The following is a 52077-nucleotide window of genomic DNA, read 5'->3' as shown; positions in this document are numbered from 1 at the left end:
CGCGCGAGCCGGCATCGGAAAATGGCGTGTATGAAATTGTACTGGGCACCGAGATCAACGTAATTAAAGGATGTGGCCTGGGCGGTACATCGTTGGTCAACGCCAACGTCGCGATCGAGCCCGACAGCCGCGTCATGGCGGACGCCAGCTGGCCCGCCGCGATTCGAAATAACCTAACCGGGTTTCAGGACGGCATCCGCCACGCGTGCGACATGCTGAAGCCCAGTCCGTACCCCGAGGGTAAAAATGGATACCCCGTGTTGCAGAAGACCGAAGCCATGCGCACGTCGGCAAAGTTTATGTCCGAAGAGTTCCGGCTGCTGAACATCAACGTCAACTTCGAAGACCGGCATCCTAACCACGTCGGCGTCGACCAGCCCAAGTGCCTGAACTGCGGCGATTGCGTGACCGGCTGTAACACCGGCGCCAAGAACACCACGGCCATGAACTACTTACCCGACGCCGTAAACTTTGGCGCCGAGATCTATACCGAGGTGGGCGTAAAACACATTGAGCGAGATGAAGCCCGCAACGTATGGCGGGTATACTATAACGCCGTGAACAGCGGCCGCGATAAGTTCAACGCCCCGTCGTTGTTTGTGGAGGCTGCCATGGTCTTCGTCAGCGGTGGCTCGTTGGGCAGCACCGAGATTCTGCTGCGATCAGCCAAAAAGGGCTTAGCCCTCTCGCCGCAGCTGGGGCAGAAGTTTACCGGCAACGGCGACGTGCTGGGCTTTGGCTATAACAACGATGTACCCATCCACGGCGTCGGCAAAGGCGACACCCTTAAGCCCGGCGTCATCGACCAGGTGGGGCCCTGCATCACCAGCGTGATAGACATGCGCGCGCGCACGCCGTTTACCGAAGGCATGACCCTGGAGGAAGGCAGCATCCCGGGGCCTATACGCTCCATTCTGGTGTCGGCGCTCGTCACGTTCTCCCGCGTCATGGGCCGCGACTCCGACCGGGGCCTGGGTGACTTCTTCCGCGAAAAGTGGCGCGAGGTGGTGAGTATCTTCCGCGGCCCCTTCAAAGGCGCGGTAGATCACACGCAAATATACCTGGTCATGACCCACGACGACGGCAACGGCGTAATCGGGCTCAGTGGCGACGATGAAGTCAACATCCACTGGAAGGGTGTGGGCAAACAGAACATCTTTAAAAAGGTAAGCGGCGAGCTTGCCAGCGCCACGGAGGCCCTGGGGGGAAATGTGGTCCCCAATCCCACCTGGACCAAAATCCTGAACTACGATCTCGTCACCGTGCACCCGCTGGGGGGCTGCCCCATGGGCGAAGACGCCGGCCAGGGAGTCGTAGACCACAAGGGACAAGTATTCAAAGGCGCCACCGGCACCGAGCTATACCCCGGCCTGTACGTCATGGACGGTGCGATCTTTCCGCGTCCCGTCGGAACCAATCCACTCTTAACCATCAGCGCCCTGGCCGAACGAAACTGCAAGCTTATCGCGCAAGAGAAGGGCTGGTCGTTGTCGTACGACTTGCCGCCGCGCGCATCGTCGTCGAACGGTCAGTCGAAACCGGGTGTACAATTCACGGAAACCATGCGCGGCTATTTCTCCGTAAACGAAGCGGCCGACTACGGCAAAGGCTTCGAAAAAGGCAAGCAGGAGAGCTCGCCATTTGAATTCACGCTCACCATCCGCTCTGAAGACGTAGAGACACTTCTTTCCAACAAAGACCACGACGCTCCCATGATCGGCACCATGACTGCGCCGGCGCTCTCCGCCCATCCACTGATGGCCTACAACGGCCGGTTTAACCTCTTTGTAAGAGATGCGCAAGACCCCGAGAAGAAAAAGATGGTATATAATATTTATCTGCAGAGCCGCGAAGGGAAGAAGTATTATTTCGAGGGTTTCAAAGACGTGCAAAACAACAAGGGGCTGGATGTTTGGAAAGATACCACGACGCTCTTCATCACGGTATACGAAGAAACGGCTATAGGGAAGGTTGTTGGCAAAGGCCAGTTGATCATCGAACCGAAAGACTTTGCCAAACAGCTTACTACGATGAAAGCCGTCAACACGCACACCAAGCTGGAACAAATCAAAGCAGTGTCGAGCTTTGGCAAGTTCTTCGCGGGCAATGTATTCGAAACCTATTTCAAAAAACTGCGGTAAATGTAAGGTTGCTGGCGCAAGTCTTCCGACCGAAGGGAGGGCGACTTGTGGCCTACACCACTGGCAGTTTTCAGACTGCCGTGGCTCGACGCCGAAATGCCAGACACATCAGTCTAAGACCGGCCGCAGTGGCAGTCACAAGTTCCGCGCCTGCGCTAACGCTTGGCACTCAAACTTTGCGCCAGCAATCCTTACATATACAATAACTACTGTATCCTCACCGACGACACCTGGTCGTTCAACCCGGTAGTATTTGCAAAATTGGCATTATTCGCACTAAACGTCCACGACGTGCCGGTAAAGTTGTCGTGTTGATAAAGAATCACCGACCATCCACTCGGTATTTGCACAGACGACGCCCAGTCATTCACAAAACCATACGCCTGCAGTTGCGACAAAGTATAATTTCCCTTCGGAATAAAGCTGGTGGCTGTTCCCCCGTAGTTGCTGTTCTGGAAGAATTTCACGCCGGTAGTCGGGGTCGTGCCGCCCAGACCGTTGCGTATGGCCGTGGCGTACTGTGCGGCCATGCCGTTGCCCACCCACTCGTCGTACAGCCACATCCAGCCGCCGGTAGTGTTGCAGGTATTTCTCCACGTGGTGAATTGTGATTGCACCGACGACGTCGAACCGCTCCAGCGGCTGCCATGCACCGGTATACCGCCAAAGTTCCAGTTACACGGGCTGTTGCCGCCACCGCCCGCATAACACTGCAGGTGGACTTGGTCGATCGTACCCGGCCGCTGGTTGTTTGTCTGCGACGCCACCGACGTCCAAAACGTGGAGTTGGTGTAGGGACATAAAGCGACGTTATACCCGAGGTTGCCCAGCATCACACAGAATTGTACCATGGTGCTCAGGTCGTAACAGTTCTCGTCGTCGAGGTCAATGGCATTCGCGCCCGTGGCAGTCTTCAACGCCTGGAAGTTGCGGTACAGTATACTCGTAGACCCGGTACCCTGCGCGTTGATCAGGTCGCGGATGTGCTGAAAATCGCCGACGTTGGAAGAACCGATACTGAGGGTAACGCGGTTCACCGAAGTCGTGCCGGTCTTCAGGCTTTGCAAATCGCTGGCAAAGTTCGGGTACATATTGCCGCCGGTGTAGGTGCCGTTGGAGGCTACGGGAAACTCACCGTTGAAGTTCAAGTCACCCGCGGTGCTCACGGCGATATTCCAGACGACCACTTCGGTGAAGCCCGATGCCTTTAGTTCTGGGATGGTAACGGTTCTGTTTTTATAGATCGGCCCACCACCGAATACCGAAACGGTGAGACCTGCGGGCAGGGCCGCGGCGTCGCCTTCGGCGTCAATATCTTTTTTGACAACGGGATCTACTTCATTGGCGCAAGATCCGAGAATGATAACCAGGAGAAATGCCGACACCCAGCCGGCGTGTTTACGAGATGTTAACTTCATAGAATGTATATTAAGGTTACGAAAATTTTGTTGTTGAATAGTAAGGAATAAAGTAGTTGAATAGAAGGAGTAAAGGCGAACCAAACTTGCGCCAGCAAATTCACCTTGCGCCGGCAACACGTTAGTTCCTATACAACTCCCATTCTGCAAACTGCATGATCGACCCACTTTGCACCGCGCTTACATTCAATCGATAATACGTATACGCCGTACTATTACTGAATGTATACGTCTTCGTCAAAAACCGCGAAGCAAAGGTCTGATTCGTTTGTGTATTAATGGTCGTCCAGCTTGTTCCATTATTACTGCCCTGCAGCGTCCAGTTCCGGGGGTCGCGTGCCGGCACATCGTTCGCCGACGTGATGGTATACTTATTCACAACGTTGCTGGTGTTGGACTGAAACCGCACCCAGGCGGCCGCGTGTTGCGTAAGATACTTTGTACTGCTACTATTATCGATCAGCTTGCTGATATCCTCCCCGCTGGGCCAATCCGTATACTGTGAAGTGATCGTGCCGCCATAGTTTGTAATGTCGGACCCCGCGGTTGGCGTGGTTGGCGTCAGCGCGGCAAAGATGGCATCCGTATACGTCTTGTTTTTATTCGCGGCAAACACCATGATGCCGGCTTTGTCGGGCGTCGGGTGTCGTTGTGCTTCGGTGATGGCGCTGGCCTGGGTGTTGTCGTCATACGACATGCCCAACATCACTTTGGCATTGCCCAGGGTGTTGGCCCAGTAATTAAAGCGCGTCGTGTTGTTTTGAAAGTAGCCCATGTCCATGACATAGTTCAGGTACTGGCTGAGGGCGACTTCGCGGAAGATCGGGCCGGGGGCGCCGCCGGAATAGAAGGCGCCGATGTACATTTTGTTTGTGGGGTCGGACGACAGGGGGCCGAAGTAATCGCCGAGCTCGCCGATCAGGTTGCGGTAGTTGGTGTTGTCCGTGGCCCCGTGCTCTACGTCGAGGGAGATGCCGTCAAAGCCTACCGTGTTTACACACGTGTTGATGAAGGCGGCAAACTGCTGATAATTATAGGCTGTGCCGTTGTACGTAGTAAAGGGTGTGGACGTGCTCCACGAGGGGGCATCGTCTACGTTCATCAGTACTTTTATACCGCGGCTGCGCAACGTTTGGATGTCGGCCAGGATCTGGCGCTTGCTGTGGTAGTAAGCATTCTGCATCCAGCCGGAATTATAGTGCACGGTGTCGGCCAGTTCCCACAACGTACCTTCAAACACCACCACAACGTTGGCATTATCGGTAAACGTGGTCATGGGCAATATGCCCTGGCCGGCGGGAGTAACATCGAAAACATAATAGGCTACTTTGTTCTGGCCCGCGGCGGGCAGGGCGAGGGGCTGAACGGTGGCGGGGGGCGCGACGTCGCGTAATTGGGGAGATACATCCCCAGGGTCGAGGCCTTGCATCGTGCACGAGTTCACCAGGCTGCACAATGCAGCAGCCACGGAAAGCAAATAATACTTCTGTTTCATATAGAACGCTGGTTTTAAGTGGAAGACTATGTTCGGGTATCGGTCACAACGTTGTTGCACACTGTCACTTCCATCATCACGGTCGCCGGGGAAAAGCTGAGTCGAATAGTATATACAGCTCAACGGGCGGGTATCGCGCACAACGCCTTATTATCAGCCAACTCGTATAAGACTACCTGTACACAGACACGGTACTGGTAGCGGCGTTGACGAATGTAAGCAGTGAATATACCATTTGCAAGTGTTATTCGTACCTATTGCCCGGCGGGTCTTGATTCTGCGGGCAGGACAAGCGGAATGATCGCTCAATGGTTTTAGTGGTCTTTATTCTGTATATTCAGGCACCGGAAGCCGCATTCTTGTGCCGGTTCAGCAGTCAGTGTAAAAGATTTCTTCCCGCGGCGTTCGGCGTCCTCCTTATTCATTTTCTGATATACTAACGCACCGTGTGCAGGTCATGTGTTTGTTGCCCTGGTCTTGTACTCGGTCTATGTTCGCAAGCGATACACAAAACGTTTACATAAATAAAATCTATATGAAGGCTCCTCCTAAACAATCGGTCACCATGCTTTTTATCTTGCTGACCCTGCCACTGCTGGCACAGAAAAATGAAATCGTGTCTTCTGCCGGCGATTCGTTCACGACAGAAGCCGGCCACCTCAGCTTTACGCTGGGTGAAGTTGCCATCGAGACGCTACCGGCACGGCCGCATCAGCTCACGCAGGGATTTCACCAGCCCATACTTTGGGTGCAGCGAACCGCACGCACCGAAGATGCGAAAAGTCAGGTAACGGTTTTCCCCAACCCGGTAGGTTCTATGCTATATATTCAAAGCCGCCACCCGGATGCAGCCCGGCAGTATACGGTGCTGGATCTACGCGGCATAAAAGTCCGAGAAGGGATTGTGAAAGGCCTCACCGAGATTTCCTTCGACGGTCTACCAGCGTCCACCTATACACTTCAGGTTAAGACGAGCGCTGCCAAGCAGCAGTCCTTTAAGATTGTCAAACAATAATACCCTTCAACCAACAATCCCATGAAAACACTGTCTATAGTCCTTTTTATACTGATGGCCCATACCATCCTGGCGCAAGCACCTGCAGGCTTTAAATATCAAGCCGTCATACGCGATGTCACCGGTGAAGTAAAGGCCAACGCATCCATCGTCATCGGCCTGAGCATTTTACAAGGCAACACGGCGGGTTCGCCCGTATATAGCGAGACACACCAAACAACTTCTACTGAAACAGGGCTGATCAACCTGACCGTAGGGGAGGGCAACCACCGTGGCAGCAACCTGGCCGACATCGACTGGCAGGCAGGCCCATATTTCCTGCACGTAACGGTCGATGGCACATTCTTCGGCACAAGCCAGCTGCTAAGTGTTCCCTACGCGCTCTATGCGCTCAAGGCAGGAACGATTGAATCGGCTGCGGCGAGCAGTGACAGCCTCTGGAGCCTGTATGGCAACGCGGGCACGACGGTGCAGAATTTTCTGGGCACGACCGATAACCGCCCGCTCACCATTCGCACGAATAATATACCCCGCTTGCGTATTTCCACGCGTGGCCAGCTCGAGCCGCTGAATACCGGCGCTTCGGTTTTTATAGGAGAGCAAGCCGGGCAAAACGATACCGGCAACAACAATCAGAACGTCTTTATCGGCTATCAAAGTGGGTCACTCAACGAAGCGGGAAAGCTCAATACGGCGATTGGATACATGTCGCTGTATCGGAATAAAAGCGGTGGCACGAATACTGCTATGGGTATACGCACACTCACCAGCAACGTGACGGGAAGCTATAACACCGCGCTGGGGGCCGACGCCCTGTATACGAATACTGCCGGTACGAACAACACGGCCGTCGGCAACAATGCCTTACACTTCAATCAGACAGGAGGCGGCAATGTTGCAGTGGGCGTCACGGCAATGTACCATACCACGACGGGAAGCTTTAATACTGCCCTGGGGAACGACGCCTTGCGTGGCGTCAGCAGCGGCACCTATAATACAGGGATTGGCCATCAGGCGCTTAACAATACCAATAGCGGCGTGGGCAATACGGCCCTGGGCGCGGGCGCGCTTTTCTCGAACAGCGGCACGAGCTTTAATACTGCGACGGGCTATCGCGCACTATACTCGAACAACAGCGGCGGCTCGAATACCGCCATGGGCTACGAGGCGCTTTATACCAATACCAGCGCTGCGTTCAACAGCGCGTTCGGCTGGCGTGCGCTGCGGGCCAATAGCACGGGCCAATGGAATGCCGCGCTGGGTGCACTGGCGTTGGCGGCAAACCTGGGCTCGGGCAACACGGCCGTGGGGTATAAAGCGCTTGCGGCGAACACCACTGCCGTGGATAATACAGCCATCGGCAAAGAAGCATTGGCGACGAACGTGATCGGCAAGCAGAATACAGCCGTCGGCTCCGGTGCGTTGTCACTCCTCCTGACAGGCGACGGCAATACGGCGGTTGGATCGCAGGCCCTGAGCCGGATCAGCGATGGACATGGCAATACGGCCATCGGGAGTAATGCGATGTTCAATAACCAGCGCGGACGTTACAATACCGCCATCGGCGCTTCTGCGTTATCCTCCAATATCAACGGAGAAGACAACATCGCTATTGGCTTGGGGGCGTTGCGAAGCAACACTTTCGGCACGTTTAACGTCGCTGTGGGCGGCCTGGATAAGAATACGATGGGTGAGCGTAACATTTCCATTGGTCACGCGGCGCTGGGCAGCAATACCACCGGCGGGGGCAACATTGGCATCGGTCCCTATGCAGCGTATAATGTAGAGACCGGCGGCGGCAATACCGCCATTGGGCACGAAGCCCTCAACTGGAACCGCGGTTCCAGCAACACGGCGATCGGCTCAGGTGCATTCAATGATCAAGGCCTTAACCCGGTACGAAATTCTACGGCCATCGGTCACGGCGCGCAGGTAACGATGAGTGATGAAATGCGCTTCGGCAATGAGTCCGTGCGGAAGATCGGCGGACAGGTGAACTGGAGTGCCGTGGCCGACAGCCGCGTGCAGTCCAATCCACAAGAGAATGTACCGGGCCTGGCCTTTATCACGCGTCTGCGGCCGATCACCTTCCAAACTTTCGATGGCGTCAATACGGGCTTTGCTGCGCAAGAGGTATTGGAAGCAGCGAATGCCATCGGCTACGACTTCAGCGCTATTGATCAGCCCAGCATCGAGCGTTTGGGCGATATGTACAGCCTGCGCTACGCGGAATTTGTCGTGCCGTTGGTAAAGGCTTTACAAGAGCAACAAGCCATCATCGATAACCTCACCCAACGAATACAAGCGCTGGAAGCGGGCACCCAACGGAAAAATTCGCAGTAGGCAACCACGTGTAGTATCGGCCACCGACGCTCTGTAAGGTCGGCGGCCCGATACGGCACCTTTCAATAAATACGCCGCCGATAACGTTGCCGGTGCCGGCAAAATAATCTTCCTTGTATTGCAAACGATTTAGATTATGTTTTACTTTTGGTCACGGCGTGACGTAAGCCTACGTAACACCGATGAAGCATGCACCGGCCAGGCGACCAAATACCCGACGACAACACATTGCTCCGCGACATCGCCCGGGGAGATCAGCGGGCGTTTGCCGTGCTTTTCGACCGTCACTGGAAGGTACTATATAATAAAGCCGTCAACCTGCTCGAAGATCCCGACGCCGCCCAGGACGTTGTACAGGATTGTTTTATCTCCCTGTGGGAAAAAAGCGCCCACCAACACATTGAAAATGTAGGGGGGTATCTTTACCAGTCTGTGCGCTATGCCAGCTTTATGCACTTGCGGTCCGGCGCCATCTCCCAAAAACACATCGACCACATTAACCACCGCGCGGTAGAGCTCAGCACCAGTACGGAACAGGAATTCGACGCCCGGGAACTCCAGGCCGTACTCGACCAGTCCATGGACCGGCTGCCGGAGAAATGCCGCGAGATCTTTTACCTGAGCCGCTTTGAGCTCTTGCCAAATAAAAAGATAGCCGAGCAACTGCAGATCTCTCCCAAAACCGTCGAAAACCAAATTACGAAAGCGCTGCGCATCCTCCGGCTTTCGGTCAATAAACTGGTCTCCGTCGTATTGCTCACCGACCTCTTCTAACCTCTTCATCTTTTTTCATTTTTTTTAGTCCTGGCGTAGGGGGTCATGCAATCGTATGCAACTATGGAGTAGATGAGCATAGACGAACAACACTTTAAGCGACTTCTCGACGCCTACCTGAAGGGCAGCGCCACGTCAGAAGAGAAGACGCTGCTGGATGACTTCTTTGAAACCTATCCCGAGCTCCACCGGCCCTCGGCCAGTGCCGACCCGGCCGTGCGGGAGGTGATCTGGCGTCAGCTGGCGACCAACCTGCCCGCCCGTGCACCGCAAGGGAAGGGGAGAACCCTGCTCACGATAGGGTATTCCGTCGCCGCGGCCCTGGCGTTGTTCGCGGTATCGTGGTTCCTCGTCGCGCGGTATAGTCGCGATTCACCCGCACCGGCGGTGGCGCAGCTGCGGCAAGCGGTCACTGACCGTGGCCAGAAGCTGAAAATAGAATTGTTAGACGGCACGCAGGTAACGCTCAATGCCAACAGTAAACTTGAATTTCCCGAGCAATTCGAGGGCAACGTACGCGAAGTATACCTCACCGGCGAAGCCTATTTTCAGGTAGCCCGCGACACGGCACGTCCGTTCATCGTGCATACGCCCGTGGCCAACACCCGCGTGCTGGGTACAGCGTTCAACGTCAGGCTTACGCCCGATAGTAGCGCCGAAGTAACGCTTGTAGAAGGAAAAGTAGATGTAGACGGGGTGATCTTGAAACCCAATCAACAAGCCATTGCGCGCAGCCATGGTGAACCGGTGCATGTGCGCGATGTCGATGTAGCGGCATTCGTCGATTGGAAGGACAACATCCTGCGGTTTGACAATATGCCGCTGGGGGAGGCCGTAACAATGTTAGAGGATTGGTATGGCGTAGAGATTACACTGGGTGATGCATTGGCCACCTGTACCATCAGCGCTACCTATCGCAAGGAGACCCTTAAGAATGTATTGACCAGTATCAGCTATATGCTCAAAGTCACCTATCAGCAGGAAGGCAACAAGATCGTGCTGCAAGGCTCTGGCTGTAAGTAAATCTGTAGACCCAAAACAAACAAGTATATGAAACCGAAATCCTTTGATGCCATGCCGCCCTGATCGGGTCGTGCTGTATACTACTATGTGAAAAAAAAGTAGTCCGGGGAAGAGACATTTTGACCGATGGCATCCCCAGACTACAGCCTGAGACTTATTGCGTAAACTCAAACCACAACAAACCTATGAAATTTTTACATAAGCTGCTCATGCTTATATCAAAATACACATGGCGTCTTTTTATCATACAGGTCGTCTGTATGAACCTCGGATTTGCGTCGGATATCAACAGCCAAAGCCTGGAAAAGGTAAAGGTATCCGTCGCGTGCCAGCACGCCACGTTGTCGACCGTGTTCAAAGAGCTCGAAACGAAGACGGATTTTGTCTTTGCATATTCGGGACAGCTGGATTCGCGCAACACCGTTACCCTGCATTACAAAAAAGCCACCTTGCGCCGTGTGCTGGAAGACCTGTCACGACAGGCCTCTATCGATTTTCAGCTGGTAAACAAAACCATTTCTGTAAAGGCCCGCGAAGTAAAATCTTTGGCGTTGCGACCGCCGGCCATTACCGTGCGCGGGCAGGTAAAAGATGAAGACGATACGGCGCTGCCGGGTGTAAACGTGCTGGAGCGTGGCACCACCAACGGTACCACGACAGATGCCGACGGAAACTATAGCCTCGACGTGGCGGGGGAGAACAGCGTGCTGATCTTTTCCTTCATCGGCTATAGCAGCCAGGAAATTACCGTAGGCACACAGACCGCTATCAACGTACAGCTCCTCGCCGATGTTACCACGATTCGCGAAATCGTCGTGATCGGCTACGGCGAGCAGGAGAAGAAAGACCTGACCGGTGCTGTGTCGGTCATCAACAGTAAGAACATGGCCAACGTACAGGCCGCTACCGTGGCGGAAGCTATCCAGGGGTTGGCCCCCGGTGTAAACATCCGCAACAGTGGTCGTGCCGGCAGCGAGTCGACCATCGAGATCCGCGGCCTCGGTAACTTCTCCAACAACCAGCCACTTTATGTTATCGACGGCGTGCCGACCATCGCGACGCGCGACTTTAACTCCAGCGACGTAGAGTCTATCCAGATTCTGAAAGATGCATCCGCCGCGGCCATCTACGGATCGCGCGCGGCCAACGGTGTCATCATCATTACCACCAAGAAGGGCAAGTCCGGGCCGATGAAAGTGGACATCAGCGCACGCTACGGCGCACAAACATTGCCGCGCTATGATTTTATGGATGCCGCCGATTTTAAAAAGTATAATACCATGGCCTACCGCGAGGCCATTGAAGTAGAGAAGTCCCCTGTGATTATCGGGCAGGGCTATCAGCAATATCCCGACGGCGTCGATACCGACTGGCAGGAAGAAACGTTCCGCACAGCGCAAACGCAGGATTACAACGTTACGGTCTCGGGCGGGAATGAATTCGGAACGTACCTGGTATCGGGCAACTACTTTGGCAACACCGGCACCAGCGTCGGATCGTCGTTCGAGCGCTATAGTTTCCGCGTGAATACGGAAGGCCGGCGCGGCCGCTTTAAGATCGGCGAGAATATGTCCATTGCCCGTGGTGCGTCCGATGACCTGATCACTAATCCTTTCTGGGACATGTTGCGCATGCTGCCCACCATCCCGGTACACGATGCGGCAAATCCCGGTGGCTTTGGGTATGGCAATGAAGGCAAGGCTCGTACGTTTGGAACAAACCCCATCGCCCGCGAAGCGTTGGAGGAGACCACCAACGACAACCTGCGCCTGCGGGGCAATCTCTACGCGGAAGTAGAGCTGCTCAAACCGGGCGTGTTGACCTATCGCGTCAATGCCGGCCTGGAATCCAGCCAGGAACATTACAAGTACGTGCGCCGCATCGGCAACTGGACGCTGAACCAGCCCTTCGATCCTTCGGCCGTGATTGAGAACCGTGGGCAGTATGTGTCCACGTTGATGGAGAATACCCTTCACTTCAATAAAGAATTCGGTAAACACAAAGTAGATGCTGTAGTGGGGACAACCTTCCAGCGGCAGCAGTATGATCAACTGTCGGGTACGAAACGCAATCTCTTGTTCATCGGCGGTAAATATTACGATGTGGTGGATGCCGGTACATCCGATCCGGAGTCGGGTGGATTCAACAACGAAGACGCACTGATCTCATACCTGGGGCGTGTGAACTATTCGTATGGTGACAAATACTATCTCACCGGCACCGTCCGGCGCGATGGCTCGTCGCGGTTTGCCCGGGGAAGCCGCTGGGGTAATTTTCCGTCGGTGAGCGCCGGCTGGCGTATCAGCGGTGAAGAGTTCTTCCACGTGTCCTGGATAGACGACCTGAAGATCCGCGCCAACATTGGTATGTTGGGTAACTCCAGCATCGGCCGCACGATTGGCTATAGCGGCAGCTTCTATAACTCGAATATCTACAACCTCGGCAACTGGGATTATCTGTCGCAGGTAAACGCCACCATCATTTCGGTCGTCGGCACAGATCAGCACCTGGTAAACGGTGCGGCACAGGTTAAGCTGGCGAACGCCAACCTGCGTTGGGAAACCAAGAAACAGGTGAACTTTGGTACGGACATGGCCTTCCTCAACTCCCGCCTCGCCCTGACGCTCGAGTATTTCATATCGACGACAACGGACGTATTGACGGAAATGCCCATCCTGTTTTCTACCGGCAACGACGGTGGTAACCCCTGGGTAAACGCCGCCAGCATTCGCAACAAGGGTATCGAGATCACCACCACCTGGAAAGACAATATACAGGGGTTGAAGTATAGCATCACCGCCAACGTATCGACCCTGCGCAACGAAGTGCTCGAGCTGGGCTACGGGCGCAATGATGTATTCACCGGCATTACCCGTACGACGGTCGGTGAGCCCATCGGTATGTTCTACCTGCGCAAGACCGATGGTTTGTTCCGCAGCGAAGAGGATGTGCTGAACCATGTCAACTCGCAAGGCAAGGTCATTCAACCGAATGCGAGGCCGGGCGATATTCGCTATGTCGATTTCGACGACAGCGGCGAGATCAACGATGCCGACCGTCAGATCGTGGGCAACCCCTGGCCTAACTTCGACCTGGGCCTGATCACCAACTTCGAGTATAAAAACTTCGATCTGTCGATGATCTGGTATGGCGCCTTTGGGCAGGATGTATACAACGGCTCCCGTGCAGCCGTCGAGCGCTTTGACGACAACTCGAACTACTTTGCCTTCGACGATGAAAAGCCGTACCAGGAAGATCCCAACAGCGACTTCCCGCGCCTGCTGTATGGCGACGATCGCAATGCCCGCGGCGACATCGACCGGTGGCTGGAAGATGGTTCCTATTTCCGCCTGCGCAATGTCACGCTGGGGTATAACCTCCCGCAGCCGCTCGCGCAGCGCCTGCACGTGAGCAACGCGCGTGTATTTGTAACGGGGCAAAACCTGGCGACGTTCACCAGCTATACCGGCCTGGACCCCGATTTCACCGCACCCGACATGTGGCGCCGCGGCTACGACGAAGTGCGTTATCCCAATGCGCGCTCATTCCTGGTAGGCCTGCAGTTTAATTTCTGATCCCTAACGCACAGCGACATGAAAAACATCAAATTCTATATACCTATACTCATTGCAGCCTTCGTTATGACCAGCACCCGCTGCAGCGAAGACCTGCTCGATATCGAGAACCCCAATACGCCGACGGTAGAAAGTTTCTGGAAAACAGAACAGGACGCCGAAATGGGCCTGAACGCCGCCTATAACATGTTCTATAAACCGTCTACCTGGACGCGCTGGATCTACTTTCGCTATGACCTCACCTCCGACGAGGGGCATAGTACCAGCCCGTGGGGTGAGCTGGCCGACTGGACACGCTTTAAGTATTCCAACTATAACTTCTGGGATGGCAACAACTGGCATTGGCGCGATTTCTACAAAGCGATCTTCCGCACCAACCAGGTGTTGACCTATGTGCCCGCCATTCCTTTTGACGAAGCCCGCCGCGACCGTATCCTGGCGCAGGCGCGCTTTATCCGCGCGCTGTACTATTTCCAGATCGCCCTGCTGTGGGAAGATGCGCCGATCGTACTGGAAATTTCCAAACCCGATGATCAACCCGAGCAACGCACCGAAGCCGAAATCTGGGCGCAGGTAGAAGAAGATCTGAACTGGGCAAAAGACCGGTTGCCCGAGAAGTGGGATGACCCGAACATGGGCCGTGCCACGAAGGGCGCTGCGAAAGCGCTGCTGGCCCGCGCCTATGCGCAGCAAAAGAAATACCCCGAGGCTAAAGCCGAGCTGGACTGGCTCGTGGTGGGTGACGGCAAACAATACTATGGCCTGATCGATAACTATCGCGAGAACTTTACCCATAACTTCGAGAACAACATCGAGTCGGTGTTCGAGATCCAGTTCAGCGATCGCAACAAAGGTAATGACAGTGACAACCTCAGCGCCTCGATGGGCTTTCAACGTACGCAGTTCTTCGCACCGGGCGGCATCGGCTGGCAGGACGGTAAAGCCCGCGCCTGGCTGATCGACGAATACAAAAAAGAGAAAACGAAAGACGGTAAAAACGACAGCCGGTTACTCACCAATATATTCTACAAGCAGGCGTATAAGGACTTCCCGGATGCAGCCAACAACGATACGTTGGTATACAACCGCCAGTGGAACAACGTGGACTGGGGCAACGAAACCTTTATCAAAAAGTACTCGACGTATTATTACCGCGACCGCGAAGATTACCATGCTCCGAACAACTTCCGGTTTATACGTTATGCCGATGTGCTGCTGCTCTACGCCGAAATGCTGAACGAAACAAACCAGACCGCCGACGCCTACCAATATGTGAACATGGTGCGCGAGCGCCCCAGCACCAACCTGCCCAGGCTGGAGGATGCTTACCCCGAGATCGGCACCGACTATAACCTGTTCAAGAAGCGTCTGCAAATGGAGCGCAGCCTCGAGCTCTGCTTCGAAGCTGTCCGGTGGATGGATCTGAAACGTTGGGATCTGCTCACCACGCAGGCCGGCATCGACGAGCTGCGTACACGTGACATTGACTTCAACAACTTTACCGTAGGCAGAAACCATCGCCTGCCCATTCCGCAGGTCGAAGTCGACAACAACGAACACCTGGACCAAAACAACCCCTACTAGAAAACAGTGTGAGGGTGAGAGCGGGAGCGAACAGGTATGCTGTTTTTTTTCTCTTCGCTCTCACACTCACCCTCACGCTGTATTTTCCCGTGCCGTTCGACCGGGTTCTTGTTTTTTGAGCTGGCGTTAACTCCTATATTTCGTTGTAAACTTCGCATAGCATGGCAAACATACCGCTGTATTATTTCTTTTGGATCCTGTCCTGCCTGACGCCCGGGATATCCGGTGACCCGGCTCAACGGGAAGAGCCTGTCGAAGGCATTCGCATTGCGTGGGACCGCAGCACCTTGCGCCAGCTGTCGCCAACGGCCCCGAAATACGCCGGTTATGCCCGCATGATCGTATTGCACGACGGCAGTTTGTTCTGTGTCTACGAATGCCAGGGCGCTACGCACGCCATTCGCAGTTTCGATCAGGGCAATACGTGGACGGCGCCCACCGTCGTAGCCGCCCCGGAGAACGGCATTGCCCGTGTCGTGCCCGAAGTGCTGCAGCTGCGCGACCGCAGCATCCTCGTATCCTACAACCTGCGCCCGCCGGGCAACAATACAGATTCCACCAAACGTTTCGCCATCGAGGTCCGACGCAGCGTCGATGGCCTGCAATGGTCGGCCCCGGTGCGCATCTATACCGCGGGTCCTGAATTTAGCAACGGCTGCTGGGAGCCCGCGCAACTACAGCTGCCTACCGGCGAGATCCAATTGTTCATAGCCAACGAAGCCCCCTATACGCAGACCAACGAGCAGGAGATCACGCTCTTTCGCTCGCACGACAACGGCGCCCACTGGACGGCCGGCGAAACGGTAAGCTTTCGCAGCAAGCACCGCGACGGCATGCCCGTACCGTTGCTATTAAAGAACGGCCGGGAAATCGTCTATGCCATCGAAGACAACGGCATGAGCGGCCAGTCGTTTGTGCCCGTGATCATTCGCACACCGGCTACCGGCGCGTGGAGGAATGCGCCCGTGCTGGCGGAAAGCGCCGATCGTGCACATGCCCTGGAAGCCCGCAACCGCGTGCCGGCATCTGCCTATGCCGGCGCACCGTATATCCGCCAACTGCCGTCGGGCGAAACGCTGCTCTCGTATCAAAGCACCGAGTGGCGCCACAACGCACCGTGGGATCGCAGTGACATGGTGGTGGCCATTGGCGATGATGAGGCGCGGAACTTTAACCGTAAGTCGCGGCCGTTCTACTTTGCCGACTCGACCAAAACCTGCCTCTGGAATTCCGTCGCCGTGTTAAATGACACCACCGTGGCAGCGCTCGGCTCTACCAATGGGGTGGGGCCTAACACGGCCGTGTGGATGATCAAAGGCTATGTGGTGCCGCCAGTAACAGCACCGCGACATACCGCGCGCGTAAAGCATCCGTTGTTTATCGGCGGCTACGGCCCCACGCAGGCGCGCATGGGACTTACCTGGGACGATCGGCAACTTTATATCCAGGCCGCGGTAAAAGATACGGATGTCGTCGATAATCAAAAGGTGAACGATGGATTGCAGTTTTACCTCGACCCGGGCAATCAGTCTACAGCAGCACCCGTAAAAGGAATTTTCAAAATTTTACTAGACGCCGCCGGATCCGTGACGTTCGAAGAAGGGGAGAAGGGAAGATGGGTCACCCGGGAATCGGCTACTATAGACAAGACTGTCACGCGCAGATCAGACGGCTATCGGATCGACGTGCGCATACCCTGGTCGGCGCTGGGAACGAAACCGGGTCCCGCGATTCGATTCCATGCCGTGTTAAACGATGTAGCCGCGACCGGCCATACATATACCGAACCGTTGTCGGGCAACGAGAGCGGGAAGCCCTATACATGGTCTTCTGTAAAACTTGTTACTTCCAAAAATGGACATCCATGAAATTCATTAAAAACATCTGTATGGCCTTCTTGTTGATGGCCTGTTTTATGCAATGCAAAAACAATCCTGACGCCGAGGTTGACGAAGGGGAGGGAGACATACCCGAAGGACACTATAAAAACCCTGTCTTTATACCCACGTTCGCCGACCCCACGGTCATCAAGGCCAACGACGGATATTTTTATGCCTATGCCACCGAAGACGGCTGGGACTACGGCAAGCCTGCGCACATCGTACCCGTGATCCGTTCCCGCGACCTGGTCACCTGGGAGTTTGTACGCGATGCCTTCGACACCAAGCCCGCGTGGAAAAACCCCGCCTTTGTCTGGGCACCCGACATCAACCACATAAACGGAAAGTATTACCTATACTACTCGTTGTCCCTCTGGGATGATCCCAATCCCGGCATCGGCCTGGCGGTAAGCGACTCGCCCGCCGGCCCCTTTGAAGACCGCGGCAAAATACTGCTGAGCGACGAGGTGGGTGTGAAAAACTCCATCGACCCGTTCTACTACGAGGAGGGAGATAAAAAGTACCTGTTCTGGGGCAGCTTCCGCGGCATCTACGGCATCTCATTAACTGCCGACGGCACCGCCATCACCGGCGACAAATTCCAAATCGCCGGCGACTGGATGGAAGGCACCTACATCGTAAAACGCAACAACTACTATTACCTCTTCGGCTCCAACGGCCACTGTTGCCTGGGCCGTGAGACGCCGTATAACGTGATGATCGGCAGAGCCTCGTCCATCGAAGGCCCCTACACAAACCAACAAGGCCAGTCGCTCCTGACGCACACCGGCAACGCATTCCTCAAAGGCGATCCGTCGCCCGGCGTAACAACCGGTTTCGCCGGCCCCGGCCACAACGCCGAGATCATCACCGACGAAGAAGGCACCGACTGGTTCCTCTACCACGCCGTCGACAAAAGCCGCCCGCTCCTCCCTAACGGCGCCACCCGCCGCCCCCTCATGCTCGACCGCATCGACTGGGTAAACGACTGGCCCCAAATCGCCAACACCGCGCCAAGTGACACCGCACAACGCAAACCAAAAACAGAGTGAGCGATAAAACAGCGTGAGTGTGAGAGCGAGAGCGAAGAGGTGTATATTCGCGACAGCATCTGGCGCAAGTCTTAGCCCCGTCTCGGGGCGGAGACTTGTGCCCACCATGGTACCAGTCTTCAGACTGGCGTGGAATAAGGTTGTAGTAAAGTATAAAAGTAAATAACATGACTAACCGCATAATTCTCCTCGCATTCTTCCTGGCCTGCACGCTCCACGCATCAGCGCAACAAACCTTCACCAACCCCATCCTTCCCTCCGGCGCCGACCCCTGGGCAATCTACCATGAAGGCTATTACTACTACACCCACACCCTGGGCAACCGCCTCGCCCTCTGGAAAACAAAAGACCTGACGGCACTAAAAGACATCACCCCCAAAACCATCTGGACACCACCATCGTCCGGCCCAAACTCCAAAGCCATCTGGGCCCCCGAGCTACACCGCCTGGACAACAAATGGTATATATACTACACCGCCACCGACAAGGCGAATGACGGCGATGCCAACCGCTACGTCTTCGTACTGGAAAACACATCCTCCGATCCTTTACAAGGCACCTGGGTAGACAAAGGCAAAGTAAACACCGAACACTCCGGCCTCGACGGCTCCGTCTTCGAGCATCGCGGCACGCGTTACTTTCTCTACTCCGCCTACGTCGGCCCCCAAAGCGTATTGGTCATTGCCAAAATGAAGAATCCCTGGACACTCGAAGGAACACAAGCCATCATCGCCGCCCCTACACACGCATGGGAAAAATTCGGCGGCCGCCAGATCCTCGAAGGTCCCGAATTCCTTGCCGGTAAAAAAGACGAAATATTCGTCGTCTACTCCGCCAGCGCATGCTGGGCCGACGAATATGCGCTCGGCATGCTCGCCGCCAAAACCAACGCCAACCTGCTGGACCCGGGCGCATGGACCAAGGTATCCACGCCCGTATTCCAACAATCTCCCGCCCACAACGTATATGCCACCGGCCACAACGCCTTCGTCCAATCCCCCAATGACAAAGAAAACTGGTTATTATACCACGCCAACACCGGCCCCGGCCAGGGCTGCGACCACCGCCGCTCCCCCCGGTTGCAACGGTTCACCTGGACGGCAGACGGCCGCCCGGATTTCGGGCAACCAGTGAAGGCTGATTCAGTGCTGCAAATACCAGCACGCTAATTCGTGCACGTATCGGCGCGTCCAGGGAAATGCTGGCGCAAGAGTAGCGCGCAGTGCGTCTCTTGTGACTTAAACTGCAGCCAGTCTAAGACTGCATACAGTTTACGGCACAAGTACCGCACCTCCGCTAACGGTCGGCGCTAATACCTTGCGCCAGCAACACCGGAATGCCCTGTGCTCGCCAACACACTCCATTCATCCAAAAATCAACCTTCTTCATTGCATTCCAGCCCAAATGTCGCTTCATTTGCTAAAACGATTAACTAAATCTAACAGAATTCGCCTGACGCGACGCCTCTGAGCTTCCTATCCCATGCAGACATTCAAACACTTGCTCATCAGCCTGGCGCTAGCCATGCCGTTATTCGCACAAGCACAAACCGAAACAATCCCGCTAAACAGCGTCGATACCGAATGGCAGCTAACCCCTCAAGCCGATATACGCAGCGCAGGCACCGAAATCGCCACCCCCGGCTATAAATTCCCAACCTCCGTAAAAGGCGTCGTCCCCGGCGTCGTCTTCACAGCCTACGTGGAAGCAGGAAAAGTGCCCGACCCCAACTACGCAGACAATATTTGGAAAGTCGATGAGTCGTTCTACAATCGACCATTTTGGTATAGAACAGAATTTGCGCTGCCGCCGTCGTTTGTAAAGCGCGGTCGGATCTGGCTGCATTTCGACAACACCAATCGCTATGCCGATTTCTATTTTAATGGAACAAAACTATCCGGCACAAAGACCTCGACCAAAGACGTCAGCGGCCACATGCTCCGGACGAAATACGATATAACCGACCTGATCCGCGAACCCGGAAAGAATGCCATAGCTGTATTGATTACCGATGCCGACCAAAAGAAACATCGCCACGATAAAGAAGGCTTTGGCGTGACCGCCAGCCCAACCTATCTCTCCGCCGCAAGCTGGGACTGGATGCCCTATGTACCCGGACGATTGGCCGGCATCACCGGCAATGTATACCTCACCGTCACCGGCGACGTAACGATGCAAGACCCCTGGGTCCGGTCAGAACTCGAATCGAACGAGTTTGCATATCTAAGCCTTTCCTCCGCTATAAAAAATTCATCAGCCTCCAGGAAAGAAGTCGTGCTGGCCGGCGTGATTCAACCCGGCAACATCGAGTTCTCAAAGAAAGTGACGCTAGATCCGCATGCGACATCCACGGTATACATCGACCGGAAGGAATTTTCGCAGCTCATCGTGCGAAACCCCAAACTATGGTGGCCCAACGGCTACGGCGAGCCCAATCTGTATACCTGTACGTTGACGTGCTCGGTCGAGGGTAAGACCTCGGATGTAAAGGAAATCACATTCGGTATTAAGAAGTATGAGTACCAGTTTACAAAAAATGCTGCCGGATGGCCCGTCATGACCTTCTACATCAACGGCCAGAAATTATTCCTCAAGGGCGGCAGCTGGGGTATGGACGAATACCTGCTGCGTTGTCACGGTAAAGAATATGAGACAAAGATCAGGCTCCACAAAGACATGCACTACAACGTGATCCGCCTCTGGACGGGCTGCGTAACCGACGACGAGTTCTACCATTATTGCGACAAGTATGGCATCATGGTATGGGATGACTTTTGGTTGTACGTGGCCTACAACGACGTAGCCAGCGACGAAGACTTTAAGGCCAATGCCCTCGACAAAGTACAGCGTCTGCGAAATCACCCCAGCATCGCGCTGTGGTGCGGCGCCAACGAAACGCACCCCAAGCCCGCGCTCGACGACTACCTGCGCACCATCGTGGCCCAGGAAGATCACAACGACCGCCTGTATAAATCATCGTCCAACCAGGATGGCCTGTCGGGCAGTGGTTGGTGGGGCAATCAACCGCCGAAGCACCACTTCGAAACATCGGGCAGCAACCTGGCCTGGAATAATCCGCCGTACCCCTACGGCTCCGATCGCGGCTATGGCCTGCGCTCCGAGATCGGCACGGCGACGTTCCCCACGTATGAAAGTGTCATCCAGTTTATTCCGAAGGACAAACTGTGGCCGCTGCCGACGGACGAGCAATTAAAAAACGAGGATGACAACGTCTGGAACAAACACTACTTCGGAAAGGAAGCCTCAAACGCCAATCCGATAAACTACAAGACCGCGGTAAATACCCAGTTCGGCGAGTCGTTGGGGTTGGAAGCATTCTGCGAAAAGTCGCAGTTCATCAACATCGAAGTGATGAAAGGCATGTACGAAGCGTGGAATGACAAGATGTGGAACGATGCGTCAGGGTTGCTGATCTGGATGAGCCAGTCGGCATATCCGTCTTTCGTCTGGCAGACCTATGACTATTATTATGATGCCACGGGCGCCTACTGGGGTGCAAAAAAAGCCTGCGAGCCGTTACACATACAGTGGAATGCATCGAGCAACAGTATAAAAGCCATTAACGCCACGGCCGAAGATCTCAAAGGTGCTATTGCAAAAGCCCGCGTCTATAACCTGCAGGGTAAAGAAGTAGCACACTTTAGAAAAGAAGCAACGGTGGACGTCGCATCCAGTAACATCGCCGAAGTCTTCACCCTAAACTTCAACCCGTACAACCTCGCCTATGGCAAAACCGTGGCTGCATCCTCGGCGATCCAACCGGCCGCCCTGGCGGCAGACGCCGGTGCCGGCAGTCGCTGGGAAAGCGAGTATAACGATGCGCAGTGGCTTTCCGTTGACCTCGGAAAAAAACAAAAGATCCAAACCGTGGTGTTAAAGTGGGAAGTCGCCTGCGCCAAAGAATATACCCTCGAAATCTCCGACGACGCCAAAACCTGGAAGACCGTATACACAACAACGGACGGCAAAGGCGGAACCGAAGAAATTGCCATCAAACCAGTATCGACGCGATACGTCCGCATGCTGGGTATCAAGCGCGCAACGCAATTCGGCTATTCTATTTATGAGATGGAAGTATACGGACAAGACAGATCCAGTCAGGACATGACACCACTTCATTTTATCAAGCTGGAGCTGACAGATGCCAAAGGAACCCTGCTGTCCGATAACTTCTATTGGAGAAACGGCGTAAAAGACCTCGACTATACGCCACTCAACACATTACCCGCAGCAGACCTAACCTGCTTACTACGCAGCAAGGACATCAAGGAAGAAACAGTCAAACTACAACTAGCGGTTAAGAACAATTCTCAAACCGTGGCCTTCGGCAACCGCCTGCGCCTGGTAAAAAAAAACACACAAGAACGTATACTCCCCGTAATCATGTCCGACAACTATATCGCGCTCATGCCCGGCGAGGAAAAGCTCATCTCAATAGAAGCCGATGCTGAGCTGGTAGAGGGTGGCATAGACATCCTCCTAAAACAATACGGCCAGCCCGAACAAAAGGAACTGACCATATCAAATCCTTAGGCAAGGGGTAAAGGCATCTGGTGCGAGTCTTGGTCTGCCTGCATTTATGGTAGAGTTAAAGCAGGTATAAAATGAACACCATTATTAACGGAGCATGTAGAGCTACTTTTGATGGAGCTATAGAAGTAATTTTCTGACTAAGTAATACTGTCATGTAAATTTTTTAAAGCCAGTTCATACTCCATTTTCATGGCATATATATTGTCCATATCATCTGAGTTTCCCTCACATTCAATCGCCTTTTGCAATTTATCAATCGCCTGATGATATAGTGCTTTAGCTTCAGATCCTGTTTTGGTCTTGGCTAAATTACCTAAATCATGTCCCCAGTTGTTAAAGGCTTCGCGCTTATCCGGTTTGATTTGAATTGCCTGCTGATATTTATCAAATGCCTGATGGTATAGTGTCTCAGCCTCAGATCCTGTTTTGGTTTTGGCTAAATTACCTAACTCAGTTCCCCAGTTGTAAAAGGCGTCGTGCTCGTCCGGTTTGATTTGAATTGCCTGCTGATATTTATCAAATGCCTGATGGTATAGTGCTTCAGCTTCAGATCCTATTTTGGTCTCGGCCAAATTGCCTAAATAAATTCCCCAGTTGCTAAAGGCTTCGTGCTTATCCGGTTTGATTTGAATTGCCTGCTGATATTTATCAAACGCCTGATGGTATAATGCTTCAGCTTCAGATCCTGTTTTGGTCTCGGCCAACTCGGCTAAATAAGTTCCCCAGTTGTAAAAGGCACTGTGCTTATCCGGTTTGATTTGAATTGCCTGCTGATATTTATCGAATGCCTGATAGTATAGCGCTTCAACTTCAGATCCTGTTTTGGTCTTGGCTAAATTACCTAAAGCATTTCCCCAGTTGTTAAAGGCCTCGTGCTTATCCGGTTTGATTTGAATTGCCTGCTGATATTTGTCAAATGCCTGATGGTATAGTGTCTCAACTTCAGATCTCGTTTTGGTTTTGGCTAAATTACCTAAATCATTTCCCCAGTTGTAAAAGGCACTTTGCTGATCAGGTTTGATTTGAATTGCCTGTTGATATTTATCAAATGCCTGATGGTATAGTGCTTCAGCTTCGGATCCTGTTTTGGTCTCGGCCAAATTTCCTAAATAAATTCCCCAGTTGTTAAAGGCTTCGTGCTTATCCGGTTTGATTTGAATTGCCTGCTGATATTTATCAAATGCCTGATGGTATAGTGCTTCAGCTTCAGATCCTGTTTTGGTCTTGGCTGAATTGCCTAAAGCATTTCCGCAATTGTAAAAGGCTTCGTGAAGATCAGGTTTTAATTCGACGGCTGTTTCATATTCGACAATGGCTTCTTCATGCTTTCCTAATAAACTACAATTAACCCCTTTCAGCAAATACTTAAACGCCTCCCTTTCCAATAACTTAGTTTGGTTGGGGTTTATTTCCGTTTCAAATTTTAACAGCTTCATTTCAATTGCTTCGAATTGTTGCCTAAGCTGTTTCATTTCTTCACTCTCCTTATCTATTGAATTCTTTTTGATGGAGATCATTTGATCGATGATTGTTTCTATTTCTGCGTAATCGCTCACTGAAATCGGAGTCAGAAAGTTCAGGGTGCTATCGATAGGGGTTTTAGTGATGATAAAGTGCTTTTGGTTATAATCGCCTTGCAACTTTCTGATCTCCTCAAATAAATTATTTATCTGAAAATCTCCCATCCCCGCACCTATAAAGAGGATTGACTTATTGAGAATAATATTTTTTAGCACCAAAATAGAGTGTTCCGCATCCCTGGTGGGATTTTTATAGAGATTTTGGTATGCAGAGGGAAATAACACCATCGAGTCTACATCTTCAAAGCACCCATGAAGTTTAAAAAGTAGGGGTGCCCCGGTTTCCTTATGCTTTGTCAATTCGTAATTCTTGCCTTTGTATGCTCTGTTTTTTCTTAAAAGTGGAATGGCTTTCTCAAAGGCTGTATCATAGTTGGTTGTTACAATCTTGTTAGACAGTTGATACAATTTCTCATGCAGTGTAAAATCATTATCCTCGGCCAGGTCCAGGAAATCCTTGATAAAGTCACTTATTTCTTTCTTCGGAATATTGTTGTCACTTTCAATCAAATCCAATACTTTGATCGGTGGCTGTCGTGACAATACTGGAAGTAAATAATCTACATCGTACCCTTTTTGTTTTAAATGCCCTAGCATTTGCTCTACTAAATTCGTCCACCCCTTTAGCGGCTGCTTATTAATGTTGAACAATCCATACGATAAACCAGCCCCCACAAAGACGATTAAATTGTCATTACAAATAGCCTTTTCCAGGTCATTTGGTACTCTATTTTGCATTGCGATTCTTAGTTTTTGAGAACAAAAGCAACAAGAAAATATATTATTCGATGGTTGCCAGTCACCCAAATTAAGAATTGTTGTTATCAACACTGATACTGAACGCTATTTTTTTTGGAAGCATGGATTTTGTGGCAATGAGGGTGGACTGCAGGTTCGAATTCCGTAAGCACGAATGAAGCACCCTTCGGTCTACCGTGGCCCCGCGATGGAGCCGCATGCTAATGCCAACGTTTAACGGATACTCACAACAACCTTCCCCACATGACTCCCGCCTTGCATATACCGAAACGCCTCCTGCACCTTCTCCATCGGAAACACCTGACTAATCACCGGCCGTAGGCCATTCACTTCCACAGCTCGCGCCAAATCTTCAAAGTATTCACGCGTTCCCACCGAGATCCCTTTCATCCGCACGATCTGTTCCGTTGACTATGCCTTTCAACGCATCGGCGGCAAATACAAGGGCCGCATCATCTGGCAACTCGGCGCCGGCACGCGCCGGTATGGCGCACTGCGTAAAAGCATTCTGGGCGTCACACACAAGATGCTGACGCAGGCTCTGCGTGAGCTGGAGCCGGATGGCCTGATCACCCGCCAGGCCTTTGCCGAGCTGCCGCCGCGCGTAGAGTACACACTCACGCCCACCGGTCAGGGTCTGATTCCGTTCATCAACATGCTCAACGAATGGGCCATGCAGCAAATGGATGCCCTGAGTATTCCGCGCTACTATAAAACGTCTGAGCACGACCTCGTTTGTGCACCCGAAGCGGGACGTGTCACCGCGACAGCCGACCGATAACGGCCACCGCGGACACCCCGAAAAAAAACTTTCCATTTTCTGTTACCTTTTGCAACCAGCAGTAGTCTTTATGCAAAGCCACGGTCATGCTCAAGAACTACTTCCTCGTCACCCTACGCAACCTGTTCAAGAACGGGTTCTACTCTTTCATCAACATTGCCGGCCTTGCTACCGGCATTACCTGCAGCATCCTGATCCTGCTGTGGGTCCACGACGAAGTGTCGTACGACCGGTTCCTGCCCAAGGCCGACAGGCTATACCAGGTATGGGCCAACGCCAAGTTTGACGGCGAGATCAACTCGTGGACGTCCGTGCCGCTACCCACGTATGAGGCCATGCGCACGGCCGACAGCCACATTAAACGCGCCGCAGTAACGGACTGGGGCGGCGATCACTTGCTGACAGTGGGAGAGAACCGAATCACCAAGCGAGGATATTATACCGGTGAGGATTTCCTACAGATGTTTGAATTCCCGCTGCTCACCGGCCAGGCAAACCAGGTCATGGCAGACCCCCGTTCAATCGTTATTACCGAGGCCACCGCCAAAGCATTGTTCGGCGACGAAGACCCGATCAACAAGGTCATACGCGTCGACAACGAGCACGAGCTCAAGGTGACCGGCGTGCTGCGCAACCTGCCGTCGAACTCTACTTTCCAATTCGACTTCCTCATGACCTGGAAATTCCACGAGCAGAGCGAGGAATGGGTGCGGCGCAATACCACCAACTGGGGCAACTATTCCTTCCAGGTATTTGTCGAGCTGGATGACCCTGCCCACCACGCGGCTGTGGAAAGCCGTGTGAAGATGATGCTACAGGAACATGGCGAAAAAGATACCAAACCCGAATTCTTTTTATACCCCATGCTGCGGTGGCGCCTGCAGTCGTCATTCGACAATGGCGTGGAGACGGGCGGTATGGTCGAATACGTACAGCTTTTTGCCGTCATTGCTATATTTATACTTGTCATCGCCTGCATAAACTTCATGAACCTGGCTACGGCGCGGTCAGAGCGACGTGCGCGCGAGGTGGGCATACGCAAGAGCATCGGCTCCCGTCGCCGGGAGCTCGTGCTACAGTTTATTGGCGAGTCTACTTTTATTTCCTTTATAGCCTTCGCGATTGCCGTGCTGCTGGCCCAGCTGTTGCTGCCGTATTACAACGACATGGTGGAGAAGAAGCTCACCATCGATTACCTGTCAGGTGAGTTCTGGTTGTTCTCGCTTGGGCTTATCCTGGGCACAGGGTTGGTGGCGGGCAGCTATCCGGCCTTCTATCTTTCGTCCTTCCAGCCGGTAAAGGTGCTGAAAGGTAAGCCCACCATCGGCAAAGGCGCCGGCCTGCCGCGCAAGATCCTCGTGACGCTGCAATTTGGTTTTTCGATCCTGCTCATCATCGGCACCCTGGTGATCTACCAGCAGATCCAGCTTGTACGGGGACGTACGCTCGGCTATGAGCAGGAGAACCTCATGTCGGTAAATTATACCAACGAAGTAAAAAAGAATTTCCGTGCCATCAAGTTAGACCTGCTGGCGTCGGGTGCCGTAGAAGCCGTTACCAAAGCCAACAGCGCCATTACCGAGATCAACTCCAATAACTTTCTGGGCTGGCCGGGCAAGCCCGAAGAGCTGCGGGTGATCTTTACCACGATTGCCACCGAATACGACTGGACAAAGACGATGGGTATCAAAATCCTCGAAGGCCGCGATTTTTCAGAAGACTTCAAGAGCGATACCGCCGCGATCCTGATCAACAAAACAGCGCTACAGCTGATGAACCTCAAAGATCCCATCGGCACCGAGCTGGACTTGTGGGGTGGCAAGCGCAAGCTGATCGGCGTGGTGGACGACGTGCTGATGGGCTCACCGTATGATCCCGTCAAGCCGATGTTTGCCGTACTCGACCCCGAGTGGACCAACGCTGTCACCATACGGCTCAAGAAGACAAACGACCTGCAGGCGTCGATCAATGCCGTCAAGGCCGTATTCGAAAAACATACGCCCGCCTATCCCTTCGAGTATCGTTTTGCCGACGTGGAGTTTCAAAAGAAGTTTACCACGATCAACCTCACCAGCCAGCTGGCCAGCCTTTTTGCCACGCTGACGATCGTTATCACAGGCCTTGGGTTATTTGGCCTCGCAGCCTTTACCGCCGCGCAACGCACGAAGGAGATCGGGATCCGCAAGGTGCTGGGAGCCAGTGTGCCCAGCCTGGTACAATTGATCTCACGCGACTTCTCCATACTGGTCATTATTGCCTTTACCATCTCTTCGCCGATCGCATGGTGGCTGCTGACCATGTACCTGGAACGTTATGCCATCCGCGCTCCGATCGATTGGTGGGTATTTCCGCTGACGGGTATACTGTCGCTGATCTTTGCGTTGGTCATTGTGAGCACACAGGCCATGCGGGCGGCCCATGCCAATCCCGTAAACTCTTTGCGGAGTGAATAGTGCCTTACTGTTGAACAACTTCGTTGATCCATGCCTGGTACTGCTTCAACAGACGTGAAACAACATCAGCATGCTGACCGGCAACGTTTTGTTTTTCCATTGCGTCGGTCTTGAGATTGACCAGCATCAGGTTGTCTGTCGTCAGTTCTTCGCGCGATACTTCGACCGGGCTGTGCAACAACTTCCAGTCGCCGTCGAGTACGGCCCACTGTGGATTTTCTTTTGAGCCCTGACTCTGCCAGTATACGGTAGCGTGTGGGGTATTGGTTGTTCCGTCGCGGATCACCGGCACCAGGCTTTTGCCGTCGATCTTGCCTGCGGGCAACGGCAGCTTGCAATACTCGGCTAGCGTCGGGAACCAATCCATGTTTGTGGCCACCTGGTTGCGTGTTTGGTTGGCAGGGATCTGGCCGGGCCAGCTGATCGCCGCGGGCACCCGGATTCCGCCTTCGAATACACTGAACTTCGAGCCGCGGTAATTACCGGCGGAGCCGCCGCCGGAGAATGTACGCTCTTCGCGGGAGAAGCCGTGGTCGGATTGAAATACGATAATCGTGTTGTCGCGTAGCTTGAGGTCATCCAGTTTTAGCAGCACAGCGCCGATCTTGTCGTCCATCGTCGACAGGAACGCAGCATATTGTTTTCGCGGAGCGGGGAGGTCTTTGTAATGCTCCAACCACTTCGGCTCGCCTTGCAGCGGGTAGTGCGGCATGTTGATGGCCCAATAGAGAAAGAAGGGCTTCGCCTGGTTGGCCTCGATAAATTTATTGGCCTCGGCCACCATCAGGTCGGGGAAATATTTTCCGGGCTCATATACTTCTGCACCGTTGCGCCAGAGATCATGGCGATTGGGCCCGTTCCAATAAAAGAAGTGCGAGTAGTTATCAATGCAGCCGCCCATGAAACCAAACGAATAATCAAAGCCCTGGGCGTTGGGCAAGGTCTCTTTCGAATAGCCCACATGCCATTTGCCGATGTGGCCCGTGCTATAGCCGCCGTCTTTAAACAGCTCGCCGAGGGTATATTGGCTGCCCGGCATGCCGGCTTCACCCGCTTGCGACGAAGCATTGCCTGCCAGCCCGGCCCGCTGTGGATAGCGGCCTGTGAGCAAGGCCGCACGCGAGGGTGAGCAAACCGGCGACGCGGCATAAAAGCGCGTAAAGCGTACGCCGCTTTTGGCCAGTGCATCCATGTTTGGCGTATAGAGATCCGTTGATCCGTAAAGGTTGGTGTCCGCATACCCCTGGTCGTCGGTGTAGATCACGATCACGTTTGGCCTGGAGGCAGACGTGGTTTTTTGCGCCCATGCTTCCCAGGAAAACAATAGGCTCAACGTTAGGACTGTCAGGAAGGGGCGGCGTTGCATCGTCATACGGTAAAGATAGGCAACACGCATCGGTTAGTCCAGCAAGCCGGGCAAGGATTTCCTTGCCCGGCCGTGGCAGTGTTATCGGTGGCTTATTTCGGCTGTGGCGTGGTGCCGGGTGCTTGTTCCAAAAGTTTCAGCGCGTCGTCGTCTTTATACTTCAGGATCTGCGTACGCAGCTCTTTTTTCAAAGAAGCCGTAATTTTTTCATAGCCATTCTGCCCGTAGAGGTTGTTGAGGTTGTGCGGGTCCTTCTTGATATCGTAGAGCTCCCAGAAATCCTCGGGGCCATAGAACCGGGCCAATGTATACTGTTCGCTGCGGATCCCGAAGTGCGGGGCCACACGGTGCGGATGTGGATATTCGTAGTAGTGGTAATACGCCGCGGTTCGCCACGGCACCTGCTTTCCACTGACGATGGGCAGGAATGATTCGCCTTGAATCTCCTGCGGTATCATGGTGCCGGTAATATCCAGGATCGTCGGCGCCCAGTCGACATTTGAAATGAGCCGGTCTACTTTGGTGCCCGGCTTGATCACGCCCGGATACCGAATCACAAACGGTGTCTTCAGAGACTCTTCATAAATAAACCGCTTGTCAAACCAACCGTGCTCGCCCAGGTAAAAGCCCTGGTCGGAAGCATAGATCACAACCGTGTTCTCCGACAGCTTGGTTTGATCCAGGTAGTCGAGCAGTCGGCCGATGTTGCGGTCCAGGGAATTGGCCGTAGACAGATAGTCGCGCAGGTAACGCTGATACTTCCATTCGGCAAGCGCCTTGCCCGTAAGCTTTTTCTCATCGAGCTCCCGGCTTACTTTCTTTTCATAATACTTGTAATACGCAGCCTTTTGCTCGGCAGTAAAACGCATGTAGGGATTATAGCGCCGGGTACTGGTACTGTCGTAATCAGCGTGCACCTTCAGGTCCGTCTTCAGTACCATCGTGCTGTCGATGGTCATGTCCTGCTTTTGCGCGGCAATCCGGTTTTTATAGTCATCGTAGAACGTCGCAGGTATCGGGAAGGTAACGTCGTCATACGCACCCAGGTCCTCGAGGGCGGGCAGCCACTCGCGGTGCGTGGCTTTGTGGCCCACCACCAGGAAGAACGGCTTGGAGCGGTCGCGCTTGTCGAGCCATTCTTTTGATAACTGCGTGATGATGTCCGTTACATACCCGGTATACGTCTCCGTTTCGTTTTTACTGTTGATAAAGTCGGGATTATAGTACGAGCCCTGTCCCGGCAATACGTGCAGGTAGTCGAAGCCGTGGGGCAGTGCCCCCAGGTGCATCTTGCCGATCCAGGCGGTTTGGTATCCATTCTTTTGCAGTTGCTCGGGAAAGACCGGTTGTGCAATATCGAAACTGCGTTCGTTCAGCTTATAGCCGTTCAGGTGACTATACTTCCCCGTGAGCAGCACCGCGCGGCTGGGGCCACAGATCGAGTTGGTCACGACATTGTTGTACAACAGCGCGCCGCCGTTCGCAATGCGGTCGATGTTCGGCGTCTTTGTCAGCGTACTGCCGTACGCGCTGATGGCCTGATAGGCATGGTCGTCGGAGATAATAAAAATAACATTCGGGCGGGCGGCTGTTTTCTTTTCTTGTGCCCGTATCAGCCCCGTGAGGGCCAACACGGCAATCATCAGAACGATTTTTTTCATGGCGGAATATACGCCTATTGCCGCGAAGGTCCGCGTAGCGTCAGCTACACTGCCCGAGTGCCACCCAGATGATAATAAAAACAACAACTGTACCCAGGCAGCCGCCGCCCAGTTTTTTTGCGCCGTATCCGGCAATAAGTCCTCTGAAAAGATTGTTCATATGATTTTGGATTGATAGACGAAGGCATAAAATACCGTGCCCGGTATGGCGGGAAAATGCCATTATCCTTCTTCTTCACGTAGTACAAAGACAATAATTGGTTTAGAAGTTGAGAATGGTGCCATTGTCGTGATTGCTGGCGCAAGGTATTAGCACCGCGTTAGCGGAGGTGCGATACTTGTGCCTAAAACTGCGGCCAGTTTCCAGACTGGCGTGTCCACTTCGGAGGAAGGCAACTATATAAGGCGCGAGTCTCCGCCCCGGAACAGGGGCCGTGACTCGCGCCAGCACTTTAGCGATTTAAGGCTACTTCAACGCAAACTTCTCCAGCTCCGTATTAAACTTCTCCATCTCCTCTACAAACAGCGCATGCCCGCTATTTTCAAACTTCACCACATACGAATTCTTGATCCCTTTGTGAAGCTCCTCGGCAAAAGCAAAGTCACACAGCTTGTCTTTTACACCGTGGAAGATGACAGTAGGTATTTTAATCTTCGACAATTCAGGACGCAAGTCGAGCTGGGTCAGCGCCGAGATGGATTGTGTCGCAGCATACGGCGATGCTTCCAGGTTGATCCCCTTCAACCATTCCGACATGCCTTTCGAAAGACTCGTTTCCGTAGCGCCAAAAGCCTTGTCGAAGTTATCCAGCACTTGTGGACGATCGGTGCGGGTCAGTTGAATAAAGCCGGCAGCACCTTCTGCCGTCAGGCCAAACGGATAGCCCGGGCGCTGTAACCACGACGGCGCCGCGGCGGCGAATAACGCCAGCTTGCCGATGTGCGCGCTGTTATACCTGGTAACGTAGTGTAAAACCACGGCACCGCCCAGCGAGTATCCGCCCAACACGGCATTTTCGATCTTGAGCTTGTCTAATATCACCTTGATGTCGTCCGAGAAAACATCGAAGTCATAGCGACCATACGGTTTGTCGGACTTGCCAAAGCCCCGCAGCGAGATGCCGATGACGCGGAATCCTTTTTGTACCAGGTATTGGTATTGATACTCATACATGGCGTCGCTCAACGGCCATCCGTGGATCAATACAATGGGCTGTCCGTCGCCCAGGTCGGTTACATGCAGGCGCACATTCTTTTCTACTTCAATATACTCTTCCCGGCCGGCCGAGGCGGGTACTCTTTTCCCTTGTGCAAAAACGGAAGCGTCGAATGCCATAGCGATAATCAGGAGCATGGCAAAAAGGATTGTTTTCAACGCATAGTGTTGGCGGAGCCGGTTGTTTACTAAACGATTCATATTTGTTGTTTTTAGATGTTGTTGTAAATGATTTGATGATACAAAGGTGGGGCAACCGGACCCGCGGAAAAATGGACAAACGTCCATGTGGCTTGTACTTTTTTCCCGTATGAAGGAGGGAGGAGATAATGTGCCGGTGTAACCGTGCAGGAGGGGAGAGACGCTATGAATCGACTACTGAAACAACGAATGGTCCGATGGCGTGCGCCATCAGACCGGGAGATATATCTTGTGGTGTGGGGCTACAGGCCGTTTAACATCAGGTTGACCTTGGGGAACAGTTCGCCCACGCCGAGGGCAGCCCACAGGATAAAGATTCCGAGCAGGAATTTGACGAGTCCGGGGATGCTGCGTCCTGTCTTGTCTTTAAAAAGTGCCTGCAGGGGCGGAAAGTATGCGCATGATAATACGAGGAGAAAAACCCCGAATCCAGGGTCGTTGCCCCAAAAAACATTTACCAGGCCGATGCCGATCACGATTACGCCGAAGAAAGCGTTAAAGAACTTCCAACCCACCGATTGGTCATTCATTTTCATTTCCACAGGGTTTGTCATATGTAGTAGTGATTTTGTTAGTCGCTTGAAATTTGACTGAACGAAGATATAAAAAGAACTTTTAATTGCAAAGTGAATAAAACAGAAAATAGTGGGATAACTGGCGAAACCTTCTTTATGCAATAGTGTTGCATTACTAAAAGCTTCCCGCTATCTTGCCCGCTGATGCAAGCGGGACACCAGGAATGATCAAAAAGAGACACAGGCGGGGCATACGCCAGGGGCTTTCGTTTCTGGTAATATTCCTCTATATCGTATGCACGGCTCTTCCGGGGGTACTCCATGCCCTTCTACATGACCACAAGGTCACGATGGCCCACACCGTTGCGCAAGAGAATGATCCTTGTCACCGCATGCTCTACCACGGCGAAGCCGCAGCCTGCGATCACGATGCCCATTTGATTGATTCGGACGAATGCCCGATGTGTGATGTAGCTTGCCACGCCGATTACATCCTTGTTCCCAAGGTGATCGTTCCACAGGCGGTCTATACGCAACATTATTTCTCGTGCTATAAACAACGTTTAGACAGCTACTGGGCTGTCCTGTCTTCGTCGCGGGCACCTCCTGCGCGAGCCTGACCTTCCGAACCTGCCGTTCATTCTTCCATTTCGGTAGGCTATTCCCTGATACATCCTCCGGCAAACGCTAATGCGCACCAGCGGGTCAGTTGACCTGCAGGGCGGGGTTCTGTATTGTCAATCGTATTCCATCCTTGTCACTTTTTATGTATATGCTACACGCTATAAATCTCACCAAAGAGTTTGATGCCCGACCGGTATTAAACCAGGTCAACCTCACGGTTGACAAAAATGAAGTATACTGTTTGCTCGGCCAGAACGGCGCGGGTAAAACCACGACGATCAATATCTTCCTCGGTTTTCTCGAGGCCTCCTCCGGGCAGGCGCTCATCAATGGAAAAGACGTACAGTCCCATCGGGCGCAAACGAATAAAATGATCGCGTATATCCCCGAAGTGGTACAGCTTTATGGAAACCTCTCGGGACAGGAGAACCTGGATTTTTTTAGCCGGCTGGCGGGGTTTACCTATACTTCCGGCGAGCTGACCCGGTTTCTGCGCAAGGCGGGCTTACAAGAGGAGGCGCACAGCCGGCGGCTGTCGACGTTCTCCAAAGGCATGCGCCAGAAAGTGGGCATCGCCATCGCCCTGGCGAAAAAGGCCGATGTGATCTTTATGGACGAGCCCACGTCGGGGCTGGATCCCAAAGCAACCGCGGAGTTTACGGTGCTCTGCCAGGAGTTTGTCGCGGAAGGTAAATCGATCTTCATGGCTACCCACGACATTTTTAATGCCGTGAACGTCGGCACGCGCATCGGCATCATGAAGGAGGGCCGCCTGGTGCACGAACGTGTTACCCGCGACATCACGGCCAACCAGCTCCAACAATTATACCTCGAAACGATTTAAGTCCACCGCTATGAATAGAATAGTATACTGTATGTTAATACCGTTGGCAACGCTCAGCGTTCCGGCCTTTGGGCAGACGCGCGCGACGGAGCAGGTTGTCGATCCCGACACGATTGTACTGATCAACCATGAGCTGCAAACCGTGGAAGTGGTGGGAAGAATAGACCGCGACTATCAAAGCGATTATTCGTTTTCCGCTACCCGGTCCGCCATCCGGAATCAGGAGCTTCCACAAGCGCTCTCCACCATTACGAAAGAGCTGATTGCCGATCGGCAGGCGTTTCAGTTGGCCGATGCGGTAAAGATCGTCAGCGGCGTGGCGCCGTCGAGCTTTTACAATCAGTACAACATCCGCGGCATCAGTCAAAACGAAGAAGGACAGATCATCAACGGCATGCGTACGCGGCAGTATTACTTTCTGCAGCCGATCACATCCAACATCGAGCGGGTAGAAGTGTTAAAGGGGCCGGCATCGGTAACGTTCTCCAGTGTCGATCCGGGCGGAAGCATCAATATGGTTACCAAGAAGCCCCTGGCGACCGAACGCCGGGAGGTCGCCATGAGCGTAGGCAGCTTCAGCACGCTGCGCACCACGTTGGACTTTACCGGTCCGCTGAACGAATCGAAAACGCTTCTCTACCGGCTTAACGCCGGTCTGCAACAAGGAAGGTCGTACCGCGACCTGGTAAAAAACAACGCGCTGCTGGTGTCGCCATCGATCAGCTATATACCCGACAACAAAACGGCCATCAACGCAGAAATGATCTTCAGCAACAGCACCGGCACGCTCGACCGGGGACAGCCCATTTTTGGTGCTACCGCCGGCGTAACCGATTTGAACAGTACGCCGATCAGCCTGAACCTGGGCGCCGCCAACGACTTTTTTAAATCCAAGGAAGTCATCGTCATGACCGGCGTAAGTCACAAGTTCACGGAGAAGATCGGGGTGAACGTGTCCTATATGAAACAGACCTGGACCGAAAATCTCCAGGAGCATCGCACCACCAATGCGTTCGCCGTAGACATCGACAACCAATCGATGAGCAACCTGGCCACCATGCAGTTTGTTCAACGGCAGCAATACTGGAACACCGACAATCTGAACGCCTATTTTACCGTCGACTTTACTACGGGCACGGTACAGCATAAAGTGCTGGCAGGATACGACCTCAGCCGTTGGAACAAAAGCAAGGGGGGCGGCCAGAATTCTGCACGGGGGTACCTGCTCACCGATGGAACCGTTGCCAATGCGTTCGTCCCCGCGAATGCCGCCGGCTATCAAACCATTACGGTGGATGGTAAAACGTTGCCGAAGCCAAATGTGCCCAATTTTAATCTCAACAATCCGTCGTATACCATCCGCAACGTAGACGACTACGTGCTCAACGGCCGCACGGCCGTACCGTCGGCCATGACGCGCACCGATGCCGTCTATCTGCAAGAGCATGTGAAGATCGGAAAATGGTCGGCGTTGCTCAGCCTGCGCCGGGAGTGGTTTGAAGATATCACAAATTACGAGGCGCCCGGCGAAGGTTCATTTGAAAACGCAGCCTGGATACCACGGGTGGGCATCACCTATGAGGTGATCAAACAAATCCATGTCTATGCAACGTACCTGGAGGGGTATCAGCCACAATCCAATACCGTTTCGCTCATGCCCAGCACGGGCGCGTTCTTTTGGGATCCCAACTCCCCGGCGCGGTTTAAGCCGCTCATCAGCGATCTGAAAGAGCTCGGCGCCAAAGGCGAATTCTTCGAGGGGAGCGTTACCATGACCGTGGCCGCCTACGAGATCAACCAGGAAAACATTCTCATCAACGCAAACCTCCCGGAGTATCCCGACTCACTCGTGCAGCGTGGCGCGGACCGCAGCCGCGGCGTCGAGTGGGAGCTTGCCGGCTACCTGTTGCCGGGCCTGCAGCTCACCGCGTCGTATAGTCATATCGATGCGCGTATCATCGAAGACGATGACGAGACACTTCATGGCAAACGCAAAGAGAATACCCCGGTCAACAGCGCCAGCGTCTGGATGCGCTACAACTTTTCGCAGGCGGCGCTGCGCGACATCGGGGTAGGGCTGGGCGTGCAGTATAGCGGCGCAAAAGTGCCCTGGTTCACACGGGCGTTCGAGGTTCCCGACTATACCGTTCTGGACCTGGCGTTATACTATACGCCGTCAAAGGCCAACATGCAGCTGGCATTGAATGTCAACAACGTGTTGAATACCACCTATTGGATCGGCGCGCAAAACTACCTGCGGCTCTTTCCCGCGGCGCCGCGAAATTTTATGCTGACAGCCACCTATAAATTCTAACACCCATGAACCGTTCTATCGTAGTATTATTAGCGCGGCAAAGCTGGAAGAATGCCTTCCATTCGCGCGCGATCTATGGCGTGCTGGTCATATTGTTCCTTATGATCGGCTACGCGGCCTACAGCGGGTGGAAAATGTATACCGTTCAAAACGACATGCGTGAGCACTATCAACGAGTAGCCCGCGAGCGCTGGGAGGACAATCCCGACAAACATCCCCACCGCATGGCGCACTTCGGCACGTTCGCCTTTCGCATCAAACACCCCTTGAGCCTGTTTGATTTTGGGCTGGAGAGCTTCACCGGCAATGCCGTGTACCTGGAAGCCCACAAACAAAACACAATTAACTTTTCAGAAGCAAGCTTTTCAACCGGGCTGCTCCGTTTTGGCGAGATCAGCCTGGCCATGCTGCTGCAGATGATCGTACCGTTGATCATCGTGTTCCTGGGATTCGGTGTGGTCTCGGTCGATCGCGAAAATGGCACATTGAAAATCCTGTTAACGCAGGGCGCGCGGTGGCGCGAGATCCTGACCGGGAAGTCCCTGGGACTGTTCGCCGTCGCGATGGTCATTGTTGTTCCCGCATTTTTTTGTGCCGCCCTGTTGTTGATCGCCTCGGACGTTTCCGTTGACCTGGACCTGGTGGGGCGACTCGCCGGGCTAGCCCTGGCGTATTTTCTTTTTAGCGCGATTGCCTGTGTCATCACGGTAGCCGTATCGGCGGGAAGCCATTCGTCCAAAGCAGCGTTGATGAAGCTGTTAGGGGTGTGGTTGCTGCTGGCCGTGCTGCTTCCCCGAACCTCGCAGGCGTTGGGAAGCTACTTTTTCCCGGCACCCTCCCGGGTTGCGTTTGAAACCGCGATCGAAGAGGATGTGCTGAAACAAGGCGATAGCCACAACCCCGACGATCCACATTACAAACACTTGCGCGACTCGGTGCTGCGCAGACATGCAGTAGACTCGGTCGAGCATCTTCCCTTTAACTATAGCGGGTTTGTAATGCGCGAGGGCGAGCGCATCAGCGCGCAGATCTATCAACAGCATTTACAGGCACTGACTCGTCTCTACGACAAACAGAACAGCCTGACCACGGCCGCCGCCCTGGTCAATCCGTTTACCGCCATCCGGAACCTTTCGATGGCGCTTTCCGGAACGGACGTTGAATCCTATAAAGTATTTCAGGGGGAAGCCGAAGCCTATCGTTATACCATGGCGCAGGAAATGAATGCACTACAGATGACGCTGATCAGCAACCGGAAACCGGGGCCGCAGGATAAACCCCTCGCCATCAGCCACGATCACTGGAAGGAGCTGCCCGACTTTAAACCGAAGGGAATCGCCCTGGGTGCGTCGTTGCGCGGCGCATGGTTTTCTGCGCTGGCGTTGCTGCTGTGGAGCGTAGGCTCCTGCTGGTGGGTCGGTCGTCTGTCAAAAACACTAAAAGCAATTTGAGCTATGTATAGACTCTTGATAAAACAATTTATCCGGTCGCGCATCACGGTCGGCGCCCTGGCACTGTTGCTGGTCATGGGGTTGGTGTCGATCCTGATGGGAAAACAATTTCTGGCGCAGCAGCAGGAACGGATCGTCCAGGCAACGGAACATCAACGTGAGCATATCGCACGCAACGTCGCTGCCCACGACGAGATGGGCCTCTTGCTTTATTATCTCAAATTTTCCCTCATCAGTCCCCCCGATCAGCTGTCGGCGCTGTCCATCGGACAACGCGATGTTAACCCCGGTATTCAGAGCATTACCATCCGTACGCTGGAGGGGCAGAAGTATGACACCGACCTGACGAATCCCGTTCAGCTCCAATCGGGAAACCTCGACCTCGGGTTTGTTATCCTCTATTTATTTCCGTTGGTCATCATTGCATTCACCTTCAATATCCTGTCGGAAGACCGGGAGTCGGGTACCTGGATGACCATCGTGGTACAGTCGCGTTCGGCCTTTCAATTTTTGCTGGCGAAGTTTTTGGTCCGGGCGCTCTTTCTTTACGGGCTCCTGCTCTTTTTACTGCTGGTGGCGGCGATCATCCTTTCCATACCCCCCGGGGAGTCATTCCTGGCGTTTGTCGTGCTGAGCGTACTCTATAGTACATGCTGGTTTGCCCTGACCTTCTGGCTGGCGCTCTTTAAAAAGAGCTCGGGGTTTACAGTGCTGACGCTGCTGGCCATCTGGGTGGCGCTGACCATCCTGTTGCCGGCGTCGGTCAACAACCTCGTTGCCACGTTGCATCCGGTGCCCGAGTCGCTCCGTACCATGGTCAAACAACGCGACGGTTACCACGAAAAGTGGGACCAGGACAAGAAAGTTACGCTGGACAAGTTTTACGCCCGATATCCCCAGTTTACCAAATACGGCGTTCCTGACGAGACCTTCCACTGGCTGTGGTACTACGCCATGCAGCAAATGGGGGACGAAGAGGCGCGCGCAGACAGCCGTGCCATGCGCGAAAAGATGCTCCAACGGGAAGAGACCAGTCGTTCTCTGGCGCTCGCCATTCCCACGCTGCATACCCAGCTATATTTTAATGACCTGGCCCAAACCAGCCTGATCGACTATATCCGCTTGCTCGACAGTACCGCTACGTTTCACGAGCGAACCCGGCTGTATTTCTATCCGAAGATCTTTGAAAGCGCCGCCGTGAAAAACGAAGACTGGGCAGCCGTTAAACCTCAATATTTGCCGCCCAGGGACACCGTTTGTTGGATTCCCCTGGTGCTACCGTTGGTCGTCATCATCGTGGTGCTGCTGGGATGGACCTGGTTCCGTTCTCGAAAAATTTACGCTATTTAGTAAAAAATATATACCGGCCGGTGAATCACCGGCCGGTAACGTTGTAAAAGTATAAATAAACATACACGCATAGATGATATTCGTAAATTTTCGGGTATAATTGACATTATAAAATAGAAGACCCCTATAGCTGTTGTCACTTAAACCCTAAACTATATGATGTCTCAACTGTATCGTTACTCGCAAGACCTCGCTCCGCCGAATGTTGATCGTTATGGTATATCGGTAAGATAATATCCATTCATAATTTTTTTTAACCTATCGGTCGAAGGACGACCGATCCTCTATTTTATTTTTTTAACTCAACCGGATGACTGTCAGTCGTCCCGTATGCTAAAGTATTGTTTGTATGGAAGATTCTACAAATCCTGCACTCCTTCAGGTTCTAGCGTCGTTGACAGAATTGGTGCATAAATATCTATTACCCAAACGGAATGCAAAAGGCTCCGGCAAGGATATGGGGCATGTAAGGAATACGCTCCACCTGGAGATCGAGCGTATAAAACAAGAATTGTTGTTAGTGCGCGTGTCGAAGCAGTATGATTGCCGGTACCATGTCCGGCGGGTACAGCAGAAGCTGATGGAATTGATCAATGTAGTCGTTGCGCGGGGCGGAGCCCAGGAAATCCAGCAGGTACGGGAAAATCTTGGAATATACCGTTGCTCGCCCGCGAGCCACCTGTTTGAAGAACTGGAGGGACTCCTGGAGTATATAGAACATCATTACCCGAAACAGTTTGATTACGGTATACCGTTGTGCGACGGTCAGCGCGAAGTGTGGAAAGAAAAAATCTCGAATGAGATGGACGCTATCTTCCGCTGGTTTCGGGAGGATGAGCTTTCCGAATACCTGCGCGACGTCGTGATTCAGCCGTTCTGCGAAGTAATCATGCCGGAGCGGTTTCCGCTACTGACCCATCGCGAGTGGCTATACCTGCGCGGCCTGTGGAGCCAGCTGCAGGATCTCACACGTACCCAGGCTGCTGATACCGAAGAGGCTTTGCTGCATGTGCTGATACGCTATAACTTCAATAAAGATCAATACCTGGATTATTGCATGCGATACATTTCGACGGAGCTGGACCGGGGTGAGTCGGCAGAAGAAGAATACGCGGTCCGTACAAAGCATTACCGTCGCTTGATTATGGATGCCCGCCCTACACGGAAAATTGCATTGCTACCGGAGAACGAAGCGCTTCACACACGGCTGATGACATGGATGGACGAGGAATATGCGTATCATCAGACGTTGGCAGAGACATCGATAAAAGTAAAGCCCCGGCAGGATCGTATACCACAGAAGGACGTGCCCCGGAAGGAGCGACTGGACATTGCGCTGTCTGTTGACAACGCTTCAGGATTTTACAAGTTTCTGTTTGAAAGTAAGTTTTATAGAGAGACCAATGTCAGCGAGATCTGTCGACATGTCGCCGCGAAATATTCGACACCGTGTGCCAAAGCGCCGTCGTGGAAAAGTGTTATAGAAGCGTTCAACAATCCCTCCGAAGCTGCCTGTCGATACGCATCCGATTTATGCCATGAAATTCTCCGCCAGATCGAAGCGTTCCGCAAGGGCGAAAAAAGTTAGAGATATTTTTAGGAAAAGTATGCTATACCGGTGTTCAAAATGCCTTGTTCCGGCGTTTTTACAGCGGGGGGTAAAGGGGGGGTAATTTTTTTTACCCTCCTTACCGCTGGCGCGGCAGTATCGCCCCGCAGTATTTTGGTGACATATTTAAATCCATGTATATGTCATTACATCCTTTAACAACCGATGAGCTGCAGGCAGTCCGCGCAGCACTGTACCGCGATTTACGCAAAGACCTGCTCGACGAAGTACAGACCCTGGTGGCCCAGCGACCGAATGCGCCACCACCTGACTACCTGCGCCCGGAAGAGGCCTGTCGCTTTATGCAGATTTCTTCCAGCACTTTGTACAAGCTTCGTAAAACCGGCTTGCCTTCGATACGCGTCGAGGGACTCTTATACCTGCGCGTAAGTGATATCAACAACTTCCTGGCTTCTCAGCAGGTCGTTAACGCCTAAACGCTATGGTAAACTTTGTCAAACACATTCGGGCGATCATGTACAAGCTCGAAGCCGATAGTCGGATTGAGACATACCATATGTGCTTATACTGGGCTTTGTTTCAAACGTGGAATGAGCACCGGTTTCAGAATCCCATGCGGATCTACCGCGATGAGCTCATGGCACGTTCTAAAATTCGGACGCGTAAGACGTATGCTAAATGTATGCGGGAGCTGGCCGAGTGGGGTTATTTTTCATACGAGCCGGCCCGCCATCATTTTGAGCCTTGCCTGGTGTTGATGCGCAGGTTTGATGGTGGAAAAAATGCAGACGTTTATGAGACACAATGTGAGCCCAATGGTGAGCCCGACGACAGGCCACTGACGAGTGACGTTCGTGAGCCTCAGCGTGATCCCACAGGTGAGTCCAGCGACGATACCAAGCGGGGTACACATAATATAAACTATATAAACAATACAAACATTCAAAACAATTTAAATGATAATGAGCAAGCCCATCCAATTTCAGATTTCGGTAACGATTTTACCCATCCGGTGCAGACGCCCGGCGCGGAAGAAAAAAATAACACCCGGGGGGGCGGGGCCGGCGACCGACCTGCCGGCGATCGACCCGAAGCCATCCCTGGCGGCCTCGACGACGTCTATCTTTTCTTCGCCTCACTCTACAGCACACGCGTCGAAGCCGAAAAATTCTACCACTACTACGCAGCCAAAGGCTGGAAAATAAGTGAGAAGTTAAGGGTACACAACTGGCGATCGGCGGCCCGGCACTGGATCCTGAACGCACCGCGCTTCAACCCGCACAACGGACCGACACCCGGTTCGTTGGCTTCACCGGGCCCGCAAAATTACTCAGAACCCCTATAAAACAGTGTGCGTGCGTGTGCGCGCGAGAGCGAAGATGGTGTTCTGTTTTTTTTCTTCGCGCTCACACTCGCGCTCACGCTGATTCCCTACCTACATGAAAAATTTTGATTTTAATTGGTGCGTGTCGTTCCTGGATCGACACGGCAAAAAGCTCTTTGGTCCGTCTTTTCACATCCGACGTGAAGATCATCCCGTCATCCGGAAACTGCTGGTATATTTCCTGCAGCTGGAAGGGGAGGCTACGACACTCGGCATCGACCTGGCGAAGGGCATCCTGCTTTCGGGTCCCGTCGGCTGTGGAAAGACGGCCTTGATGACATTGATGAACTATATCCCCGGTCCCGGTCGTAACTATACCGTACGGCCGTGTCGCGAGGTCAGCCTTGATTTTATACAAGAGGGGTACGAAGTGATCGGCCGGTACAGCAAGTTTTCGTACAACGGCTCCACGCCGAAGATCTATTGCTTCGACGATCTCGGGGCGGAGCGTAACTTCAAATATTTCGGCAATGACTGCAATGTCATGGGCGAGATCTTGTTAAGCCGGCATGACTTGTACGCCAGCCAGGGGATGGTTACGCATATCACGACCAACCTGTCCGCGGGCACGCTGGAGAAAACGTATGGCGACCGCGTGCGGTCGCGGCTGCGGGAACAAATGAACCTGATAGCGTTTGATGAAAAAGCGCCCGACAAGCGTGGAAAGTAAAATCAATGGAAAAAAAAGGCCGTCTCCTTTCGGGAACGGCCTTTCGTCATTTAATACAGGTTGTCCTCTTCCAGATCATCATCTTGTTCCGGATCATCATCGCTCTCGCTCTCACTCTCACCGTCACTCTGTTTCACCGTTACCTGGCTGACGGCTGCGAGTACACCGCCGGCTACGGTGAGGTATCCGGCAACGGTGGCCACGACGGCGGGCACTGCGATGGGACTTGCGACCAGCGCACCGCCGGCTGCCAATAACGACAGGCCTATGGTGCGGAGCACGCGAAAGAATTTAGGGGTTGGCGCTTTTGCGCGTTCAAGAATGTTCATTTTTTTTGTTCGTTTAAAATTTGACTTGGAGTAGAAGAAATTGTCAACCACACTTCTTCGCTGTGGATCACGGGCAGTACCAGGCTTTTCAGTATCTCGTTTGCCAGCCGCGACTGCCGGCCCTGGCCGGGGCCGGTCAGTTCCAGCACGGGCGCGATACAACCCAGCAGCTCACGCTTCGCGTTGTTGGCCGGGTGCAGCAGGATACTGCTGCGACCGGGTACATCGGTCACGCACAGGTGAAGCTTGTGTTTCGGCGAATACCGCGATAGCAGCCGATAGCGGCCATCGGGTATACACGACACGTTGCGCCTGTTCAGGAGCCAGGGGAGCTCGATGGCGTAGCAAATCAAGTTGCTTTCATATCGAAACTCCCCATTGGTTCCGTCAGGGTATTTTGTCCTGATCAGTGCCAGCTCCATCCTGCCTATGCTCCGGGTTCGACGGCGACCAGCGACAAAGCATTATACGCGCCGTTGTTAAGCGTATACATCTGCCCGTTGACCAGCTGCGTAAACTCGATGCCCAGCACCACAAACAGCGGATCGGTGTTGTCCTCGCTCATCGTCAGCACCAGGTTGACCGGCGGTACCGCTATTGCACTGAGCAACATGTCCTCGGTTTCCAGCGACTGGACGTTGTACGCGTTTTCAGCAAAGTCGACCTCTGCCGCCGAGACCACCAGCCGGAAGTGCGTAGCACCGTCCGGGTAGGCGATCATGTCGGTAGGGATGAACGCCGGCGCGTCGATCGTCACGGTGCCGGCGGCACTGTCCACGTCCGCGGTATACGGCGCGAAGAAGGTGTGCGTAAGCTTGCCGGTCTCGTTGAAGTCGAAGCCGCGGAGCAACGTTATGTCGCCGTTGACGACCGTGCGCTCACCGCGCAGGCTGAGCTCGTCGGTTTTGATCACCGCGTTAAACAGGCTGCTGAGTCGATTCGACATGCGGCCGTCGCGTGTGCTGAGCAGCTGCGAGCGGAAGGCCGTGCGCAGCAGTTTCGCATTGGTGCCGGCGCGGCCGAACTCACGGCCGTTCTCGCGGGTGCGTGCAAAGGCCGGATCGGTTTGCATACGTTTTGCATCGACGCCGCCTTTTTGCCGCGCCAGGTGTCCGTTCAGGGACGACTTGTAAAACGAAATGCCGCCCAGTTGACCTTTCAGTTTGATGATTCCATCTTGTCTTGCCATGTGTATAGTATTATTTGTTTTTTGTTCCCTCGTGTCAGGCACAGTCGGGGTAAGCCGTCGTTGCAACAACAGCACAAAACAGCATGAAAGATCTGGAGGATAAAAAAGTGCACTGCCGTTTTACGCCGCTTTCGGTATATAATTTCCTGTTATTTCCTGTTTTCGCCGGCGCAGAATGGACGGTATAGTATATATTTATGCTGTGAAAATTGTATATTCGAATCATGAGTCTGAACCGGATCATTCTGAGTACAAAGGACATCGAACGCATCACAGGGCGGAGTGAACGACAATCGCGTGCGATCCTGGCCGGCGTTCGCAAGTCTCTCGGTAAACAACCACGCCAGCACGTTTCTATTCAGGAATATTGCCGGCACACCGGTTTGCCGGAGGAAGATGTGGCCCGGCACCTCGGAATACAGAAGTGACCGGTATATACCGGTATGCGCATGGTTGAGGTAGTAGGATAGTAAGCTACCGTGTCATGAATGGCTCTGATGCGCCGGGGCAAAGCCGTCGCTATAGCATAGATATTCCAAAGATATAGCATGGATAAAGCATAGATGAGCCAATATAAGGGGCGTCGCTTTATCGGTGGTTTATGTTCGGTTCATGTGTGTATACCGGTATATATCAGTGTGCTTTAGATGGTTCCGCGCTATAAAAAATATATACACGCTCCGGCTTGACTTTCTCTTGTTTGAGCCGGTACTTTCAGGCCATGGCATACCTCAACGGCATTACATTCATCGGTGGTCTGGGCAACGTTACGGCCTATACCCAGAAAGGCAGTGACAAGATCATTCTCCGGCGCAAGGGTGGACCGTCCCGCGCCATGGTAAAAAACGACGTGAAGTTCGCCGTGCAGCGGCGCTATGGGCAAGAGCTCGGCGGATGCTCGGTGGCAGGCAAAGCCATTCGCATGATGTTCGGTCCGAACCGGGCGCTGGCGGATCAGAGTCTGTGCGCCAAGCTCAATCAATACCTGCTGCAGGTACAACGGCGCGATACCGCGAACGAGCTCGGTCAGCGCGCGATCCGCCTGTCACACATGCCACAGCTCCTGGCGGGCTTTTCGTTGAACGGCAAGGCCTCGCTGTTCGATCTGACGATTCGAAGCACGATCACGGCAAGCATCGACCGGGACGGTCTGTCGGCGCGTATAGCGGTGCCGGAGCTATTGCCCGGAGTCAATTTTTACCCCGCGGACAACCAATCGATGTATAGCGTTACCGTCGTGCTGGGCATTGTGCCGGACGCGGAGTTCGACGCCGAGCTGAAGAAGTACGTTACGCCACTGTGGTTTGATACTACCTACGCGCCTGTGATGGCTTCCACGGCGTGGCTGCCGGCAGGAGTGCCGGCCGATGCTGCTACGTTAGAGATTCGGTTTCCCCAACGGCCACCCGAGCTGGAATTCAGCGTGATGTTGTCGGTAGGAATACGGTATGGTATGTTTCTGGGCGATGGAACGGTGTTGCAGACCAGGAGGGTAGGCGCGGCAAAGGTGCTGGCGATGGGATGATATGGAATTCAGATTATCTACAGAATTAATTCAGAATTGTAGAATATATCTACACATTGACGTGCTAAGCAAAGTGACGTGCTAAACAAAGTATGACGTATTAAACAAAGTATAATCTGTGTATATCGAACGTTTATTCAGAATTTACTTGCGCCAGCAATAGTATCTGGCGCAAGCTTGCTAAAATTTGAATCCTATCACCATGTTTATAGACGTTCGCTCTATCGTGTCTGTCTTTTTTTCCTGAACGTCATCAATATCTTTTACAAAGAATTGTACGCCGACAACGGCTTTCGTTGGTTTGTGCAGCTCGGTGAGGTAGATTCCTACCCCTGGACTAAATAAGGTCGGAAAGCCGTCGTCGCGATAAGACTCCCACCGAAGATGTACTGCAGCTGTAACATTCTTGAATCGGTAGCCGATATCCGCCATGGTACTAACAAAGGATTCGTTTCTTTTGAAGGCATCTTTCGCATACCCCTCTTTTACCTCCTTCGTCACTTGCGTTGGTTTTCCGTCTTTGTCGGTTCCCGTATACTGAATCTCACGATATTCAAACTTGTCGATACGTCTGACATTGTCACCTTTACCCATTTCGACGGCGATTCCAGCAACGAGATTGGCGAGGAAATCACCCTTACCCGTCGCTAAAGAAAGGCGATTGAAACCGATCTGGACTGAACGACCGATGGAGGTTTTAGTATTTGTCAGAATGGTATCTGTAGGTGCCGGTTGACTGATCGTTAGGATACGACCAACTCCACCCTTTCCAGTAATATAAAAAAAGGTGAAGGTTTCGCGGATTAACCAATAGGCGGAACCGCTAACATCACATTGAAAATTAGCAACTCCATTTTTCAGAATTGGAAATTTGCCGTCCTTTCCGGAGACTTTGAGTTGACCGCCACCTATAAAAAAGTCGCGATTGACGTTGTTCTTGCTGAGCACAAATGCTATACTTTTATCGACAGCATTGATGTTAAGTGTGTGCGCGTCGCTGTTTTTGCCCAGGATACTAAGCGAAGACTTTCCATCATCGTCTTGAAGGATATTTGTTTGAGCAAATGTGTTCGTGCAAATAAGCATAGAACATGAGAGCAGAAGAGTAGGTAGTTTCATGCCAATACGGTTGGATGGATTTGAGAATTTTGGAGATGGCTTCTGCGAAGATCGATCGTTTTGGTGATCGAGCATTTTCCGCCATGCTTAATGTCATATGTGCCGGAGTCGATGACCTGGAAGCCCTGACCCTGGAACCGTTCGATGGTATATGTGCCGTTGGTGTGGTTAAAACCTGTCACGTCCAGGCGGAATGTCAACGAATCAGTGCCCGACTCCACGATGAAGTTATCGATCCAGAATTTTGAGAATGCATTCTCCCGGTTCCAGTTATCCGACCGCTCGACGGGAGCTATGAAGAAAGTCACGCTGTTTATTTGACTTGAGTTTTCGACAGTAATTTTTATGCGATGTTCCATAATTAGGAGTTTATATAGTGGGGATATTTTGTGGCGAGGTTGGAACTCGCCCATCGCACTGGGATTAGAATGCCAATGTCGATGGGCGTCATCCAAAACCTATTTTTCGTTGATCACTTTCGTGGCATAGGGAATTACACCGATGCCCAATGAGGCGAGTACAGGCCACAAATTTTGGAAGTCGGGGATATTTGCCTTTACTTCTGTTAGCGCGGAGTAGGCATAACATGTAGTAATGCTGATCCCGATGACGATCGCGGCGATCGCGGATAAAAAGGCCGCCAGCCGGCTGCTGCTTCTTTTCACCACAGGCTGAGGCTGTGGTGGTTGGGCTGCTCCTGCCGCATTGGCAGGGGGCGCTTGTGCGAGTGCTACGGTTTGAAGTTGTTGCGCTTGCTGATCCGTGGGATCGACCGAAAGAGCTTCGGCGAGCTTAAACCCGTCCTTTCTAAGCCAGCGCATGAAATAGAATAACAGGATGATAAATAATTCGGTCGGCAAAAATACCAAGATCCAATGACCCGCCAGGAAATTGTCTACAGGGATGACTGCGAAGGTGTTCATACACTATACTTTTAGCCATACAATTGTTGCCACTGCGTCGTTGAAATCACCGTCGTTGCCATCTTCGTAGCCGATGATCTTGCTGTCCGGACCTGCGAAAACGATGCGTTCGGCGCTGGGATACCAGGGCTCGCGGCCATTGGGTGGTGTGTTCTTGTGCGCGGACGCGATCGTGTAGATCATGGGTTGGTCGGATGTGTTGACGGGACCTTCCCATTGTCTGGCATTTCCAAAGTGACTGTTGGAATTGAATAGTTCGTTGCCGGAGACGAAGTCGCGTACACTGATATGGTTCTCGTGGGCACAGGAGAACGATGTTTTGATGACGAGCTTTTGCCCGGGGAAGACTGTGGGGTACTGCATATACATTTACTTTTAAAGGTTATTTTTTTATCGACTTTTTGTCGATCACGGAATAAAAGTATAGCGGAGGCCAGCGTAAAGCGAGGTGGAACTAGAAGACGGTAGAAGGGGATTGGAAATTGGTCGACCGGATGAGAAAACGGCTGGGACTGCGTTTACCTCTTAAAAGCTATTAAACAAAAAAGGGTAACTATTGATTGTAGTTACCCTTTTTTTATTCGATATCGTTTACTTACCTACTGGTAGACAGTAGCCCTACAGGAGGGATTGATTTTTGTACAATATAAGCATCCTTTGCTTTTCCCTTATCATTGATTTGAGTGATGGTTCTTCCTTTGTCATCAACGGCGAAGAGGATGACGCGGATGGTGTTCAGACCTTGTTTCCCGCTATTGTATCCAAAGAAATAACGTATATATCGTATGTCTGGAGCTTGGGTGATGAGATGTGTTAGTGTTTTTTTATTAACAACGCTGTCGATATTGTTTTGAAAGTAGGCCCAGTCCATGTCAGTATGCTCCCTACCCCTGGTATTGGGGTTGACTCTTACGTAATTTCTGTATTCTGTTATGTATGTCTGCTGCGTTGGTATGTTGGGAAACACGTTGGTTAGCCCAGTTGTGCAGGCAGGGATATCGTCAAGTTTTTTCAGGAACGCATGCACAGCCGCGGTATCTTTGCCACGGCCTTCATATGGGTACGATCTTGACGGCAGTTGAAGCACTTTCCTGGTTGGTGTCAGCGTGGAGTCGACCTGACGCTCTCCGATTTGCTCGATGCTTAGAAAGAATTTTGGGTAAGTGGTTGGTTGCGTGGTTTCATTCAGACAGTACCACATAAGGACACCGAGCGTGTCACTTGCGGCGGGCGGGAAAAAGTCCTTTACACAAAATATACCTCCTATGGCATGGCCTGCCAATTTCTGGAGTGATGGGTCGGGATTTTTGAGTAGATTCGAAATGTCTGTCAACGCTTCGTCCAGACTGATTCCTATTGACTTTTTCCTGAGATTTTCCATATCCTGTTCAGTCAGTCTGGTATTTTTTCCGTCGACATGGGTAGGGTCGGGTGCAACAACGCCTTTCTTTTTGTCTTGACTATGGCAAGCGTAAAAGGTCAGGCAGCTAAGAAAGAGAATAAAGATGGTCTGTTTCATATCATTTTATTTAAAGGGTTTATGTTCTAAAGCGTGTTCCACCGAAGTCTTTACCGGTCTCGCCCAGCACCCGGGTCAGTTGAAACCCCGCCTCCGGCGGAGACCATACCGTAATGGTATACGAGCTGCCCGGTTGACCGTCGGCAAACCACTGAATAACGTATTCAGAGTTTTTCTTTAACGCGACTTCACAGTCTCCCGTGGCGATGAGGATAACTTTTGCATTTAACAGCAGGGTGACGTTTCCTTGTTCCGCGTAGATGCTTGCTCGTAGTGTTGCCATATCGGTGTGTTCGTGATGCGAAAGTAGGGGCGGACGGAGGCGCGCGGTATCACCAATCAGTAGCCGGCAGTCGCCGACCAGAATCTGGCGTCGTGCATGAGAACCCGGGCAGTGACTGAGCTATGGTGACGGTTTTTGGACGTGTTTCTTTTGTTCATAGACTTTTGCCAGGCCTATGGAGTAGATGATATACGTGACAATGTTGATGATATTGTGGATGTACCAGATCTCCTGCGCGAGCAGCTTCTTCCACAGGAAGATCATTTCGAAGAAGGTGCCAAAGCAATACACAAAGATCCCCAACACGATCCAGAAGATCGGTGCCTCATAGGGCGTCTGCGTCATTTCAATTATTTTCAGAAGTTTTGCGGCCGCCATGTAGGCGATGCATACCTGGTAGAGGCTGTTAAAGAGTCCACTTCCGGTAAGGTACTGGCCGTTGACGGGGAGGGGAGTGGGTATGATAAAAATAAAGAATAGCCACGACGGTAATACAATCAAGAGCAGTCCGATCAGAAACCGGCGATACGACGGGCCATCGTGTGGCGCGAGCACGATCCAGAGGAAGATGGCGCACTCGGCCAGGCAGTATACATCAAAGATGACCTGCTCGCCCAGCGGCCGGTCGTGTAGCATGATCTGCTCGGTAACGATGCCCAGTACAAAAAGCATAAACATCACTGCCGATAGCCGGGAGTGCCGGAGGGTTAACAGGCTCGCGGCTGTTGGGATCAGGATAAAATAAAGGGAGACGGACAGCAGCGTGTCAGACATTGGCTTTCAGTTTCCCGCCTTTGAACCAGCTCACAAAATCATCTTTCCGGCGACGTGACACGTCCACGTGCGAGCCGTCCGTCATTTTGATCACACCGCCTTCGCCTTTCATATATTCCTGGATGTAGTCCAGGTTTACCAGGTGTGAGTTGTGTACGCGGAAAAACGAGAAATCCGACAGCAAGCCCTCGCACTCTTTTAAGGTCTTTGAGACAATTACTTTGGCCTTGTTGATGAGGTAGAAGGTAGTGTAGGTGTTGTCGGATTCGCAGCGAACAATGTCGTCTATCGTCACAAAGATATAGCCGGTAAGGGTTGGCAGCGCGATCTTTTTTGGTCGTTGGTTCCTGGCCTGGATATTCTCCATGAGCAACGCCAGGTGGTCTATATTGATCTTTGCGCTGTTTTTTTCGGTGAATCGGTCGATCGCCTGTTGGAGCTCCTCTAACACCAGGGGTTTGATCAGGTAATCGACGGCCGACAGTCGAAAGGCTTTGATGGCATATTCTTCAAACGACGTGGTGAAGATGATCTCGAAGTCGATGGCAGGCGCTTGCTGCAAGAAATCAAACCCGGTATACGGTGGAAGCATGATGTCCAGAAAGACCAGCCGGGGCCGGTGCTCGCGCAGGAGGGAAAGCGCTTCCGGCACGGAAGCTGCCGCGGTCACGGGAGTGATCTGCGGGAAGTGTTGTTGCAAGAGTTCTGCCAGCGCATTGCGTTGGTGGCTTTCGTCGTCTACAATCAGGGCTGAGTGGGTTTGCGGCATGGCGGGTAAGGTTCGGGTTAGTCGTCGGTATAGCTGTCTCTTATAAACAACTGA

General features: G+C 52.8%; 43 protein-coding genes. 23 read left to right on the top strand and 20 right to left on the bottom strand.

Annotated elements, in window-relative coordinates; genetic code table 11:
* Positions 1–2141: GMC family oxidoreductase (locus KK062_RS26280; protein WP_254087358.1), on the top strand; the 2141-nt coding region annotated here is incomplete at its 5' end.
* 206 nt (positions 2142–2347) lie between these two features.
* Here KK062_RS26280 and KK062_RS26275 read toward each other — a convergent pair.
* On the bottom strand, positions 2348–3559 hold the full coding sequence (locus KK062_RS26275; protein ID WP_254087357.1) for a beta/gamma crystallin family protein: 1212 nt from the start codon (positions 3557–3559) through the stop codon (positions 2348–2350).
* Positions 3560–3680: 121 nt separating this feature from the next.
* Positions 3681–5054: an EndoS/ChiA family endoglycosidase gene (locus KK062_RS26270; protein ID WP_254087356.1), complete on the bottom strand. Its 1374-nt coding sequence runs from the start codon at positions 5052–5054 to the stop codon at positions 3681–3683.
* Between the two features lie 535 nt (positions 5055–5589).
* Between KK062_RS26270 and KK062_RS26265 the strand changes: the two genes are divergently transcribed.
* From KK062_RS26265 to KK062_RS26220, 10 genes are all read left to right on the top strand, one after another.
* On the top strand, positions 5590–6069 hold the full coding sequence (locus KK062_RS26265) for a T9SS type A sorting domain-containing protein (protein ID WP_254087355.1): 480 nt from the start codon (positions 5590–5592) through the stop codon (positions 6067–6069).
* Positions 6070–6090: 21 nt separating this feature from the next.
* Positions 6091–8412: a DUF8740 domain-containing protein gene (locus tag KK062_RS26260; protein WP_254087354.1), complete on the top strand. Its 2322-nt coding sequence runs from the start codon at positions 6091–6093 to the stop codon at positions 8410–8412.
* A 189-nt stretch (positions 8413–8601) separates the two neighbouring features.
* Positions 8602–9186, top strand: a complete 585-nt coding sequence (locus KK062_RS26255) for an RNA polymerase sigma-70 factor (protein WP_254087353.1) — start codon at positions 8602–8604, stop codon at positions 9184–9186.
* A gap of 72 nt (positions 9187–9258) precedes the next feature.
* Positions 9259–10209, top strand: a complete 951-nt coding sequence (locus KK062_RS26250; RefSeq protein ID WP_254087352.1) for a FecR family protein — start codon at positions 9259–9261, stop codon at positions 10207–10209.
* Between the two features lie 260 nt (positions 10210–10469).
* Positions 10470–13784 (top strand): SusC/RagA family TonB-linked outer membrane protein, encoded by a 3315-nt coding sequence (locus KK062_RS26245; protein ID WP_254087351.1) that lies wholly within the window; start codon positions 10470–10472, stop codon positions 13782–13784.
* An 18-nt stretch (positions 13785–13802) separates the two neighbouring features.
* A complete protein-coding gene (locus tag KK062_RS26240) occupies positions 13803–15368 on the top strand; it encodes a RagB/SusD family nutrient uptake outer membrane protein (protein ID WP_254087350.1) in 1566 nt (521 codons plus the stop codon).
* Positions 15369–15529: 161 nt separating this feature from the next.
* A complete protein-coding gene (locus KK062_RS26235) occupies positions 15530–17236 on the top strand; it encodes an exo-alpha-sialidase (RefSeq protein ID WP_254087349.1) in 1707 nt (568 codons plus the stop codon).
* Positions 17233–18300, top strand: coding sequence for a family 43 glycosylhydrolase (locus tag KK062_RS26230; RefSeq protein WP_254087348.1), 1068 nt, complete (start codon positions 17233–17235; stop codon positions 18298–18300). The genes KK062_RS26235 and KK062_RS26230 overlap by 4 nt, the downstream gene beginning before the upstream one ends.
* A gap of 167 nt (positions 18301–18467) precedes the next feature.
* Positions 18468–19469 (top strand): glycoside hydrolase family 43 protein, encoded by a 1002-nt coding sequence (locus KK062_RS26225; protein ID WP_254087347.1) that lies wholly within the window; start codon positions 18468–18470, stop codon positions 19467–19469.
* Between the two features lie 313 nt (positions 19470–19782).
* Entirely contained in the window at positions 19783–22854 is a 3072-nt protein-coding gene (locus KK062_RS26220) for a galactose-binding domain-containing protein (protein ID WP_254087346.1), read from the top strand.
* A 137-nt stretch (positions 22855–22991) separates the two neighbouring features.
* Here KK062_RS26220 and KK062_RS26215 read toward each other — a convergent pair whose 3' ends face one another.
* Entirely contained in the window at positions 22992–25172 is a 2181-nt protein-coding gene (locus tag KK062_RS26215; RefSeq protein ID WP_254087345.1) for a tetratricopeptide repeat protein, read from the bottom strand.
* Positions 25173–25406: 234 nt separating this feature from the next.
* Positions 25407–25583, bottom strand: coding sequence for a zinc-binding dehydrogenase (locus KK062_RS31125; protein WP_369075188.1), 177 nt, complete (start codon positions 25581–25583; stop codon positions 25407–25409).
* Here KK062_RS31125 and KK062_RS26210 point away from each other — a divergent pair.
* Together KK062_RS26210 and KK062_RS26205 are read left to right on the top strand one after the other, a co-directional pair.
* Positions 25501–25974, top strand: coding sequence for a winged helix-turn-helix transcriptional regulator (locus tag KK062_RS26210; protein WP_317195813.1), 474 nt, complete (start codon positions 25501–25503; stop codon positions 25972–25974). The genes KK062_RS31125 and KK062_RS26210 overlap by 83 nt on opposite strands.
* 86 nt (positions 25975–26060) lie before the next feature.
* Positions 26061–28427 (top strand): ABC transporter permease, encoded by a 2367-nt coding sequence (locus tag KK062_RS26205; protein WP_254087344.1) that lies wholly within the window; start codon positions 26061–26063, stop codon positions 28425–28427.
* A 4-nt stretch (positions 28428–28431) separates the two neighbouring features.
* On the opposite strand, the gene KK062_RS26200 is transcribed toward KK062_RS26205, so the two are convergent.
* The 5 genes from KK062_RS26200 to KK062_RS26180 form a co-directional block, all read right to left on the bottom strand.
* Positions 28432–29799 (bottom strand): sulfatase-like hydrolase/transferase, encoded by a 1368-nt coding sequence (locus KK062_RS26200; RefSeq protein ID WP_254087343.1) that lies wholly within the window; start codon positions 29797–29799, stop codon positions 28432–28434.
* An 86-nt stretch (positions 29800–29885) separates the two neighbouring features.
* The gene (locus tag KK062_RS26195) at positions 29886–31454 is read right to left on the bottom strand and encodes a sulfatase family protein (protein WP_498366327.1); all 1569 of its coding nucleotides are present in this window, start codon (positions 31452–31454) and stop codon (positions 29886–29888) included.
* A 466-nt stretch (positions 31455–31920) separates the two neighbouring features.
* Positions 31921–32871 carry an alpha/beta fold hydrolase gene (locus tag KK062_RS26190; protein ID WP_254087342.1) on the bottom strand — a complete coding sequence of 317 codons (951 nt, stop codon included), beginning with the start codon at positions 32869–32871 and terminating at the stop codon, positions 31921–31923.
* A gap of 242 nt (positions 32872–33113) precedes the next feature.
* Positions 33114–33407: a hypothetical protein gene (locus KK062_RS26185; protein WP_254087341.1), complete on the bottom strand. Its 294-nt coding sequence runs from the start codon at positions 33405–33407 to the stop codon at positions 33114–33116.
* Between the two features lie 308 nt (positions 33408–33715).
* Positions 33716–33925 carry a hypothetical protein gene (locus KK062_RS26180; protein WP_254087340.1) on the bottom strand — a complete coding sequence of 70 codons (210 nt, stop codon included), beginning with the start codon at positions 33923–33925 and terminating at the stop codon, positions 33716–33718.
* Positions 33926–34158: 233 nt separating this feature from the next.
* On the opposite strand from KK062_RS26180, the gene KK062_RS26175 reads away from it, so the two are divergent.
* The 8 genes from KK062_RS26175 (at position 34159) to KK062_RS26140 (ending at position 43593) form a co-directional block, all read left to right on the top strand.
* The gene (locus tag KK062_RS26175; protein WP_254087339.1) at positions 34159–34854 is read left to right on the top strand and encodes an ABC transporter ATP-binding protein; all 696 of its coding nucleotides are present in this window, start codon (positions 34159–34161) and stop codon (positions 34852–34854) included.
* A 10-nt stretch (positions 34855–34864) separates the two neighbouring features.
* On the top strand, positions 34865–37168 hold the full coding sequence (locus tag KK062_RS26170; protein WP_254087338.1) for a TonB-dependent siderophore receptor: 2304 nt from the start codon (positions 34865–34867) through the stop codon (positions 37166–37168).
* 5 nt (positions 37169–37173) lie between these two features.
* Positions 37174–38619 carry an ABC transporter permease gene (locus tag KK062_RS26165; RefSeq protein ID WP_254087337.1) on the top strand — a complete coding sequence of 482 codons (1446 nt, stop codon included), beginning with the start codon at positions 37174–37176 and terminating at the stop codon, positions 38617–38619.
* Between the two features lie 3 nt (positions 38620–38622).
* On the top strand, positions 38623–39969 hold the full coding sequence (locus tag KK062_RS26160) for a DUF3526 domain-containing protein (RefSeq protein ID WP_254087336.1): 1347 nt from the start codon (positions 38623–38625) through the stop codon (positions 39967–39969).
* A gap of 349 nt (positions 39970–40318) precedes the next feature.
* Entirely contained in the window at positions 40319–41557 is a 1239-nt protein-coding gene (locus KK062_RS26155) for a hypothetical protein (RefSeq protein WP_254087335.1), read from the top strand.
* Between the two features lie 161 nt (positions 41558–41718).
* On the top strand, positions 41719–42015 hold the full coding sequence (locus KK062_RS26150; protein WP_254087334.1) for a helix-turn-helix domain-containing protein: 297 nt from the start codon (positions 41719–41721) through the stop codon (positions 42013–42015).
* A 5-nt stretch (positions 42016–42020) separates the two neighbouring features.
* Positions 42021–42884, top strand: a complete 864-nt coding sequence (locus KK062_RS26145) for a hypothetical protein (RefSeq protein WP_254087333.1) — start codon at positions 42021–42023, stop codon at positions 42882–42884.
* A 94-nt stretch (positions 42885–42978) separates the two neighbouring features.
* The gene (locus KK062_RS26140) at positions 42979–43593 is read left to right on the top strand and encodes a P-loop NTPase family protein (RefSeq protein WP_254087332.1); all 615 of its coding nucleotides are present in this window, start codon (positions 42979–42981) and stop codon (positions 43591–43593) included.
* A 50-nt stretch (positions 43594–43643) separates the two neighbouring features.
* Here the strand turns inward: KK062_RS26140 and KK062_RS26135 are convergent, their stop codons facing one another.
* The 3 genes from KK062_RS26135 to KK062_RS26125 are packed head-to-tail and all read right to left on the bottom strand — an operon-like array spanning position 43644 to position 45111.
* A complete protein-coding gene (locus KK062_RS26135) occupies positions 43644–43922 on the bottom strand; it encodes a hypothetical protein (protein WP_254087331.1) in 279 nt (92 codons plus the stop codon).
* Positions 43919–44344, bottom strand: coding sequence for a DUF5675 family protein (locus KK062_RS26130; RefSeq protein ID WP_254087330.1), 426 nt, complete (start codon positions 44342–44344; stop codon positions 43919–43921). The genes KK062_RS26135 and KK062_RS26130 overlap by 4 nt, the downstream gene beginning before the upstream one ends.
* 5 nt (positions 44345–44349) lie before the next feature.
* Complete coding sequence (locus tag KK062_RS26125; protein WP_254087329.1) at positions 44350–45111, bottom strand: hypothetical protein; 762 nt, start codon at positions 45109–45111, stop codon at positions 44350–44352.
* A gap of 224 nt (positions 45112–45335) precedes the next feature.
* On the opposite strand from KK062_RS26125, the gene KK062_RS26120 reads away from it, so the two are divergent.
* A complete protein-coding gene (locus KK062_RS26120; protein ID WP_254087328.1) occupies positions 45336–45539 on the top strand; it encodes a hypothetical protein in 204 nt (67 codons plus the stop codon).
* A 272-nt stretch (positions 45540–45811) separates the two neighbouring features.
* Entirely contained in the window at positions 45812–46636 is an 825-nt protein-coding gene (locus KK062_RS26115) for a hypothetical protein (protein ID WP_254087327.1), read from the top strand.
* Between the two features lie 180 nt (positions 46637–46816).
* Here KK062_RS26115 and KK062_RS26110 read toward each other — a convergent pair whose 3' ends face one another.
* The 8 genes from KK062_RS26110 to KK062_RS26075 all read right to left on the bottom strand — a co-directional run.
* Entirely contained in the window at positions 46817–47755 is a 939-nt protein-coding gene (locus KK062_RS26110) for a hypothetical protein (protein ID WP_254087326.1), read from the bottom strand.
* On the bottom strand, positions 47752–48063 hold the full coding sequence (locus KK062_RS26105) for a hypothetical protein (protein WP_254087325.1): 312 nt from the start codon (positions 48061–48063) through the stop codon (positions 47752–47754). The genes KK062_RS26110 and KK062_RS26105 overlap by 4 nt, the downstream gene beginning before the upstream one ends.
* A 150-nt stretch (positions 48064–48213) precedes the next feature.
* Positions 48214–48678, bottom strand: a complete 465-nt coding sequence (locus KK062_RS26100; protein WP_254087324.1) for a hypothetical protein — start codon at positions 48676–48678, stop codon at positions 48214–48216.
* A gap of 3 nt (positions 48679–48681) precedes the next feature.
* Positions 48682–49041, bottom strand: coding sequence for a fucose-binding lectin II (locus KK062_RS26095; RefSeq protein ID WP_254087323.1), 360 nt, complete (start codon positions 49039–49041; stop codon positions 48682–48684).
* Between the two features lie 232 nt (positions 49042–49273).
* Entirely contained in the window at positions 49274–50197 is a 924-nt protein-coding gene (locus tag KK062_RS26090; RefSeq protein WP_254087322.1) for a hypothetical protein, read from the bottom strand.
* Between the two features lie 19 nt (positions 50198–50216).
* Positions 50217–50480 carry a hypothetical protein gene (locus KK062_RS26085; protein ID WP_254087321.1) on the bottom strand — a complete coding sequence of 88 codons (264 nt, stop codon included), beginning with the start codon at positions 50478–50480 and terminating at the stop codon, positions 50217–50219.
* A 120-nt stretch (positions 50481–50600) separates the two neighbouring features.
* Complete coding sequence (locus tag KK062_RS26080; protein ID WP_254087320.1) at positions 50601–51254, bottom strand: hypothetical protein; 654 nt, start codon at positions 51252–51254, stop codon at positions 50601–50603.
* Positions 51247–52077 (bottom strand): LytR/AlgR family response regulator transcription factor (locus KK062_RS26075; RefSeq protein ID WP_254087319.1); only part of this gene is annotated, 831 nt, incomplete at its 5' end. The genes KK062_RS26080 and KK062_RS26075, both read right to left, overlap by 8 nt.

The organism is Dawidia cretensis (assembly GCF_018598175.1).
In the GTDB taxonomy this organism is placed as follows: domain Bacteria; phylum Bacteroidota; class Bacteroidia; order Cytophagales; family Cyclobacteriaceae; genus Ohtaekwangia; species Ohtaekwangia cretensis.
The sequence above is the reverse complement of the archived record's forward strand: the minus strand, read 5'-3'. Positions and strand labels throughout refer to the sequence as shown.

Coding starts and splice junctions, on each gene's coding strand:
- KK062_RS26275 (WP_254087357.1), bottom strand. CDS start 3,559: ATGAAGTTAACATCTCGTAAACACGCCGGCTGGGTGTCGGCATTTCTC.
- KK062_RS26270 (WP_254087356.1), bottom strand. CDS start 5,054: ATGAAACAGAAGTATTATTTGCTTTCCGTGGCTGCTGCATTGTGCAGC.
- KK062_RS26265 (WP_254087355.1), top strand. CDS start 5,590: ATGAAGGCTCCTCCTAAACAATCGGTCACCATGCTTTTTATCTTGCTG.
- KK062_RS26260 (WP_254087354.1), top strand. CDS start 6,091: ATGAAAACACTGTCTATAGTCCTTTTTATACTGATGGCCCATACCATC.
- KK062_RS26255 (WP_254087353.1), top strand. CDS start 8,602: ATGCACCGGCCAGGCGACCAAATACCCGACGACAACACATTGCTCCGC.
- KK062_RS26250 (WP_254087352.1), top strand. CDS start 9,259: ATGAGCATAGACGAACAACACTTTAAGCGACTTCTCGACGCCTACCTG.
- KK062_RS26245 (WP_254087351.1), top strand. CDS start 10,470: ATGAACCTCGGATTTGCGTCGGATATCAACAGCCAAAGCCTGGAAAAG.
- KK062_RS26240 (WP_254087350.1), top strand. CDS start 13,803: ATGAAAAACATCAAATTCTATATACCTATACTCATTGCAGCCTTCGTT.
- KK062_RS26235 (WP_254087349.1), top strand. CDS start 15,530: ATGGCAAACATACCGCTGTATTATTTCTTTTGGATCCTGTCCTGCCTG.
- KK062_RS26230 (WP_254087348.1), top strand. CDS start 17,233: ATGAAATTCATTAAAAACATCTGTATGGCCTTCTTGTTGATGGCCTGT.
- KK062_RS26225 (WP_254087347.1), top strand. CDS start 18,468: ATGACTAACCGCATAATTCTCCTCGCATTCTTCCTGGCCTGCACGCTC.
- KK062_RS26220 (WP_254087346.1), top strand. CDS start 19,783: ATGCAGACATTCAAACACTTGCTCATCAGCCTGGCGCTAGCCATGCCG.
- KK062_RS26215 (WP_254087345.1), bottom strand. CDS start 25,172: ATGCAAAATAGAGTACCAAATGACCTGGAAAAGGCTATTTGTAATGAC.
- KK062_RS31125 (WP_369075188.1), bottom strand. CDS start 25,583: ATGAAAGGGATCTCGGTGGGAACGCGTGAATACTTTGAAGATTTGGCG.
- KK062_RS26205 (WP_254087344.1), top strand. CDS start 26,061: ATGCTCAAGAACTACTTCCTCGTCACCCTACGCAACCTGTTCAAGAAC.
- KK062_RS26200 (WP_254087343.1), bottom strand. CDS start 29,799: ATGACGATGCAACGCCGCCCCTTCCTGACAGTCCTAACGTTGAGCCTA.
- KK062_RS26195 (WP_498366327.1), bottom strand. CDS start 31,454: ATGAAAAAAATCGTTCTGATGATTGCCGTGTTGGCCCTCACGGGGCTG.
- KK062_RS26190 (WP_254087342.1), bottom strand. CDS start 32,871: ATGAATCGTTTAGTAAACAACCGGCTCCGCCAACACTATGCGTTGAAA.
- KK062_RS26185 (WP_254087341.1), bottom strand. CDS start 33,407: ATGAAAATGAATGACCAATCGGTGGGTTGGAAGTTCTTTAACGCTTTC.
- KK062_RS26180 (WP_254087340.1), bottom strand. CDS start 33,925: ATGTTGCGTATAGACCGCCTGTGGAACGATCACCTTGGGAACAAGGAT.
- KK062_RS26175 (WP_254087339.1), top strand. CDS start 34,159: ATGCTACACGCTATAAATCTCACCAAAGAGTTTGATGCCCGACCGGTA.
- KK062_RS26170 (WP_254087338.1), top strand. CDS start 34,865: ATGAATAGAATAGTATACTGTATGTTAATACCGTTGGCAACGCTCAGC.
- KK062_RS26165 (WP_254087337.1), top strand. CDS start 37,174: ATGAACCGTTCTATCGTAGTATTATTAGCGCGGCAAAGCTGGAAGAAT.
- KK062_RS26160 (WP_254087336.1), top strand. CDS start 38,623: ATGTATAGACTCTTGATAAAACAATTTATCCGGTCGCGCATCACGGTC.
- KK062_RS26155 (WP_254087335.1), top strand. CDS start 40,319: ATGGAAGATTCTACAAATCCTGCACTCCTTCAGGTTCTAGCGTCGTTG.
- KK062_RS26150 (WP_254087334.1), top strand. CDS start 41,719: ATGTCATTACATCCTTTAACAACCGATGAGCTGCAGGCAGTCCGCGCA.
- KK062_RS26145 (WP_254087333.1), top strand. CDS start 42,021: ATGGTAAACTTTGTCAAACACATTCGGGCGATCATGTACAAGCTCGAA.
- KK062_RS26140 (WP_254087332.1), top strand. CDS start 42,979: ATGAAAAATTTTGATTTTAATTGGTGCGTGTCGTTCCTGGATCGACAC.
- KK062_RS26135 (WP_254087331.1), bottom strand. CDS start 43,922: ATGAACATTCTTGAACGCGCAAAAGCGCCAACCCCTAAATTCTTTCGC.
- KK062_RS26130 (WP_254087330.1), bottom strand. CDS start 44,344: ATGGAGCTGGCACTGATCAGGACAAAATACCCTGACGGAACCAATGGG.
- KK062_RS26125 (WP_254087329.1), bottom strand. CDS start 45,111: ATGGCAAGACAAGATGGAATCATCAAACTGAAAGGTCAACTGGGCGGC.
- KK062_RS26120 (WP_254087328.1), top strand. CDS start 45,336: ATGAGTCTGAACCGGATCATTCTGAGTACAAAGGACATCGAACGCATC.
- KK062_RS26110 (WP_254087326.1), bottom strand. CDS start 47,755: ATGAAACTACCTACTCTTCTGCTCTCATGTTCTATGCTTATTTGCACG.
- KK062_RS26100 (WP_254087324.1), bottom strand. CDS start 48,678: ATGAACACCTTCGCAGTCATCCCTGTAGACAATTTCCTGGCGGGTCAT.
- KK062_RS26095 (WP_254087323.1), bottom strand. CDS start 49,041: ATGCAGTACCCCACAGTCTTCCCCGGGCAAAAGCTCGTCATCAAAACA.
- KK062_RS26090 (WP_254087322.1), bottom strand. CDS start 50,197: ATGAAACAGACCATCTTTATTCTCTTTCTTAGCTGCCTGACCTTTTAC.
- KK062_RS26085 (WP_254087321.1), bottom strand. CDS start 50,480: ATGGCAACACTACGAGCAAGCATCTACGCGGAACAAGGAAACGTCACC.
- KK062_RS26080 (WP_254087320.1), bottom strand. CDS start 51,254: ATGTCTGACACGCTGCTGTCCGTCTCCCTTTATTTTATCCTGATCCCA.